The sequence below is a fragment of the Streptomyces novaecaesareae genome (genome assembly GCF_000716875.1).
GTDB classification, from domain to species: domain Bacteria; phylum Actinomycetota; class Actinomycetes; order Streptomycetales; family Streptomycetaceae; genus Kitasatospora; species Kitasatospora novaecaesareae.
Genome location: NZ_JNWQ01000059.1, coordinates 1 through 43,051, shown reverse-complemented (window position 1 = coordinate 43,051; position 43,051 = coordinate 1). Strand labels below are relative to the sequence as shown.

Annotated in this window: 35 protein-coding genes and 3 pseudogenes; 14 read left to right on the top strand and 24 right to left on the bottom strand. The window is 71.7% G+C overall.

Annotated features, from left to right (window positions below; genetic code table 11):
* Positions 1-182 precede the first annotated feature (182 nt).
* Positions 183-515, bottom strand: coding sequence for a hypothetical protein (locus tag OP86_RS22045; protein ID WP_157849811.1), 333 nt, complete (start codon positions 513-515; stop codon positions 183-185).
* A gap of 225 nt (positions 516-740) precedes the next feature.
* Here OP86_RS22045 and OP86_RS22040 point away from each other — a divergent pair.
* Positions 741-1,763: pseudogene (locus OP86_RS22040) on the top strand (ISAs1 family transposase); the annotation flags it as partial.
* Positions 1,764-2,053: 290 nt separating this feature from the next.
* Here OP86_RS22040 and OP86_RS22035 read toward each other — a convergent pair.
* Positions 2,054-2,968 carry a LysR family transcriptional regulator ArgP gene (locus tag OP86_RS22035; RefSeq protein WP_030055226.1) on the bottom strand — a complete coding sequence of 305 codons (915 nt, stop codon included), beginning with the start codon at positions 2,966-2,968 and terminating at the stop codon, positions 2,054-2,056.
* A gap of 69 nt (positions 2,969-3,037) precedes the next feature.
* On the opposite strand from OP86_RS22035, the gene OP86_RS22030 reads away from it, so the two are divergent.
* Positions 3,038-3,661, top strand: coding sequence for a LysE/ArgO family amino acid transporter (locus OP86_RS22030; protein WP_030055225.1), 624 nt, complete (start codon positions 3,038-3,040; stop codon positions 3,659-3,661).
* Between the two features lie 160 nt (positions 3,662-3,821).
* On the opposite strand, the gene OP86_RS22025 is transcribed toward OP86_RS22030, so the two are convergent.
* The 8 genes from OP86_RS22025 to OP86_RS21985 all read right to left on the bottom strand — a co-directional run bounded on the left by OP86_RS22025 (position 3,822) and on the right by OP86_RS21985 (position 11,281).
* Positions 3,822-4,766 (bottom strand): hypothetical protein, encoded by a 945-nt coding sequence (locus tag OP86_RS22025; protein WP_157849810.1) that lies wholly within the window; start codon positions 4,764-4,766, stop codon positions 3,822-3,824.
* 997 nt (positions 4,767-5,763) lie between these two features.
* Entirely contained in the window at positions 5,764-6,255 is a 492-nt protein-coding gene (locus OP86_RS22015; RefSeq protein WP_030055222.1) for a hypothetical protein, read from the bottom strand.
* 44 nt (positions 6,256-6,299) lie between these two features.
* Positions 6,300-6,503: a hypothetical protein gene (locus tag OP86_RS38265; RefSeq protein ID WP_245231819.1), complete on the bottom strand. Its 204-nt coding sequence runs from the start codon at positions 6,501-6,503 to the stop codon at positions 6,300-6,302.
* A 337-nt stretch (positions 6,504-6,840) separates the two neighbouring features.
* Complete coding sequence (locus OP86_RS22005) at positions 6,841-7,350, bottom strand: hypothetical protein (RefSeq protein WP_030055220.1); 510 nt, start codon at positions 7,348-7,350, stop codon at positions 6,841-6,843.
* Positions 7,347-7,739 (bottom strand): hypothetical protein, encoded by a 393-nt coding sequence (locus tag OP86_RS22000; RefSeq protein WP_030055219.1) that lies wholly within the window; start codon positions 7,737-7,739, stop codon positions 7,347-7,349. Before OP86_RS22000 ends, OP86_RS22005 begins: the two co-directional genes overlap by 4 nt.
* A 45-nt stretch (positions 7,740-7,784) precedes the next feature.
* On the bottom strand, positions 7,785-10,232 hold the full coding sequence (locus OP86_RS36010; RefSeq protein ID WP_051830403.1) for a DEAD/DEAH box helicase: 2,448 nt from the start codon (positions 10,230-10,232) through the stop codon (positions 7,785-7,787).
* A gap of 54 nt (positions 10,233-10,286) precedes the next feature.
* Entirely contained in the window at positions 10,287-10,985 is a 699-nt protein-coding gene (locus OP86_RS21990; RefSeq protein WP_030055217.1) for a hypothetical protein, read from the bottom strand.
* On the bottom strand, positions 10,982-11,281 hold the full coding sequence (locus tag OP86_RS21985; protein WP_063832427.1) for a helix-turn-helix domain-containing protein: 300 nt from the start codon (positions 11,279-11,281) through the stop codon (positions 10,982-10,984). The genes OP86_RS21990 and OP86_RS21985 overlap by 4 nt, the downstream gene beginning before the upstream one ends.
* A gap of 440 nt (positions 11,282-11,721) precedes the next feature.
* On the opposite strand from OP86_RS21985, the gene OP86_RS21975 reads away from it, so the two are divergent.
* Positions 11,722-13,848: an ATP-dependent nuclease gene (locus OP86_RS21975; RefSeq protein ID WP_167344222.1), complete on the top strand. Its 2,127-nt coding sequence runs from the start codon at positions 11,722-11,724 to the stop codon at positions 13,846-13,848.
* 535 nt (positions 13,849-14,383) lie between these two features.
* Here the strand turns inward: OP86_RS21975 and OP86_RS21965 are convergent.
* The 6 genes from OP86_RS21965 to OP86_RS21940 all read right to left on the bottom strand — a co-directional run bounded on the left by OP86_RS21965 (position 14,384) and on the right by OP86_RS21940 (position 18,956).
* Positions 14,384-14,803 (bottom strand): hypothetical protein, encoded by a 420-nt coding sequence (locus OP86_RS21965; protein WP_030055213.1) that lies wholly within the window; start codon positions 14,801-14,803, stop codon positions 14,384-14,386.
* A gap of 80 nt (positions 14,804-14,883) precedes the next feature.
* Positions 14,884-16,062: a helix-turn-helix domain-containing protein gene (locus OP86_RS33765; protein WP_051830402.1), complete on the bottom strand. Its 1,179-nt coding sequence runs from the start codon at positions 16,060-16,062 to the stop codon at positions 14,884-14,886.
* 164 nt (positions 16,063-16,226) lie between these two features.
* Entirely contained in the window at positions 16,227-16,424 is a 198-nt protein-coding gene (locus OP86_RS21955; protein ID WP_157849809.1) for a hypothetical protein, read from the bottom strand.
* Positions 16,425-17,077: 653 nt separating this feature from the next.
* Positions 17,078-17,809: a hypothetical protein gene (locus OP86_RS21950; protein WP_157849808.1), complete on the bottom strand. Its 732-nt coding sequence runs from the start codon at positions 17,807-17,809 to the stop codon at positions 17,078-17,080.
* An 82-nt stretch (positions 17,810-17,891) separates the two neighbouring features.
* Entirely contained in the window at positions 17,892-18,413 is a 522-nt protein-coding gene (locus OP86_RS21945) for a hypothetical protein (RefSeq protein ID WP_030055209.1), read from the bottom strand.
* 57 nt (positions 18,414-18,470) lie between these two features.
* The gene (locus OP86_RS21940; RefSeq protein WP_030055208.1) at positions 18,471-18,956 is read right to left on the bottom strand and encodes a hypothetical protein; all 486 of its coding nucleotides are present in this window, start codon (positions 18,954-18,956) and stop codon (positions 18,471-18,473) included.
* Between the two features lie 78 nt (positions 18,957-19,034).
* On the opposite strand from OP86_RS21940, the gene OP86_RS21935 reads away from it, so the two are divergent.
* Positions 19,035-20,021: a coiled-coil domain-containing protein gene (locus OP86_RS21935; RefSeq protein ID WP_051830400.1), complete on the top strand. Its 987-nt coding sequence runs from the start codon at positions 19,035-19,037 to the stop codon at positions 20,019-20,021.
* Positions 20,022-20,197: 176 nt separating this feature from the next.
* Here OP86_RS21935 and OP86_RS21930 read toward each other — a convergent pair whose 3' ends face one another.
* The 8 genes from OP86_RS21930 to OP86_RS36790 form a co-directional block, all read right to left on the bottom strand.
* Positions 20,198-20,869 carry a hypothetical protein gene (locus tag OP86_RS21930; RefSeq protein ID WP_157849807.1) on the bottom strand — a complete coding sequence of 224 codons (672 nt, stop codon included), beginning with the start codon at positions 20,867-20,869 and terminating at the stop codon, positions 20,198-20,200.
* Positions 20,870-21,374: 505 nt separating this feature from the next.
* Entirely contained in the window at positions 21,375-21,839 is a 465-nt protein-coding gene (locus OP86_RS21925; protein ID WP_030055205.1) for a hypothetical protein, read from the bottom strand.
* 14 nt (positions 21,840-21,853) lie between these two features.
* The gene (locus OP86_RS38260; RefSeq protein WP_051830399.1) at positions 21,854-23,467 is read right to left on the bottom strand and encodes a restriction endonuclease fold toxin-2 domain-containing protein; all 1,614 of its coding nucleotides are present in this window, start codon (positions 23,465-23,467) and stop codon (positions 21,854-21,856) included.
* 615 nt (positions 23,468-24,082) lie between these two features.
* Positions 24,083-25,069, bottom strand: a complete 987-nt coding sequence (locus OP86_RS21915; protein ID WP_157849806.1) for an IS3 family transposase — start codon at positions 25,067-25,069, stop codon at positions 24,083-24,085.
* A complete protein-coding gene (locus tag OP86_RS21910) occupies positions 25,000-25,311 on the bottom strand; it encodes a transposase (RefSeq protein WP_030055202.1) in 312 nt (103 codons plus the stop codon). The genes OP86_RS21915 and OP86_RS21910 overlap by 70 nt, the downstream gene beginning before the upstream one ends.
* A gap of 294 nt (positions 25,312-25,605) precedes the next feature.
* Positions 25,606-26,805 (bottom strand): ParB/RepB/Spo0J family partition protein, encoded by a 1,200-nt coding sequence (locus OP86_RS21905; RefSeq protein WP_030055201.1) that lies wholly within the window; start codon positions 26,803-26,805, stop codon positions 25,606-25,608.
* Positions 26,802-27,956: a ParA family protein gene (locus tag OP86_RS21900; protein WP_030055200.1), complete on the bottom strand. Its 1,155-nt coding sequence runs from the start codon at positions 27,954-27,956 to the stop codon at positions 26,802-26,804. Before OP86_RS21900 ends, OP86_RS21905 begins: the two co-directional genes overlap by 4 nt.
* Positions 27,957-28,286: 330 nt before the next feature.
* The gene (locus OP86_RS36790) at positions 28,287-28,442 is read right to left on the bottom strand and encodes a hypothetical protein (protein ID WP_157849805.1); all 156 of its coding nucleotides are present in this window, start codon (positions 28,440-28,442) and stop codon (positions 28,287-28,289) included.
* Positions 28,443-28,558: 116 nt separating this feature from the next.
* On the opposite strand from OP86_RS36790, the gene OP86_RS21895 reads away from it, so the two are divergent.
* The 10 genes and pseudogenes from OP86_RS21895 to OP86_RS38255 form a co-directional block, all read left to right on the top strand.
* Positions 28,559-29,641 carry an IS630 family transposase gene (locus OP86_RS21895; RefSeq protein ID WP_030055199.1) on the top strand — a complete coding sequence of 361 codons (1,083 nt, stop codon included), beginning with the start codon at positions 28,559-28,561 and terminating at the stop codon, positions 29,639-29,641.
* A gap of 62 nt (positions 29,642-29,703) precedes the next feature.
* A complete protein-coding gene (locus OP86_RS36785) occupies positions 29,704-30,039 on the top strand; it encodes a hypothetical protein (protein WP_051830398.1) in 336 nt (111 codons plus the stop codon).
* Positions 30,036-31,553 carry a methylaspartate mutase gene (locus tag OP86_RS21885; protein ID WP_063832426.1) on the top strand — a complete coding sequence of 506 codons (1,518 nt, stop codon included), beginning with the start codon at positions 30,036-30,038 and terminating at the stop codon, positions 31,551-31,553. Before OP86_RS36785 ends, OP86_RS21885 begins: the two co-directional genes overlap by 4 nt.
* Positions 31,550-32,551 (top strand): asparagine synthetase A, encoded by a 1,002-nt coding sequence (locus tag OP86_RS21880; protein ID WP_245231818.1) that lies wholly within the window; start codon positions 31,550-31,552, stop codon positions 32,549-32,551. Before OP86_RS21885 ends, OP86_RS21880 begins: the two co-directional genes overlap by 4 nt.
* Positions 32,548-33,831, top strand: a complete 1,284-nt coding sequence (locus OP86_RS21875) for a glutamate synthase-related protein (protein ID WP_051830397.1) — start codon at positions 32,548-32,550, stop codon at positions 33,829-33,831. Before OP86_RS21880 ends, OP86_RS21875 begins: the two co-directional genes overlap by 4 nt.
* Complete coding sequence (locus OP86_RS21870) at positions 33,824-35,143, top strand: MFS transporter (RefSeq protein ID WP_051830396.1); 1,320 nt, start codon at positions 33,824-33,826, stop codon at positions 35,141-35,143. The genes OP86_RS21875 and OP86_RS21870 overlap by 8 nt, the downstream gene beginning before the upstream one ends.
* Positions 35,144-35,309: 166 nt before the next feature.
* Positions 35,310-35,519, top strand: coding sequence for an MbtH family protein (locus OP86_RS21865; RefSeq protein WP_030055193.1), 210 nt, complete (start codon positions 35,310-35,312; stop codon positions 35,517-35,519).
* A 33-nt stretch (positions 35,520-35,552) separates the two neighbouring features.
* Positions 35,553-38,723, top strand: a pseudogene (locus OP86_RS21860) (non-ribosomal peptide synthetase); the annotation flags it as partial.
* On the top strand, positions 38,720-41,770 hold the full coding sequence (locus OP86_RS33015; RefSeq protein ID WP_051830394.1) for a non-ribosomal peptide synthetase family protein: 3,051 nt from the start codon (positions 38,720-38,722) through the stop codon (positions 41,768-41,770). The pseudogene OP86_RS21860 and the gene OP86_RS33015, both read left to right, overlap by 4 nt.
* A gap of 11 nt (positions 41,771-41,781) precedes the next feature.
* Positions 41,782-43,051, top strand: a pseudogene (locus OP86_RS38255) (condensation domain-containing protein); the annotation flags it as partial.

Below are 43,051 nucleotides of genomic sequence, written 5' to 3'. Positions count from 1 at the left end.
CCTGCCGATCCTCCCGAAGAACACCGAAGGCATCCGGTCGAAGCTGAAACGCCTGGTCGCCCGAGGCATCCTCACCGAACCCGAACCCGGCCTGTTCACTCAGCCCCGCACCTGACTACCGACCCACCCCGCCGACCGGGCATCCTCACCCAACTCCAAGCCCGAAACGGGCATTACCTCGCTTACCGCACTCTCAGTGCCACGACCCGGTTGCGGGTGGCGGCCAGCTCGCTGATCGAGCGCGGCGCGTCGCGCAGGTCCACGGGCACGCCCAGACTCAGGTGGGCGAGGGCGGCGTCGAAGCCGCCACCGCCCGGCTTCCGGTAGACGATGACGCGACCGTCCGGAACGTCCACCATCAGGCCCGTGAAGACATCCTGGTAGGAGCCGCCGAGGCGTGAGACCGCGTCCGCGGCCGTGTCCAGCTGCTGCTGGTCCGGTCGGCCCGAGCTCGGCGGAGGGCTTGCGGCGACGGCGGACGCGGCGGCACTCGTCGGCACGGGAGCGGACGGCACGACATTGGTCTGTCCAGCGCAGGCTGCGCAAGCGAGCAGAGCGGTCAAGGCCAGGGTGACAGTGGTCAGGTGTATCGGCGTTGGGGTACGGGGCATCGAGCCAGCCTCACTTCATCGGCGACGGCTGGTGATCGTACGCGGGCGCGTAGCGGCGTGCGTAAAGAAGGCAGGCACGGCTTCCGAGATCACGGAGTTTTCTACGCCCCGTGACCCGAGTGGAAGACCGTGCCTGCCGACGCATCATCCCCGATTCCGACTGCCCTTGACCAGCTCCGCGAGCAGCCCGAGGCGGCTGCTGGGGAGGTGCCTGGTCTGCTGGAGCGGCTGGCCCAGGTGCCGGACCCCCGTGATCCGCGTGGAGTGCGGCACGCGCTGGCCGTGGTCCTCGCCCTGACAGCGTGCGCGGTGCTGGCCGGGGCGACCTCGCTGCTGGCGGTCGGTGAGTGGATCGCGGACGTCCCGCCGCAGGTGCTGGAGCGGCTCGGAGTGCGCCCCGATCCGGTGCTGCCCAGGCGGCTGGTGCCGGCCGAGGCGACGGTCCGTCGGCTGCTCGCGCGTATCGACGGCGATGCCCTGGACCAGGCGGTGGGTGGGTGGCTGGCCGACCGCCGGCCCGCGGGCTCCGGACTGCGCGGACTGTCCGTGGACGGCAAGAGCCTGCGCGGCGCGGCGAAGGCCCGCGGGCGGAAGATCCATCTGCTCGCCGCGGTGGAGCACACCACCGGATTGGTCCTGGCCCAGCTCGACGTCGGCGAGAAGAACGGAGAGACCAGCCGCTTCCAGCCGCTGCTGGACAGCGTCGCCGACCTCGCCGGGATGGTCGTCACCAGCGACGCGCTGCACACCCAGCGCGAGCATGCCGGCTACCTTCTTGGCCGCCGGGCCCACTACATCGCGATCGTCAAGGGGAACCAGAAGAAGCTGCGCAAGCAGCTGAAGTCCCTGCCTTGGAAGGACATCCCGCTCCAGGGACGCACCCGCGGCATCGGTCACGGCCGCGCCGAGATCCGCCGGATCAAGGTCGCCACCGTGAACAATCTGTTCTTCCCTGGCGCACGGCAAGCCGTCCAGATCAAGCGCCGCCGCACCGACCGCAAGACCGGAAAGACCACCATCACGACCGTCTACGCGGTGACCAGCCTCACCGCCGAGCAGACCAATCCGGCCCAGCTCGCGCAACTGATCCGGAACCACTGGAAGATCGAGGCGCTGCACCACGTCCGCGACACCACGTTCGCCGAGGACGCCTCCCAACTGCGGACCGGAAACGCACCCCGCGCGATGGCGACCTGGCGCAACCTCGCCGTCGGTGCCCTCCGGCTGAACGGCGTCACGAACATGGCCGCCGGCCTCCGCCGCAACGCGCGCGACGCCCGACGACCCCTCACCCTCCTCGGCCTCGCCTGATCGCAAAACGGGCGCCTGCTGACTACGCCGAAGCCCTGCCCTGGTGGAGGGATCGCCAGCCAGTAGACCGGCCAACCCTCGTAGAACGCCGGCTGGTCAGCCGGGAGACGGCCTGGGAGTGTCCAGGCGGCCTACGGCCGACGGGTGGGTTTAGCCAGCAGGGCCTTGGCGGCGGCCGTCGCGACGACCTCGGCGACCGTGGACAGGGCAGGCGAATCCAGCTTCCACTGCTGCCAGTACAGGGGGACGTCCATGGGCCGGGCGGGTGCCAGTTCCACCAGTCGGCCGGACCGCAGCAGCGGATCGGCCTGCAATTCGGGTACGAGGCCCCAGCCGAGACCGGCGGCCACCGCGTCCCGGAACCCGTCCGAGGCGGGCACCAGGTGGCGGGTCCGCCCGGCGCCTGACTGCCCCCGGGTGAGGGACCGGACGAACTCGTCCTGAAGCTCGTCGCGCCGGTCGAAGACCACGGTGGGGGCTTCGCACAAGTCCTCGGCCAGGTCTCCGGTGAGATGACGGGCCGCGAACTCCGGCGTGGCCACGGCCAGGTAGCGGGCCAGCCCGAGCCGCCGCGCGGTGCAGCCGGCTACCGGGTCGGGCGAGGAGGTGACGGCGGCCATCACCTGGCCCTCGCGCAGCAGGGCGGTGGTGTGGGACTCGTCCTCCCGGTAGAGCTCGAAGCAGATCGGCGGGTCCTGCGGCACCTGGGTGAGCGCGGGCAGGAACCAGGTCGCGAGGGAGTCGGCGTTGACCGCGATCGGGACCCGGGCCGGATCCTGCTCGGCCGCCAGGCCCAGTTCGGCGCGGGCGTCGCGTTCCAAGCGGGCCAGCTGGCGGGCGAAACGGACCACCACCTCGCCGGACTCGGTGAGCCGCACCGGTTTGCTGCGCAGGAGCAGGACCCGCCCGGTGCGCTGCTCCAGAGCTTTGACGCGCTGGCTGACGGCGGAGGGGGTCACATGCAGGGCGGCAGCCGCGGCGTCGAAGGTGCCCTCGTCGACCACCGCGAGCAGGGTCTGGACCTGGTCCAGGGGAAGCTCGTTCATAAGTACAGCTAAGGCTACTTAAGAATCTTTAGCTGTACTCATCAATGCGCGGTCCATACGGTCGAAGCCATGAACAGCAGCACCATCACCGCCGTAACCGCCGGTTTCGGTACCGGGCTCTCCCTCATCGTGGCTATCGGGGCCCAGAACGCATTCGTCCTGCGCCAGGGCGCCCGCAGGCACGCCGTCCTCGCGGTGGTCGCCATCTGCGCCGTCTCGGACGCGGCGCTGATCGCGCTCGGCGTGGCGGGGGTGGGCACGGTGGTCACCGCCTGGCCGGCGGCACTGACCGCAGTGGGCCTGATCGGCGGGGCATTCCTGCTCTGCTACGGCTTCCTGGCGGCCCGGCGGGTGCTGCGCCCGGATCCGGCGGCCGCGCTCACTGGCGGCGGACCAGAGGCGGGGTCCGTCCGGCGAGCGGTCTTGACCTGCCTGGCGATGACCTGGCTGAACCCGCACGTGTACCTCGACACAGTGCTCCTGCTGGGCTCGCTCGCCTCCGACCGCGGCGACCTGCGCTGGGCCTTCGGCGCGGGCGCGGCGCTGGCCAGCCTGTGTTGGTTCGCCGGCCTGGGCTTCGGCGCCCGGCTGCTGAGCGGCGTCCTGTCCCGGCCGAAGGCCTGGCGGGTGCTGGACGGGCTGGTCGCGGCGACCATGCTGGCGATGGGCGGGATGCTGGTCGCCGGGGCATAGGGCGGCCGGACCGCACAGGCCGACCTGGAGCACGCCCTCACCGGGCCGAAGGGCGCGTGGAGCTCCCGGGCTTCCGCCTCGGACCGTCGCGTTCGTCCTGCCGTCCCGGCCTGCCCCGTCCCGGCAAGAACCACCAAGCACATCCGGTCGTCTGCGGGCATCACTTGCCCCAGGGGACGGCGCGGCCGAAGACCTCGTTGACCTGTACCGCGACGTCTTGGCGTTTCGTGGCGAGCGAGACCGCGGCCATCACGGCGAAGGTCCAGCGCAGGCTCGTGCCCATCCCGGGGCTGTCCGCCACGAGCGGGACCATCGGCAGCAGGACCGCGGCCGCGGCGAACACCGCCGCCGGAGCCAGGCGTGGCATCCATCGCGCGAGGCGGCCCGGCACCGCGGCGCTGGATGGTGCCCCCGCCAGCAGGGCGGCGCGGTCCCCGGCCATCAGCGCCCGCAGGCCGTTCAGGAGCGAGGTCGTCACCTCGTCGACCGCAGCGGCGCTGTGGGCCTGGGCGAGGTCGCGCTTGTGGGCGCGGAACACGGCGGCGATCCGCAGGTTCTCCAGCCGAAGAGCGGCCGTCACCTCGGGCCCCGCATTGTGGATGCGACCCGGGTACATGCCGGCGCGCTCCACCCCGACCGCGATCTCCTCCAACCGCCTCGACCAGGCGGCCACGTCCTCGCCGGCGAACCAGCGGTGCCGCTTCTCGTGGAGATCGGCCACCAGCCGCGCCAGTTGAACGCACACCGCGTCGAACGGGCGGCACACCTTGCGGGCAATCCTGGCCCGGGCCCGGCTGTAGAGCACGTAGTACCCGCTCAGCGCGATGGAGGCCAGGCATGCGGCCAGGAACCCGGCCCACTGCCCGTTGATCCTCGCCTGGGGGTCTCCCGGCAGGGGTGTCAGAAGCCTGTGCCGGCCCTGGACAACGATCATCAGGAACACGACGGAGCAGCCGAGGATGGCGGTGAATGCCACGATCGCCTCGGCCCAGTTCAGGCTGGGGACCAACCTGGACAACGCGACCGCCCCCGCCACCGGCAGGACCAGGATGACCATCAGGGCGAGCATTCCCCCGGCCACGCTGCCCGCGACGAAGTCGGCCACCTCCTGTCTCGTCGGGTGTGGAGGACGACGCGCCCACGGGCTGTTCGCCGCGACCACTGCCGCGACCCCGGCAAACACCCACAACACCCCGCGCACCCGGCACCTCGCGGCCGTGTTCGCGCAGTGCCAGCGCAGCAGGACACCACGGACCCGGGCATCCAACCGCGCCCTCTCCGCGGCGGGCACCGCCTCCCGTGCCTTCCGGGCCCGGTCCTCCCCGACCCTGTGGCCCAGAGTCTCCTTGAAGCGGGCACGCGGCGAGACCCGGGTACGGGCAGCGTGCACCCAACTGATCGGCAGCGTCGGCGTCGTGGTCACCCCGGACAATGTAGAAGCGCGCACGCACCGCCGCCGCCGGTTTCCCGAATCCCGCCACCACACCGGCACCCACACCCACCACCGACGGCAAGGCGCAGCCCGGCCCCGATCAGGTCACACGCACGCTCGCACGGCGGGCAGGCAGAAGATCTTCGAGTACCCCGGCAACCTGGACGAGTACAAGCCCCACCTGCACCAACGCTGGAACGAGGGCTGTCATGACATTCCCCTGCTCCACCGCGAACTCCGGGAGCTCGGCTTTCCCGGAGGCGTTCAGACCGTGCGCCGCTACCTTCGGGAAGCCAGGCAACACGGCCTCCCGGCGGCATCTCGGCCCGTCCCGAGGCCCCGCCGAGTGGTCCGCTGGATCATGACTGACCCAGCTCGCCTCGGCGCCGGCGACGCTCAGGAGTTCAAGGAGATCCGGGCCTCCTGTCCGCACCTCAAGGCCGCTGCTGGGCACGTCCGTGACTTCGCCGCCATGCTCCACGACCGACGCGGCGACTTGCTGCCCCGGCTGGATGACCCGGGTCCTCGCCGACGACCTACCAGCCCGCCACTCCCTCGTCGCCGGCCTCCGCCGCGACCAGGAGGCCGTCGTCGCCGGACTGTCCAGTACCTGGAGTTCGGGCCAGGTCGAAGGCCATGTCACGCGAATCATTCTGTGGAATCAGCGATGTCAAGCCGTGTACTTGTGCATCACGTCGAGGTAGTGACGGTCTCGGTGAGGCACGTGGTTGTCCCGGCCCGGGAGGCTGAAGACCGCGTAGACGTCAGCGGGCCGGGTGAGGATGCTGGACTGCTGGCCGAAGGTGAGGGTGTCGTTGACGTGATGCTCACAGCCTGCGCTGTCCAGTGCCGTGATCAGTTCTTCGCGGAGCACAGTGGCCTCGAACGACTCTGATTCGGGCACGACGAGAGCGGGGAGCTTCGCTGTCGAACCGGGCCAGAGGTGGATCCAGATTCCGCTGACCGCCCGCTGGGTGACGTCCAGCTTGAGTCCGCCCCAGGAGTACGGGTAGCCGTCGATGTCGGGCCCCTTCATGATGTGGGCGGGGTGCGGCCGCCCCGGGCCGAGGAGGTGCTCAGCCTCGGCCAGGGGCATTCCGCAGTGAAGCGGACCGATCCTGCCGGTTCGGGCGAAGTCGACGAGCACGTTCATCAAGGTCACGGCAGTGACTGTGTCACTCTCCCGGGCCTGTGCGCACTCCGATATCAGCGCGGTGCGGAGCCCGTCCCGCCCTGTCGGACGTCGACGAGCGGCAGAAGCCGGGCCGTCACCGGCACGTCCAGTTCGCGTGGTGTCGGGCCGGCCGGAGTGGGTGTGTCGGCGAGGCGGTCGAGTAGCCGGTCCAGGGCCGCCTGGCCGTCCTCGACGGCTGCCTGCTCATCGTCGGTCAGCGGGATGGACACAGCCATCTTCTGCAAGTTTCTTTTGGCTTCCAGGAGTTGGGATCGCGTGGATTCCTTTGGAGTGTAGAAGTCGCAGCGTGCGCAGGCCATGCGGTGCTGGCATTGCTCGAAGAAGGTGTAGCTGCAGTAACCGTGTCCGAGGTCGTAGTGCTGCCAGGGCTCACCGGCCGCACCGCGCCGGCGCCGACGGCTACGAACGCCCCGTCGCCGCCGCCGTCGCCCCACCAGGTGTAGGAAGCCAGCGGGTTCGCGGATTCCGGCGTGGTCATGATGCCTCTCCCCTCTTCTCGGCTGGGTGGTTCAACGGCGGCCGCCACCAGGTGGTGGCGGCCGGGGCGGGCGGTCAGAGGTTCCACGGTCCCGGGACGGGGGTGGGCGGCTTGGCGGGGGTGAGGGACTGGTCGCAGGTGCGGGTGATCTGGAAGTCGCCCACTCCGCACTCGGGGCCGCGGTCGAACTGGACGACGTAGGGCCAGCGGGTCGGATAACGACGGACCAGGGTGATGACGCCGAGGGCGCCGGCCGGAACGCGGGCGTGGACGCGGGCGTCCTCTTCCCAGTACTCCTCGGCGGCCAGGTCTGGGTCGATCCACGTCGTGCGGATCGGCTCCAGCAGTTCCACCCGGTCGCCTTCCTCCAGGCGCACGTGGCTGGTGCGGACCTGGGCCTGGTAGCGGAGCAGTTGGACGAAGGCCCGCTCCCGCTCCACCGGGTCGGAGAGCACGCCGGGGTCCAGGACCAGCACCGACGGGAAGCCGGGCGCCGGCGTGCCCGTGGTGGCCGGGCGGTGCGGGGTCGGCTCGGAGCCGGTCCGGGGCTGGTTCGGCAGGGCGGTGGTGGTGTCGGCGGTCATCGGGCGGTGCCTTCCGAGGCGTTGGTGGCGTGGTACGGGGCAGGCCGGGGCGACCCCGGAGAGGGCTCGCCGGCCGCGAAGTAGGCGTCGGCCGTCTCGGTCAGGTGCCGCGCGAACCCGTCGGCCCGGGTCCGGTCCGCCGGGTCGGACTTCCGGTGCGCGCCGGCGATGGCGGTGTCGAGGTCGGCGGCGTACTGCATCAGGGCGTCGTAGATCCGGGCGGTGGTCATCAGGTCCAGCGGCACCCGGTCTCGGACCCGCCACAGCCGCACGGTCTCGGCGGTGTGGCGCAGCAGGGCGGTGACGTGGGTGGTCGGCATCATCAGCTCGCCACCGTCGTAGCGGTACAGCACCAGCGGGAAGCGTTCGTCGGAGCGGTCTTCGTCCACGGTGGATCCCTTTCGCTCGTTGTTCTTTGGTGCCGTCGGTGTCGGTTAGCCGGCGGCGGTCTCGGCCTTATGGCCGTGAAGCGCGTCCAGGAGCGCGGTCTGCTGGCCGGTCAGCTTGCCGTCGGTGCGGGCCTTGTCCTGCTTGCGCAGCCAGGTGCCGGGCCGGAAGGTCGGGTCGTCGCCGAGGCCGGTGCGGTTGACGGGGCCGGTGAGGGTTCCGCCGGCGGCGAGGTAGGCGAGCAGGCGGCGGTAGGAGCGGTTCCAGTCCGGCTCCAGGCGCCACAGTTCGTCCAGGCCGTCGAGCTTCGCCGTCTGGTCCGGGGTGAGGTTGTCGGCCCGGCGCTGGCGGCGCATCCACGCGCCCACCGCGTAGCCGTCGAGCTTCTCGGCGGTGGGGATGGCCAGGTGGCCGTGGAGGGCGGCCCAGGCCTTCGCGTAGGCGTGGCCGCGTTCCCAGGCGTTGGCGTTCTTCGACCAGATCATGCCGAGCGCTTCCAACTCGCTGACGCGGGCGGGGTCGAGCAGTCCCTGGCCGTGCAGGTGGCGCTGGCGGTCCAGCCAGGAGATCAGACCAGCGTGGGTCGCCTTGTCGGTCGGGTCGAGGTGGCCGTGCTCCAGGTGGAAGACCGCGGCGACGGCGTGCATGCGCTGCCACTCCACCGCCCGCGGGTTGAACGCCCGTAGCTTCACCGTCTGCAGGATCGCGCCGGCGTGGCGCCGGGCGTCGATCTGCAGCCAGTCCACCGGCGCCTCCGACGGCACCGGCCGCTCCTGCGTCCCCTCGCTGGCCCCGGCGCCCTCCCCCTCGGCTTGGGCCACGGTGGCGTGCTGGGGCTGGGCACGGTGGGCGCGCAGCTCGGTAATCCGCCCGACCACCCGCGCATCGTGGGCCGCGAGGGCGCGCAGCACCCGCCAGATCGTCCGGAAAGAGGAGGCCTCGATCTCGCTGTCGGCCTCCGCCTTCACAGCCTCCCCGGCGTCACAGACCTCCGCCGGGTCCGCGACCGCCGTGTCGTCACCGACCACAGGCGAGGGCAGGTAGACCGGGATGACGATCCAGGAGACCTTGCCCTGCCGGTAGGACTGGCGCAGCGCCCGGCCGACGGCCTGGACGATGTCGATGACCGAGCTCTTGGGGTCGGCGAAGCAGACCGCGTCCACGGCGGCGACGTCGATCCCCTCCGTCAACAACCGGGAGTTGCACAGGATCCCGCACTCCTCCCCTTCCTGGCCGGGCCGTTCGCCGGTGTGGGCCTTGAACTCCGCGAACGCGGCCCGGCGGTCGCGCAGCCGGTCGGTGCCCGCGACCGCCTTCGCCCAGATCCGCTCCGGCCGGTCCCCATCGCCCAGCAGACCGGCGGCGGCGAGCAGCGTCTCGGCGAACTCCCGGGCGGCGGCGACCCGCGAGTGGAAGGTGATCACCCGACGCAGGCCGAGGTCGGCGACCGCGCGCAGCACGGCGACCTGCAACGCCAGGCGCAGCAGTTCCTCGTTGCTGCGCTGGGAGCGCAGGTCGGCGACGGCGGGCAGGTTGAGCAGGTCGCGCAGGTCCTCGTCGGTGACGACGGGGACCAGGACGCGGTAGTCGGCGAGGTAGCCGTGCTCGATGCCCTGCCCGAGCGTCCAGGTGTAGACGGTGGGGCCGAAGACCCGCTCGTCGTCCATCGAGCACAACGCCGGCAGCACCCGGCCCTGCCCACCGTCGGTGCCGGCGTCGACATCGGCGTCGGCATCGTCGGCTGCGGCTGCGGCGGCGGCGGCCAGGTCGGCCAGGCCGTCCGTGGCCTTGCGGTCGTCGGCGATCCGCGGCGTCGCGGTGAAGTAGAGGCGCCGGGCGGCCGGGACCTGGTCGTCGGCGTGGACGGCCGCCCACGCCTTGCCCTCCGAGCCCGCCGTACGGTGCGCCTCATCCACCACCACCAGGTCCCACCCAGGCAGGCCGTACAGCCGGTGCGCCTCGACGATCCGCTCCAGCGAGGCGTAGGTCGCGTACACGGTCACCGACTCACCGGGCTCGGCCGCCCGGACCAGGTCGGCGATCCGCACGGCCTGCGTCGACACCTCCGCCCGCACCCGGCCCCCGGCGTCCGCACTCTCCAATGCCTCATCCCGAGAACACGCCGCCACCGCCAACCCCCGACGCCCGCCCCGCAGCGACCACGCCTCGGCCGTCTGCTCCAGCAGCTCGATCGTCGGCACCAACACCAGCACCCGCCCCCGGGCGGCCAGCCGCCGGGCGCAGCCAGCCGCGATCAGCGTCTTGCCCGAGCCGGTCGCCGCCACCACCGTCGCCCGGCCACCGCCCCGCACCGCACGCACCGCAGCCGCCACCGCGTCCTTTTGGAACCCGTGCAACGGCAACAGGTTCACCGGGCCGACCGCGCCGGGCAGCTCGGCGGACGGCTGCGCCGGGACAGGGAGCCTGCCGACCTTGACACGCGGCCCGACCGGCACGTCGGCCTCGATGGCGGCGGCGGTGGTCGTGGTCTCCACGGCGTGACTCCTTCGTCTGCGGGTGATACCGGGTCTGCGGGGGACTTAGTGGCACTACTCGGGGATCCAGCCCCTGACCTCCAAAAACGCAATGTCGGCGTCCGCGACGGCGCGGCCGGTCTCCACCAGCCAGGCCCGCATCGCCTCGGTGACGTCGCCGTGGTGCTCCGCCACACGGCGGGACCACTCGGCGGCATCGAACCCGCCCGTGGACGCGGAGCCGTAGGTGCGCTCCTCGGTGCCGTCCGCACGCGGGACGAAGCCGCGGCGCAGGCCCCCGGAGTCCCGTTCCGAGCCGGCCGAGTAGACGTATTGATCGGCGCGCATCCGCACCGTGAACGCCAACCGGCCGCCGGCCCGGCCGGTGGCGTGGACGACGGGAGCGAGGTGGGAGGCGCCGGAGCGGATCGCCTGGCGCCCAGCGCGCCCGGCCATCGACTCCCCGGGCGTGCCGACCACGTCCTTGCCCCGCACCCGGGCCTTCTGCCCGGACCGGGTCCGACGCCGCTCCACGCTCTCCCCCGCGATCCCCGCCAGCGCCTCGGTGTCGCGCTCGCCACCGCGCACCGCCCGCACCACCTGACGCAACGCGCCCACGAACGCCGCGCCCTTGCCCTTCGTGAAGAACTGGGAGACGAGCGAGGCGTCGCGGCCCAGCATCCGCGCGACCTGCCGCTTCGTGAAGCCCTGGTCGATCAGCTGTTGCGTGAGGCGGGCCGCCTCGTTCGGGTGGTTCGGGTCCGCGGGACTCACTGGTCAGCCCCCTCCACGGCAAGCCCGGCGGCGCCGGCCCGCCCGGGCAGGGGCGGCCAGGTCAGGCACTGGGCGGCGTGCGTCGGCCCGGCCAGCAGGTCGAGCGGTTCCATCCCCCAGTGCCGGGCCAGCAGGTCAACCTCGTCCAACGACCAGGACAACGCACCGGACTGACGGCGCGAGATTCCGTCCTGCGTCATGCCGACAGCCGTAGCGAGCTTGAGCTGGGTCTCGCCGGTGCGCTGCCGCAGCGCGGCCACCGTCAGCCGCAGCGTCTCCAACGTACTCAACACCATGGATGGATTCTATCCATATCTCATGGAAAAATTCCATGAGATATGGATGCTGAAAGATCCACATGGCACCCGAGGAGGCCGATTGAGGCCTCCGGCCATGGTCGGCACCGGCGCGTGGATCGACGGAACCGACGAGATGCCGTACCACGGGCCGTCCACCCTGTACTGCGAGGAACGGACGGAACCGCCTCGGCCGTGGCGCGAGGCGCCGGGGATTCGGGTCTGGAAACCGGCTGCCAGAGCGGTCGGCAAGTACACCCCAAGCCAGCTGGCTGACAACGCCGTATGACCCGATGGTGTACCCGGGCCCGGCAGCGTGCGGCGAGTCCGCCGCGTGCGGGTGTCCGCACCCGGATCCCGGCCGCTGCCGTGACGCGCTGGCGGGTGTGGTGGCATGCCAGAACCTTGAGAACTCGCCAACATCACAGCGGCGGTCTGCGATGCTCCTTCGCACCGGCCAGGCACGAACGAACGGCATCGCCTTGAAGATTCACTCGATAGCGGCCCAGAACTTCCTCTCCTTCGCCTCCCTTGACCTCTTCCTGAAGCCCGGGACGACAGTTGTGACCGGACCCAACGGCGCCGGCAAGTCGAACCTCGCTGCCGCCGTCGCGCTCCCCCTCCTCGTCCTGGCTCCCAGACTCGGTGACCCGGACGACGGCACCGACCCGCTGGAGATGTACGAGCAAGCGGGCCGGTTCGGCGCCGACGCCTACACCGTCAGCCTGGACATCGAACTGGACCAGCCTCAAGAGCAGGAACTGGTAAGGCTGTTCGTGGAAGCGGCCGTCGCCGCCAACGCCGCCAACATCCGCGACAAGCCAGGCTCCGAGAATTCACTCAGGGCTGCCCTCACGCTCTTCACCGAGCTGAATGTCGCCGCCGACTCCGTTCAGTCACTGCTCCGAGGAACTCTGCAGGTCGCATTCACAGCACGTCACCGATCCCGCTGGTGGGCAGCCTGGAACTTCAACCACAACGGGCAACCGATGCAGCTCCTCCTCCGAGGCCCTCACGCCTGCCAGCTCTATAAGGGGCAGCTTCCGCCCTGGACGGAACACGCGGTGGCCCCGCTGCGCACCGCCGCGCCGCTGCTCGAAAACCTGCGGTTGCCCATCGACCAGCCGACCTCCGACGAGAAGGTGCTGCGCTCCTTCCTGCGGCACATGAAGTCGCCGCAGACCGGAGAAACCGAACCGGCCGCCATCGACTTCGGCAGGATCCTGGACAACCTCGACGCCACACGCGCGTTTGTCGTCGACGTCCCGACCCTCATGCACGACACGCGCACCGAGCCAGCCGCCCTTGCAGCGCTCGCACACGCCCTGGGCCACGAGCACGGAAGGAACGTCCGCTACGACTTCCGCTCCGTCCTCGCCCAGGTCCTGCAGCAGGGCCTGATCCTCACCGACAACCGCCGGCTCCCCCTGGCGCGGCACTTCCCGCTCCCGAAACTGACCGGTCCCGTCGACCTACGCGACGGCAGCTCGGTGGCCGCCGAACTCCACCGGCTCAAGAATGGCAGCATCGAGGAACAGCAGCGCTTCGCCCAGGCCTGCGAGGTCTTCAAGGACATCACCCGGCTCGACCTGCACCTGCGCAGCCTCCCCTCGCCGGACGCTGGGCTCACGATCGACATCCTCGTCGGCCCGGCCTACAGCACGCAGATCGCCCAGTTCGCGGGCGCGGGCGTGCAGGAAGCCCTGCTGCTCGCCACCCTGCTGGCAGGCGAGGCGGGCCGCGTCGTGGTGCTCGACGAACCGGCCGTCAACCTGCACCCCACTGTGCAACGCCGCCTGTCTCACCACCTCACCGACGTACAGGGGCTCGTCATCACGCACAGCCCCGACCTGATCCCCTGCTCCGACATCACGGACCTCGACCGCGTCGTACGCCTCACCCAGCGATCCGGCGGAACCCACGTCAGCTCCCTGACACACGAACGCAGGGATCAGCTCGCCGCATGGATGCAGCGCCTGCTCCTCACAGACGTCCGGGCACTGCTCTTCGCCTCGGCCGTCATCCTTTGCGAAGGGGCCACCGAACTCGGCGCCCTGAGCCAGTGGTGGAACCAGGACCCAACCGGCCTCGGTGACCCGGGAAGCGTCAACATCGCCATGGTCGACGTGGGCGGCGAGGCGAGCTTCGGCGGATACATCAACTATCTGGAGGCGTTCGGGATCCCGTGGGCAATCGTCGCCGACGGGCCCGCATTCTCACCCAAGGGCAACCTCGGCAAGCAACTCACGAAGCTCGGCCTGGCTCCAGCCGATCCGCCAGGCCCGGATGCCGGCTTCGACGCCTGGCACCACTACTGGAACCGCGCCGGTGTCTTCACCCTGGCCGATGCATTCGGCAACGACGGCACCAAGTCCGGCGAGATCGAGGCCTACCTCGAACGCCTGGACACAGCACTGCTGGCGAAGGTCCAGGCCGAGCACCGCAACAGCAAGCCCCGCGTCGGCGCCGCATTCGCGGCCGCCCACCCCACCGTGCCACCCGAGGTCGTACACCTGTACCGGCAGATCCGCGCCCACCTCACCACCCGCGAAAACCGACCAGCCTGAGAGAACCAGCGGAGTGCCGCCTGCCCAGTCCCAACGGCGCGGGTCCACAGACGGCAGCTCGTAGTGGGCACGGCCCGGGCCCGCTCGGGGAATCGGGCGACAAGCCGGCCCCCATCATCGTGCGGGCCCACGACCGTGCCGCGCACCTGCGCCTACGCCAGCGCGGCGACGACGGCCGGCCCTCCGGTGCCGCTGACCTCGGCGGCAGGCACAGTAGTGACGGTGCCGTTCTCGTCGGGCAGCCACAGCCGGGCGCTGCGGCCGCGGTACGCCGCACCGCGCCCGGACGAGCGGACCTCGACCTCGCGGCCGGTCAGCTGGCCCCAGCTCTCGCCGAGCCCTGCTCGGCACCGCCCACCCGGCCTCCGGCAAGTTACCCGAGTGGTCCTCCAGCGCGATCAGCGCCGCCAGTTCCAGCCAGCCATGTAGCCGTAGCGCAGCAGCAGCTCGCGCAGCTCCTGGTCCGTTTCCGGCAGCTGCTCGCCGTCCCGCCAGTGCCCTGCGCGGACGAGGCGGTGGCAAACCGAAGGCGGGGTCAGCAGCTACCCATGGTGCCCAGGGCCCGGATTCGTGTGTGGACGTCGGCCGGCCGGGTGCCGGTGAGGAACGCGACCTGCTCGGGTGCGAGGCCCAAGGCGAGGTGCAGGAGCACGATGTCCTGCAGGTGGGGAACGAGGTGCTCGACAGGCCGCAGTGGGCCGGGGCCCGCAAGCAGGTGGACCCGCTGCCGGACAGCGTGCCAGGCGCAGGCCGCCGGGCTTTCGGTGCCGAGGATGGCCTGCCACGTCTGCGCGAGGTATTCGGATGCCGCCCGCAGGGCGAGGTCGGCGTCGGCCGGGCCGAGAAGCAGGTCGGCATAGTCGCGGTAGTGGTCGTGGTTGAGCGCGAGCAGCGCGTCCAGGCCAGGGAACGGGGTGCAGGCGGGCGGGTGTCGGCGAGCGGGGCGGGTGGGCATGGTGGTTCCCCCGGTGGGTCGCGGGGTCGGTGGTGGGCGGTATGCCGGGCCCGTGGCGGTGGCCCGGCACACCGGGGTGGTCAGCCGAATGCGGCTGGCAGGGTGGAGCGGGAGGCGCCGTACTCGGGGGTCCAGTACGGGTCGCGGGCGACCTGGACGTGTTCCCACAGCGGGCGCACGACGTCGGCGGAGGCGCGCAGGGCGTCGACGACCTTGTCGATGACGGGCCAGTCGGGCACGGGCTCGGGGGCCTGGCCTTCGAGGAGACCGGCGACCTCCCGAGGGCTGAGCCGTCCGTCGGCCTGCCGGCAGATATCGGCTGGCGGCGGGCCGAACGCGGCCAGGTGCAGGCCGCGCATGGTCGAGCGGAGCGCGGCCTCGGCCTCGGCGACCAGGCCGCCGCCGTCGCGGCGGATGCGTGGCGGTGTGGGGCGGGCCCCGCGTGCGGCCTCCCACAGGATCCGCAGGTCCTCGGGGTTACCGCTGCAGACCTCGGCCATGGCCTTGGTGACAGGCCAGGACGGCAGCTTGTGGCCCGAAAGGACCCGCGAGACGTAGGAAGGGGAGACCTCGGCGGCCTCGGCCATCGCCCGGAGGGTGGCCCCAGAGCAGCGGTGGAGGTGAGAGAGAGCACGGGAGAGCTGGGCAGTGTCCTGGCGTTCGCCTCGACCACCCGGTGGTGCGCCGTCCTCGGTGTCCGATCCGCCGTCGGTACTGTCGGCGGGATCCATTCCGTCCTGGTCTTGAAGGGCAGTCGGGCGGGCGAAGAGCGCCTCGAGGCTGCTCTCCAGCGCGAGCCGGATCACGGGCTCCTGGGACCTGATACGCAGTCCCCGGGCCACGCGGCGGCGGCGCAGGTGGTCTTCGGTGAAGCGGCGACCGGCAGCCTTGGGCGTCATGTGCAGGGCCTGCCCGATCGCTTCCCAGGGCTCCTTCTGATCGCGGGCCTGGCGCACGGCGTAGGCCTTGTAGTCGTCGACGTCCTGGAGCAGAACGGTGAGGTGCTCCAGCGACTTGAGGGGCTGGCCCTTCCTGCTCAGGTGCACGATAAAGGCGGCACGATCCGCGATGGAGCGGGCGACAGCGGCCGCTCCCGCGTCGCGGGTGAGCACCACCTTGCCCAGCCTCTTGTCGCGCCGGCTGGTGCTGATGCCCTTGGTCTTGCACGCCTCACTGCAGTAGTGCGGCGTCCGGCCGCGCTTGCGGGGGCGCTGGAAGATCATGCTGCAGCGCCTGCAGGTCAACTGATTCGTCGTCATTCGCGCTCGGTCTCCTCGGTCCGGTGCGCAGCGCTCCCGCGACACCGGGTCCTTTCCACAGTGGAAGCCGCCTGCGGGTGGTGCAGGACGGCGTCTCTACGGCCGTCGAAGCGGCCGGGCCACCGGGGGCGGAGCGGTTTGGGTCGTCTCCGCCCCCGGCCGGGTCACATGCGGGCAGAGGTGCTGAGCCGCAGGTGAGAGCCGCTCAGGTCCGCTACCAGCCCCAGCAGGGCCACGGCTGTGGCGAGGAGGTCCAGCGCGGTCAGGCAGACGACGGGGGCCGCGACGAGCAATGGGGTGGTCCTGAAGCGGACGTTCACCACCAGGTCAACCGTGAAGCGGCGGTTGGTGGTTTCGACCACCGGCTGACGCGGGATGTTACGGTCGGACACACCGTCTGGTGGCACTTCGGTGCGGACGGGGCCGCTGCAGAACGAGGACACAGCTCCTCCTGTTGTGTGGTGTTGGAAAGGCGGTGCCCCGGCAATCGGTTGGACGCCAGGCTGCCGGGGCCCGCACGCGGCGACAGTAGCCGTCGAGACACGCACAGTGGTAGCCACTCGGGTCGAAAATGCGATTCAGCGTCATATCCGTTAACCTGAGCCAAATTTCGACCGCCCACCCCGCCCCAGACGGTCATCGCCGGACACAAGCGGCTATCGATCAGCCCCACTCGATCACGACCGGTCGTCCGGTCTAGCCGGACTCACCTGCAGCTGTGGCCGGGCGGCCCGTTCCCGGTTCATTTCCCCCGACGAATCGAACACGGCCCGCGCGCGCCGCCCTACAGGTGATGTCCCACCGGGCCTGGCCCCGGTGCGGTGGCCGTAGTCGACGCGCGCCCCGACCCCACAGTCCTGAGCGAGGACTCTCACCTAGCCCCGGGGCCGGTCAGGGGGTTTCGAAAGAAAGCCTGATGCCGCCCGCGACCGTCGCAGGCCAGCCCCCGGGTGGTTCGGACGCAGAACCGGCCGCCACCACCCTGCGGGTGCGCGGACCTCCTGCGCACCCGCGGCTACGCCAGCGCGGCAGCAACACCCGTCCGCCCCGCGCCCGCAGCGGAGCCGGGGGCAGCAGGCACGACGGCGCCATTCTCGTCGGGCAGCCACAGCCGGGCGGTGCGCGGGCGATATGCCGCACCGCGGCCGACGGATCGGACCTCGACCTCGCGTCCGGTCAGCTGGCCCCATCCGTCACCGAGCCCGACCCACGACTTCGCGGTCACCTCCAGGCGCAGCTGGGTGCCCGGCCAGGGGCCGGGGGTGAGCAGGACGGTGCCGGCGCGGCGCAGGTGGGCGGCGAGCCGGTCGGCGGTGCGGGGCGGCAGGCGCCCGGGCGCAGCAGCGATGATCACCGGGCATGCCGGGGCGAGTGCTGCGAGGACCTCCGCGTAGTGGGTGCCGGGGTCGTCGACGACGAGCATGCGGGTCAGGTCGATGCCGTAGCCGGCGGCTGCGGCCAGGCCGAGGTCGGGAAGGCCGACTGCCGCCAGCCAGCCGTATCGGTCGGCCCCCGCTGGCCCGGCCGCGAGTGCGAGCAGCAGGCCCGTGTCGGTGGCCTCGGTGACCGTGCCCTTGGCGAGTCCGCCGCCGGGGACCAGGGGGCGCAGCGGTTCGAGTACGGGCAGGGTGTCGGCCTGCTGTTGGCGGGCGCGGGTGTCCGGGGAGGTGGCCTCCATGAGATCGGCCAGCCGCTCGGCCCGATCGGCCGCAGCTTCCTCCGGGGTGGGCGCGAGCACTGTTGTCACCGGTCGGTCTCCGTACCGGTTGAGGGCGCTGTCGCCCCGGGGGCGGGAGGCGTGGCGGGGCGCAGGGTGGCGCCGTCGGCGATCACCCAGGCTGCCTGCCGGTCCTCGCCCCAGCGCACGTGGGCGATCCATGGCAGCCCGGGGCCAGAACGGCGCTGTTCGGTGACGAGGCCGAGCGCCACTGGCCGCCGGTGCGCAGCCAGGCAAGGTGCCAGCAGCGGCCGGCGTCGTCCGGATCCGGCGCGCCGGTCATCTCAATCGGCACTATGACGGCCTCCTGCAGCCGGGCGGCGCCGGGGGCAGGGGCGGCCGGCTCGGGAAGCGGCCGGATGGCGGTGTCCTCGTAGAGGAACCAGCCCCAGTTCTCTTCGCCGGGGCCGGGGCCGTCCGGGCCCCAGCGCACGTGGACGACCCAGCGGGTACTGCTGGGCGGGCGGCGCCAGACGCTCAGCAGGGCCGGCCGCCACTGGCCGTCGAGGCGGATCTCCACCAGGCGCCAGCGCCGGACGTCGCGGTGGAGTCCGGGCAGGGTCATCAGCTCGCGGGGTGCGGGCTGGGCATCGCTGATCACCGGGGTCGTCGGGGTGGAGGGCAGGGCGGTCACACTTCATTGTTCGATAATTTGTTCGAGTGATCAACCGTCAGGCAACCTCGTCGGTCCTCACCGCTCCGGACGGTCTACCTGCACCGATGCCATCCCGTGCAGGACCCGGCCCGCCGTCCGCTCCTGTTCGAGGTGCCGGGTGAACGCATCGAGGCGCTCCTCGGGCTCCAGCTCGATCAGGCCGGGTGGCCACGTGCCCGGCGGCACGAGGATCACCACGGCGACACCCCGGCCCTGGGCCGCCTCCAGCCAGCCACGCGACACCTCGACCCGCGTGTCCGGCTCCCACACCTCGCGGCCCCCGACCAGCACCAGGCGCTCCACCCTGCCGTCTCCGACCTCGACGACCCCGCTCGTTTCCGGCGGCTCACCTGCGGCGAGCACGAAGCCGCTGTCGACCGCGGCCCCGACCAGGCCGGCGTGGAGCTCCGCGCCGACCTCCACGATCAGCTCCGCGAACGGCGGGCCCTTCGCCGCCTCGCGCACCCCCAGCGCCCACACCATCGGCCCCTGGATCCGACCGTTGTCCATCTCGTCTGCCATAACCGTTCAACGAGCCATGGGCGCCCACCCGCACGCCCCCGGCAAGCCTGTCTGCCTGTCCGGCCGTAGAGTCCGAACGTGGCCAGCACGCCGCCCGACTTCAACGCGATCGCCGACGCGCTCTACGCCCTCGCCCCGACCGACTTCACCGCCACCCGGAACGAGCGCGCCGACGAACTCAAGAAGAGCGATCCGCGGCTGGCCCAACGGATCCGCGCGCTGCACCGGCCCACCCTGGCCGCATGGGCGGCCAACCTCCTCGCCCACCGGCACCACGACCTGGTCGAACAGCTAATTGAGCTCGGACAGGCTCTTCGGGACGCCCAGAGGCACCTCGCCAGCGAGCAGCTGCGCGCCCTCACCGACCGGCGCCGTCAGCTGGTGCAGGCGCTGACCGAGCAGGCTCGGCAGGACGCCGCCGCAGCCGGTCACCCGCTCGGTGCAGACGCGGTCGGCGACGTGACCCGAACGCTGTCCGCCGCGCTCGCGGACCCAGACGCGGCCCGGGCCCTGGCGAAAGGCCGGCTGACCGCCGCCCTGGAGCCGCCGCTGTGGCCGGGCGCAGCCCCATCCGGAGCCGAGACGGATCGGGACGTGGGCGCCCCAGCGGGCGCGGCGCAGCCGGCAGCGAGGCAGGGGACATTCCGCAAGGCTGCGGAGCCATCCGACGGTCAGGAGCGGTCCGCGGCCAGGGCCGAGGCCGCGAGGCAGCGTCTGCGCGAGCAGGAACAGGCCGCCCGGGAGACGGTGGCCGCAGCGGTGGAAACGGAGCGGGAGGCCTCCGGGCGCGCGGCCGACGCCGATCGGGTGCTGCGCGACGCCCAGTCGGTCCTGCGGCGGGCACAGGGCGAGACCGAGCGGGCCAGGGCCGAGCTCGCCCGGGCGCAGGAGCACGAGGCCAGCGCTCGGGAGGATCTCGCGCAGGCCGGTGAGCGCGTACGGGCCGCCGAGGACGCCGCGCGCACTGCCGGCGGCCGGGCCGCCAGATCGCGGGAGGCCGTACGGGACGCGGTCGAGCGGTTGCAGAAGCTGGAGGCCCGCGGCCGCGGCAACCACACCAGCTGAAAGCGGTCGCGCGTTCCAACAGGGCTGGGCGTGCTGGGGCTGTCCGCGCGCCCGGCAGTGCGTCGCCTTCACCTCCGAGCGGGGCCACAGCAGGCGGCGGCGCTCGCCGGCCCAGTAACGTACGCGAACCGCACTCTAGGACGTCATCCCGCACGGTGGGACGCGGCCTGCTTCGCTCAGCTTTCGATCTGGGCTTCCGGCTCGTGCCGGAGATCGCCCGGTTCCAGGGCCGCGATCGTACGGGCCAGGCCCATGACGGAGTCCAGGACGTCCAGAGTCTCCGTGTCGGTCCCGGCTCCGGGCGCCCGCAACAGCCCGATCGTACGGGCAAGCGCTTCGGAGAACCGGAGGCTCCGGAGCCTCCAGTCCGGGAGCGTCGACACCATGCACTGGGCGATCGCCTCGGGCCCTGTCCCACCGTGGTCGCCCTGGACGGTGAGCGGGAGAGCGTCGGCCAGCCGCTGGTCGATCCGGCTGGGGGTCCACAGGCCGGCGTGGAACTCGTCGCGGATGTCCCCGATCGTGTCGCCAACCCCGGTGCCCGGGGTGAACCCGGACTCAACGATGATCTGCTTCAACAGCGCGCGGCTGGCGGCCCCGTCGTCGTCTCCGATGCCGGCCCACCGACCGGTCCAGTCTGTACCGCAGCGGATGCAGATCAGGGTGAGCTCGTCGCCCCAACGCCCCTGCACGATGTGACTCCTCGTCGACGGGCACCGGACGCACACCAGAGGGACGAGGACCGTCGAGACGAAGACGTCTCCGTCGGGGGTCGAGTAGTCGGCGACGAGCCCCTGCGGCAGCGGGGCCACCCAGTCCACCGCCCGCACCCTGATCTCGCCGGCCACCCTGAGCTGCCACAGGTGGTCGATAGTGGCGCCCGGGGGCAGTGAGTGCTCGATCATCGGGGTCCCCGTCTGGTAGGTGAGGATGCCGGGGCAACCGGGCCGCTCTCCGGTATCGGAACGCGTCGCCCATACCTGAACTCCCCTGCCGCCCACCAGACTAGCCCTTTCATCCCGTCCGGGGGCAGGTCGGCAACAACTACGACGGCCGGTGGTCCAGCGCCACCCGGGTCGCCGGCCCCGGCTCCGCCGGCGTGCTGCTCGCCGTGATGCCGATGGCCGGGCTGTTCTGGCTGGACGCGGGAACATTCGCGCTCTCCGCCGTCGCCCTGGCCGTGCTCGGCGCAAGTGCCGGCCTCCGGGCATCGGCACCGGCAGGCGCGACCGCAGCCTCTGGAACCGGACTGCGGGCGCGGGCCCGAGCCCTGGTGCGCACGCACCCGGAGACTGGGGTAGTGCTGGCCGTCCACGGGTTCGCGATCTTCGCGGGTGCGGTGTCGATCGTGAACTATGCCGCGTTCTCGATGTGCTCCCGGAAGACGGCCTCCAAGTCCTGGACCGTCCTGGCAGTGAGCAACTCGTCGGGCAGCCCGGCCTCCATCCCCACTCTGGAGTTGAAGTCCACCGCCGCTCCGTCCGGTACCAGCTCGGCGCATACCCAGGCGGCGAACTCCGCGGCCACGTCAACGGTCGTTTTGAAGATCGACACGCCTTCGTTGCCCCCGAGGCAGCTCGACCCGGCCCCGTCGTGTCCCACGTCGCCGACTGTGAAACCGAACCACCAGCCGTGCTTGTCGCTCGGTCCGCCATCGGCGTGGGTTTGAATCTCCGCCTCCCCGCCCTGCCGTCGGCGCAGCGCATCGAGGAAGGTATCGGCGGTCATGCCCCAGGTTGTGCCGGGTGCCGGGGTGAGGATGAAGGTGGTGGTGGGTTCCGGAAGCGGGTAGAGCCGCAGGAGTGTCTCGCGGTCCAAGGGTGTTCTCTCTTTCAGGAGACTGGTGAGCCGGGTGCTGATCCGCTCTCGGGGACGTATCGGGCGTATCCCTTGACGCCGCGCAGGGCGAGCATGGTGCGCCAGTAGGAGAGGGTGTTGGGGTCGCTGGTGTCGATCTCGACGCCTCGGATCTGGTTCTGGTTGCGCGGGTCGGCGATGGCCTTGGCGTACTTGTCCAGCTCTTCCTCGTCATCGCTGAACAGGAACGGCGGCTTTGCGCCCTTCTGTCCCTGCTGAGACTTCTCCAGCTCGTCCAACGTGCGGTAGCAGGTCTTCGGATTCTTGACGAACTTGGCTTCCACGATCATGCCGTCGCTGTCCCGGAGTCCGTCAGCCATGACGTACGGCTCTCTGCCTGGCTTGGGGACGATCGGGAGCTGGTACTCGGGATAGCCGGCGGTGTTCAGCTGGTAGAGCATCTCCTCGACGTCTCCGCCGGAGAAGTGGCCCTTGACGAGCCCCGACTTCCACTGCTGGAACGCGGCCAGCTCAGTGGGATTCAGCGGAGGGAAACCAGGGTGGGGCGGGACAGGCGGTCCCATCGGCGGTTTGGCCGGGCTGTTGGGGTCCACCGGACGGAAGACGGCGGGGACCAGAGGCAATGGCCCGGGCACGGGAAGCGGCGCCGGGAAGGGCAGGACCCACGGGAACCCCGGGCCGGACGGCTTCGACGGCGCGGGCTGGCCCTGGGGTACCGGTATGCGCTTCTGGGTGTCGTCGAGCACGTGCGGAGTGCCGGCGAGCGACATGATCTGCGTGTCGCTCGTCACCTTCGACTTCAGACCGCCGTCGTCGCCGTTGCCGCCGAAGATCGGGTTGTCCCAGGGCGCGTCGAACCAGCCGTTGAAAATGCTGGAGCAGTCGTCGATGTGCTTGGCATAGCTGTCACAGGCATCGCCGAGCTGGCGGCAGGCCGACGACAGGTTCGCCAGCAGCGTGTGCGTCTCGGCGGGCTGCGCCGGGTAGGCCTGCCGGCCGACGAAGGCGCTGAAGAAAAACGCGATCGCTTTGGCCGTCTCCCCTTCGTGGATCCCGTCGACGGTGCGCCAGGCGTCCTGCGCGTCGGTGAGAACCTTCGCGGTGAGCCGGTGCGCGGCCTGCCACGTCTGGGCGGTCTTCCTCAGCTTGTCCGCGTCCCCGCGGTACCGGTCCCCCCAGACCCACTTGTCAACGCCGCTGGTGGTCCCGACCGCCTCGGGCAAGCCTTCACCGATGCCCCGTGGGTCAGGCGCGCACTGACCTGGCTGCACCCATGGCTGCGACAGACCACTCGCAGGGTCGCCGTTCGGCTCCGCGCTCGCCTCGAGCAGGTGCTTGGCTACCTCGTCCTCGGCTGCCAGATAGTTGTTCGCGTTCATGAGCAGCGTCTCGGCGCCTTTGCCCATGAAGTGACAGGCGTTCGCCATCTGGTTGACCGCCGTCTTGGCCGTCGGCTTGTACACCGAAGCGAAGATCGCCCCTGCCTCGTCGTCCCCGATCATGCCGCCGGCCACGGACAGCTCCCGTGCCAACAGAGTCACGATGTTCAGCAGGTCCTCGGAGACCTGATGCAACTGCCACGACCCGTCGACCAGAGCCTTCACATCGACCTTGTAGCCGCCGTCCATCCCACCCCCACTGCCCCCACAACAAGGTCTCCCATGCTACGAGGCCTCCTCAGCGGTCGACCTGAAGGGCGGTCAGGATGGCGCTTTCGCACCCAGAACGATGCGTGATCATGATCAAAATCCCTGGAGGGGCCCCCTGGCGGCCTGTCAGGCGATTGGTTAGCCCTACCACCAGCCATGCGCCCAAGGGTGTCGTGCTGACGGGGAGCGGGAGAGGCAGTTGCGTCGGTGCCATGCTGGCACCGTAGAGAGCGCCGCCCTCGGACCCGAGCAGGCGCCTGGGGAGCCGCCCGATCAGATCAGCGTAGGCTCGGGTCAGCACCGGACACTCTGAAATGCGGAAGCCACAGACTGACTCCGGCCGTATCGCCGTCGATGCTCAGATTCCCGCCTCGCATGGCGCCATCCTCGCTATGCTCACGGCTCCCTTCGGAACGCCAGCATCGGGAGGGCGACCAACGGACTCAACCGCGCTTGATGACCGTGGCCAAGAAGCTGTCCAGTTCGGGGCTGACCAGATGGGCTTTCGGCAGGACGGTCGGCGGACGACCTATAGCCGTAGCCGGCACGGCCACCGGCTGGCGTGAGCTTCCCCCGCTGGGTGGGAGGTGTTGATTACCTGGTCAGGGCGGGTGTGGGTGGTTCGGCGGCCACTGGTTCGGCCGTCGCCTGGTCGGCGTAGTGCTTTGCCTCGTACTCGTCGGGGCTGAGCCAGCCGAGGCGCTTTTGGATGCGGCGGGTGTTGTACCAGCCGTCGATGTAGGCGAACAGTGCGAGGTCGGCGTCGGTGCGGGTCGCGAAGGTCGTGCGGCGCACGCACTCGGTCTTCAGCACGCTCCAGAAGTTCTCCGCGAGGGCGTTGTCGAACGAGTCGCCGACGGTTCCCATACTGGGCTCGATTCCCGCCTTCAGCAGGCGGGTTGTGAGCTTGATGGACGTGTACTGACACCCGTGATCGCTGTGGTGGATCAGCTTCCCGGGTTCGACGGGTCGGCCGTGCAGGGCGTACTCCAGCGCGGTGAGGACCAGGTCGGCGTCCGCTCGCTCCGAGGTGTGCCAGCCCACGATCCGGCGCGAGAAGGCGTCGCGGATCGTGGCCAGCCACCACGGGCCCTCGCCGGTCGGGATCAGCGAGATGTCGGCGACCCACAGCCGGTTCGGGGCGCTGGCGGTGAAGTCGCGCTGGACCAGGTCCGGGGCGAGGTCGGCCGCCGGGTCGCGGCGGGTGAAGGAGCGGGGCCGGCGCGGGCTGACGCCCTGGAGTCCGGCCTGGCGCATCAGGCGCTCGACCCGCTTGCGGCCGACGCGGGTGCCCTCGCGCCGCAGGACGGCGTGGACGCGCGGGGAGCCGTAGGTTTCGCCGGAGTCGGCGTGGATGCGGCGGATGTGCTCGGTCAGCTCGGCGTCGTGGCGCTTGCGCTCGCACGGCTCGTGGACATCGCGGCGCCAGCGGTAGTAGGTGGAGGCGGGGATGTGCAGTTCCCGGAGGACGGGCTCGGCCCCGAATTGGTCCTGGTGCTCGTCGACGAGCTTCAGTACCGTCGCCGGGTCAGGTCGAGCTCCTGGGCGAAAAAAGCCGAGGCGGCCTTGAGGATCTCGCACGAACGCCGCAGCTCGGCGTTCTCCTTCCGCAAAGCGGCCAGCTCCTCCTTCTCCGGGGTGCTCAGCCGGTCGTCGCGCTCGCCCCGGTCCGCCTCGTCCTGGCGGATCCAGTTGCGCAGGGCCTCGTGGTGCACCCCGAGGTCGCGGGCCATCTGCCGGATCACCGGCTTCGGGTCGGCGGAGCGGTACATCTCCACCGCACGCCGGCGCAACTCGGGCGGGTACTTCATCTGAGCAGCCATCACAAAGGCTCCCTTCTCATGACCCATCAGGCCATCTCCGCCAACCTTCCGCACCTCGGGGGAACCTCAGCCCTGCAGAACCACATGCTGTGCAGTGTTGTCCGCGGACAACACTGCACAGCTGGTCGACCTACCAATGCCAGATGGGATCTGTGCCCTCGCCGGTCCTGGTTGAGGCACTGTGTTGTCCGCGGACAACACGAGGGTATGCGTGCCAGCCACGTCGCAGAGTGCTCCGATGCACGGGCGATGTTGTCCGCGGACAACATCGGGTGTGCAAGTCTCTGACTCGACCTACACGAGGGCGTGCAGGGCGTCGACCAGGGCGAGGAGACCATCGGTGTCGAGCCCGGCGTGGAGCGTCGCGGCCTGCTCCTCCGCCGTCTCTCCCAGCGCCCTGACGAGCTGGTCCGCCGTCAGGGCCGGTGCCGGGTCCGTGGCGGGAACCTGCCTGGGCAGCGGCCCCGGTGTCCCGGCCGGACGGCTGGCGGGACTTCCCACAGCGGGATCCGACTCGGCTGGCACACGGCCTTGCGGGACGGCGGGCTGTCCAGTGTTGTCAGCGGACAACGTCGCCGGTGCCGCTGCCGTCGGCCCAGCGGCGATCGAAGTATCGCGGGCAACGGTTTCAGGCACCGTGTTGTCCGCGGACAACACGACGGTCTGCGGGACAGCTTCGGCAGCGGACCGCTCTGCTGGGGTCGGGATGTTGTCCGCGGACAACATCTGGAGTGCGTTCCGCTGGGCGATGCGCTTGGCTCGTTCCTCCTCCTTGAGCTGCTCTTCGAGGGCAAGGAGGTCGTCGGCAGTCAGGGCCTTGTCATCCTTGTAGGCGCGAGCCAGGCGGCGGCCGTAGCGCTCGGCCATCTCTCCGCTGGCCAGTCGATCCTGGATCGCCGAGGGGAGAGTCAAGAGCAGGATCTGATTGCCCACCCAGGACCGGTCCCGGCCGCGGCGTCGGGCGACCTCGGCGGCGTTGCCGCCGCACGCCGCCAGGAGCTGCTCCAGGCCCATGGCCCGTTCGATGATGTTGAAGTCCTCGCGGTCCTCGTTCTCGGCCATGAGGTAGTCCATGAAGTCGGCCTGGCTGGTCGCCAGGTCGTCACGGACCACGAAGTCGAGAACGTCGAGTCCCACAAGCGAAGCCGAACGGTGACGGCGCTCGCCGTTCATGAGGACGAACTCGGTCTGCTCGCCGATGAGCGATTCATGACTGGGCCACAGAGCGAGGTATGCGTCACGAGTGACCGCGACGCATGCTGTGGTCTGCTTCCTCGCCAGGCTCTGGCCCAGTTTCTCGCGCTGCTCCTCGGTGCCGTAGTAGCGGCGCGGGTTCATCGGACACAGCGCCACCCGGGCCAGGGGAATGCGCTGAATCTCGTAGTCCGGGATGGACCCCTCGGCCTGGGCCTTGGCCCGGCCTCGCTCACTGCGCGGCGGGCGGCTGATGCCCCCAAAAGCAACTCCGGTCCCGAGACGGTCGGCTGCCTTCACTTCGCGACCCTCCTCGCGATGTCGCGCATGACATCGGCCTGGTCGCTGTCAGGGGCGTGGACGAGGAGCGGCGTCTTCATTCGTACGGCCTCACGTTGCTCCTTGAGGTCGTTCACGACGGCGATCACTCCCGGCTTGCCGAGGCTCTTCCAGGCATCGAGGGAGGAGGTCACGACGTAACCCTTTCGGGCGTCGTAGAGATTGACGACGAATCCGAGGTTGTGAACGTTGATGTCGAGGTCGTCGCAGAGGGAGTCGATCTGCTCGCGCAGGAGGGTGTAGGCGTCCGCAGAGGAGTCCTCGGCCTGCACCGGGATCACGATCCCGGAGTTGCCCTCGGGTTCGCCCTCGCGGGTTCGCACGTAGTAGATCGCGTTGTCCATCGCGTACCCGAGACTCGGGGGACAGTCGACGACCACGAAGTCGAACTCGCGCTCGATGGAGCCGAGGGCCTTCTCAAGAGCGGTCTCCTTGACGCGGATTTCGCGCGAGGAGACGAGCTTGGCGTCAAGGAGGAATCCGTCGGTGCAGGCCGGCAGGAGATGCAGGCGGTCGTCGAAGGACTCGCCTGGGATCTCGATGAGCAGCTCGCGCAGGTCTGCCTGTCGTTCGCCGCACATGTTCTTGACGAGGCTGTCACCCTTGATCGGGAGGTGGTCATGGCCGAACTGCTTGGTGAGGTGGCCCTGGGGGTCGAAGTCGACCAAGCACACCCGGTAGCCCATCTCCGCCAAGGCCTGGCCGACACCGGCGGACATCGCGGTCTTGCCGACCCCGCCCTTCTGGTTGCCGAACGCCACCCGCCGGGCTCCAGTCGACGGCCGGCTTCGGTGGGGAAGCGGGTTCGCGTCCAGCCACAGTTGGATCGCCTGGGCGAGGCCCTGATTGAAGTTGATCTTGAGGGTAGAGCAGTCCTCGCGGAAAGCCTTGTACAACGCCGAGGGGACGTAAGTGGAGAACGAGCCCGACTTGGCAGTGTCGATCAGGGGGAGCGGTTTGCCAGCTTCGCGCCATGCCTGGATGCCCTGGGTGACAGCGTCCTGGATCGACTTGTCGGCGGTCACAGCGCGGATCTTCAGCTCCCGACACAACTGCTGGGGGAGTTTGGTAACTACTTTGTCCCGGTCATCGGGCATGGCTGGTGCGGTCATGGGGGGAGTTTACTAACCGCTGGCCCGGCGTCATCACACATGACACGGGGCAATTCAGACTTTGCATCCATATCCCCCGGCCGGTTCAGACTGCAGGCACGTGTTGTCCGCGGACAACACCTGACAGGCCGACTTGAGGTGCAGCGCCTCGCCAAGCGGTTGACGGCCGCCCAGAACACGGCCGCCGAGGTAATGGCCGCAGCGCCGGTAGATGTGGCGATTGTCAGCTCACTCTCGGACGGCGACAGCCGACGTGTCACTCGACCTGGAAACACAGAAGGGCCCTCCTCCTCAGCTTCGAGGCTAAGGAGGAGGGCCCTTCACTGAGAGTCAGGCCGGGACGACAGTGCCGACGCGGTCCAGGCCGATCACCCGGCTGACGGTGTCGAGCGTGGCGTCCCAGTCACCGGCGTGGTGGACCGCGCGGTCGTCCACGTACGCGGCCGCGCCCAGCTTGGTGCTGGTGATCAGGATCGGGCCGCCCACGATTTCCCTTGTCCCGGCACGCTCGTGTCCCGCGAGCAGCATGTCTCGCAGGAGTAGGCGCTAGTGTCCTGCGCCTGAAATTCGATGCATATGTGTAGCCTCGTGTCGTGGCGCGAATGGGACGGCCGATGGCCGAGCTGACGTTGACGGACGAGGAGCGCGAGACGCTGGTCCGCTGGTCGCGGCGGGCCAAGTCCTCGCAGGCACTGGCGCAACGGTGCCGGATCGTTCTCGGCTGTGCGGACGGGAGGTCGAACCAGGAGGTCGCGGCCGAGCTGGGTATCTGGCCGCAGACAGTGGGCAAGTGGCGGCGGCGCTTCCTGGAGGGCCGGCTGGAGGGGCTGGCGGACGAGCAACGCCCCGGCGCTCCACGGAAGATCAGCGACGAGCAGGTCGAGGATCTGGTCGTCGCGACCCTGGAACGGACCCCCAAGGACGCGACCCACTGGTCGCGTGCGTCGATGGCCGCCGAGAGCGGACTGTCGAAGTCCACGGTCGGCCGGGTCTGGAAGGCGTTCGGCCTCAAGCCGCACCTGGTGGACACCTTCAAGCTCAGCAAGGACCCGCAGTTCATCGACAAGGTTCGCGACGTGGTCGGACTCTATCTCGACCCGCCGGAGCGGGCCCTTGTGCTCTGCGTGGACGAGAAGAGCCAGATCCAGGCGCTGGACCGCTCGGCCCCAGTCCTGCCGATGATGCCCGGCATGCCCGAGCGCCGCACCCACGACTACCTGCGCAACGGCGTCACCACGCTGTTCGCCGCACTGGACGTGGCCACGGGCGAGGTCATCGGCTCACTCCACCGCCGACACCGGGCCACGGAGTTCAAGAAGTTCCTCACCAAGCTGGACAAGGAGGTGCCCGCCGACCTGGACGTGCACCTCATCTGTGACAACTACGCCACCCACAAGACCCCGGCGATCCAGAAGTGGCTGGCCACCCACCCGCGGTTCCATCTGCACTTCACCCCCACCAGCTCGTCCTGGCTCAACCAGGTCGAGCGGTGGTTCGGCCTGCTGACGGACAAGCAACTCCGACGCGGAGTCCACAAGTCCGTCCGCGCGCTGGAGAAGGACATTCGGGACTGGATCAAGACCTGGAACGAGAACCCCCGACCCTTCGCCTGGACCAGGACCGCCGACGAGATCCTCGAACGACTCGCCTCATATCTTGAACGAATTCCTGGCGCGGGACACTAGGCCCCTGCGTACCCGGTGACCTGCTGGTCGCCGAGTGCGAGTGGCGCCGCCCGGACCTGATCGTGCTCAGCAGCGTCAACGGGCACGGCGCCCAGGACGGCCTGCTGGCGATCGAACGGCTGCGGGCCTGCCCGGAGCTGGCCGACTGCCCGGTGATCATCGGCGGGAAGCTCGGCGTGCGAGGCGCCGACGAAGGCGACCGCTCGGCCGAGCTGCTGGCGGCCGGGTTCGACGCGGTCTTCGACGACGCGGGCGGGGTGACGGCCTTCCGGTCCTTCGTCGGATCCCTGGAGAAGGTGGCCCTGCGTGCGGGGGCACCGCGGGCAGGGGCCCTGGAATCCGTCGGCCTGGAAGCGGCGACGGCGTCGCTGGCCCTGGAAGCGGGAGGCGCCCGATGACCGCCGATTCGGAGCGGGCCGGCGAGCCGGAGCGGACCACCGAACCGGAGCGGGCCGGTGAGGTCGCCGGGCCCTCCGCCCGGGTGCTCCCGGTCCGGCGGTCGGGCTTCGGCGAGTTCGTCGCCCGTGCGCACGCTCGCGGACAGTTGGTCGTCCAGCCCCGGATGGGCTTCAGCGACCCCGAGGAGATGCGCGGCGGGCTGCTCGCGACCAAGCGGGCCCGGGCCACCACCGTCGGCACGCTCACCCTGGACAGCTACACCCGGGTCGGCGAGCACGACGCCGCCCGCCGGGCGCTGGCCGCTGGCGTGCGCCTCAACGGCTACCCGATCGTCGCCCAGGGCAGCGCCCGTACCAGGGCCGTGCTGGACGGGGCGCTGGACGAGGGCTTCCCCGTCCAGGTCCGGCACGGCTCGGCGCGGCCGCAGCGCATCATGACCGCCCTGGCCGAGGCCGGACTGCACGCCACCGAGGGCGGCCCGGCCTCCTACTGCCTGCCGTACGGCCGGGTGCCGCTGCGCGAGTCGGTGGAGAACTGGGTCGAGTGCTGCCGACTGCTGGGCGCCGTACGGGACTTGGGTGAGGAACCGCACCTGGAGACGTTCGGCGGCTGCATGATGGGCCAGCTCTGCCCGCCCTCGCTGCTGGTCGCCATCAGCCTGCTGGAGGGGCTGTTCTTCTGCCAGAACGGGGTGACCGACGTCTCGCTGAGCTACGCCCAGCAGACCAGCGGCCCGCAGGACGAGGAGGCGGTCGCCGCCCTTCGCCGGCTGGCCGCCGAGTTCCTGCCCACGCCCTCCTGGCACATCGTGGTCTACACCTACATGGGCGTCTACCCGCAGACCCCCGAGGGGGCGGCCGACCTGCTCGCCGCCTCGGCGCGGCTCGCTGTCCGCTCGGGCGCCTCCCGGCTGATCGTGAAGACGGCCGCCGAGGCGTTCGGGATCCCGACCGTCGAGGAGAACGTCACCGCCCTGGAGCACGCCGCCCGGGTGGCGGCCGGGGTGACCGCCCCGTCCGGGTGCGCCGTGTCCGGTTCTGCCCTGTCCGGTTCCGCCCTGGCCGGTTCCGGGGCGGGCGCCGTACCCGGACCCCGGGTGGAGGCGGACAACGAGGTCTACGCCGAGGCGCGGGCGTTCGTCGAGGCGGTGCTCGACCTCGACGAGGTGGTCGCCCGCTCCCTGCCGACCGCCTTCGAACGCGGCTACCTGGACGTCCCGTTCTGCCTGCACCCCGACAACGCGGGCCTGTCCCGCAGCACCATCGACGACTCCGGCCGGCTGCGCTGGACGGCGACCGGCTCGATGCCGCTCGGCCGCGCCGCCGTCACCGGGCTCACCCGGCCGCTCACCTCGGCCGGACTGCTGACCTCGCTGTCGTACGTCCAACGCGGCTACGACCGCGCGGAACTCGGCCGCGCCGCGGGCCGGTCGATCACCGCCGTCCCTTCCACCTCCACCTCCACCTCCATCTCCACCAGCTCGACACCGACTCCAGAGAGCACGAGGCCGTGACCGTGAACACCCCCTTCGAAACGCCCCAACTCCCGCACCCCCGGCAGCACCTGACCTCCCCGGTCACCCGCGGCGCGCTGCGCCTGCAGGGCGGACTGCTGACCGCCGCCCGCCAGTTCCTGCGCGACAACGGCTTCACCGAGCTGCTGCCGCCGATCATCGGGCCGGTCACCGACCCGGGCAACCGCGGCGCCAAGCAGGTCGACATCGACTACTACGGCCACCGCTACAAGCTGATGACCAGCGCGATCCTGTACAAGCAGGCCTCGCTGCTGGCCTTCGACAAGATCTTCTACGTGGCGCCGAACGTCCGCCTGGAGCCGGTGGAGACCGCCGGTACCGGCCGCCACCTCACCGAGTTCCACCAGCTGGACGTCGAGGTGGCCGGTGCCACCCGGGAGGACATCCTCCAGCTGATCGAGGACCTGGTGCGCCACATGGCCCGCCACGTGGTCACCGAGCACGCCGAGGACCTGGAGCAACTCGGCCGCGACCCGGGCGCGTTCACCGACCTGATCAACACCGCCTTCGACCGGATCTCGCACGCCACCGCCGTCGAGCGGCTGCACGAGCTCGGGCACGGGCAGAGCCCGGACGCCGAACTCGACTGGCCCGGCGAGGCGTTGCTCTCCGGCAAGGCCAGCCGCCCGTTCTTCGTCACCGACTACCCCAAGGGCTCGCGCGGCTTCTACGACCGGGAGAGCCTCGAACACCCCGGCGTGCTGCGCAACTTCGACCTGATCGCGCCCGAGGGCTACGGCGAACTGTGCAGCGGCAGCGAGCGCGAGTCCGACTACGCGCGGATCGTCGCCCGGATCCGCGAGACCGGCGAGAACCCGGCCAAGTACGCCTGGTACCTGGAGACCGCCCGCGAGGGCATCCCGGCCAGCTCCGGCTTCGGCATCGGCCTGCAGCGGCTCACCCGCTACATCGCCGGGCTGGACGCCGTCTGGCAGGCCAGCGCGTTCCCCAAGCTGGTCGGGACGGTGTCGCCGTGAGCGCCCTGCACGCCGTCGGCCTGCCGGAGGCGGAGATCCGCACCCGGGCCCGGACCGGCACCGCCGCGGCCTTCCCGGCGGCGGACGACTACGGCCACACCCTCTACGGCGACGAGGGCCGGCCCGCCGCGGACCCGCTCGACCGGGCCCGGCTGGTCCCGCCGGTGTTCGTGCCGCAGCGGCTGGAGAAGCTGATCGACCTCGGCCGGGAACCGCTCTTCTCCGACGTCGAACTCGCCACCACCGTCGGCGGTTTCGCCTCCGCACTGCCCCTGTACGTCTCGGCGTTCGGCTCCACCCAGGTCGCCAGCCGCGACCTGGGCGTGGCCGCCGCCCGGCAGGCCGGCCGGCTCGGCCTGCCGATGGTGATCGGCGAGAACATCGTCCCGGTCCAGGGCTACGGCCGCGCCGAGACCGACGAACAGCGCGCCCTGCTGCGCCGGATCGAGGCCTACGCCGGTGAACTCCCGGACGGGCTCGGCGGGTTGGTGGTCCAGCAGAGCACCGAGGACGCCGACGCCGAGGTGTGGAACCTGGTCTACAGCGACCCGGGCACCCGCGGACTGCTCGAATCCGGGCGCCTGGGCTTCGAGTTGAAGGTCGGCCAGGGCGCCAAGCCCGGCCTCGGCGGGATGACCGTCCTGCCGCGCGCCGAGGCGGCCCGGCTCGCCGACCGCTTCCAGCTCCAGGAGGTCTTCGGCCCGGACGACCCGCGGGTGCTGCGCAGCGGCAGCCCCGGCACCTTCACCGACGAGATCCTGCGCCAGCAGATCCGGCTGATGCGCAACAACTTCCCGCACGCCCGGGTCTGGGTGAAGCTCCCGCCGGCCCGGGACGTCGCCGCGGCCGCCGCGGTGGCCTGGGCGGCCGGCGCCGACGCGGTGACCGTGGACGGCGCCGAGGGCGGCTCCGGCTGGGCGCCCAGCGCCTTTCCGGCGCAGGTCGGCCTCCCGCTGCACGAGTGCCTGCGCCGGGTCAGCCCGACGGGCTGCCTGCTCGCCGCCGGCCGGATCTGGGAGGGCGCCCGGGCGGCCAAGGCGCTCGCCCTCGGGGCCACCGCCGTCGGCCTGGGCCGAGCGGCGTTGTTGGCCGTCGACGAGGACCCGCAGGATGGTCTGGCCCGTCTGGTGGAGTGCCTGGCGCTGGAGCTGCGGCTGATCACCAGCGCGCTCGGCGTCTACTCCACCGGCGCACTGACCCCCGAGGACGTCTGGTTCGGCGCCGGCCCCGAAACGGCCGGGGCCGCCTACCGCCAGATGGAGGGCCACCTCCGTGGCTGAGGCCGAGACCCTGGTCCGCAAGGACGGCCCGGAGCAGCCAGGCCAGCCAGGGCAGCCCGAACCGCACGCCTACGGAAGCCCGTTCAGCCCCGGCTACCTCGGCTTCGTCGCCGCGAACGGCTTCTCCGCGATCGGGAACTCCGCCTGGTTCGTCGCCCTCACCGTGGTGCTCACCGAGACCGCCTCCCCGACCGTGACCGGCGCCGTCCTGGCGCTCTGCTCGCTGCCCGCGCTGCTGGGCCTGCTGGTCGGCGGAGCGGTGGTCGACCGGACCGGCCCGCGCCGGGTGATGATCACGGCCGACCTGCTGCGGTGCGCCGTCCAGGCGGCGGCCGCCGTCGTCGCCTGGCTCGGCCACCTGTCCGTGCCCGTCTTCGTGGCCGTCCTGCTGCTGACCAACCTGATGGACGCCTTCTTCATGCCGGCCTCCGGGGCGCTGCGCCCCCGCCTGCTGCCGCGCGAGCACCTGCTGCGGGGCAACTCGCTGTTCCTGCTGGGCGCGCGCGGCGGCCAGGCGCTCGGCGGGCCGATCGGGGCACTGCTCATGGGCGTGGGCGGCGCGGCCCTGGTGGCCGGGTTCGACGCGGTCAGCTTCGCCGTCTCGGCCGTCGCGGTGCTGCTGCTGCGGGCCCCGGCCGTGCGGCAGGCGTCGGCCCCGGCCCCGGTATCAGCACCGGACGCCGTGGACCGTGCCGGGCCGCCGCCGGAGAGCCTGCCGGCCCGGATCCGGGAGGGCCTGCGGTACATCCGCGGCCACCGCGACCTGCTCTGGCTGATCGTGCTGATCGGCCTGAGCGAACTCGCCAGCATGGGGCCGGTCAACGTCGGCCTGGTGCTGCTCGCCGACCGGTACGGCACCCCGCTGGGCGTCGGGGCGCTGCTCACCGCCTTCACCCTGGGCGCCGTCGCCAGCTTCCTGATCTCGACGGCCTGGCCGACCCGCCGGCGCAGCGGCGGCATGGTGGTCGCCGGGGTGACGGGGCAGGGCCTGCTGCTGGCCGTGCTCGGCCTGATCGGGTCCTTCGGGCCGGCCGTGGCGGTCTACTTCGGGCTCGGCATGCTCTCCGGGCTGGTCGGCAACGTGCTGGGCTCGCTGGTCCAGCGCTGGGCCGCGCCGGAGGTGCGCGGCCGGGTGATGTCCGTCCTCAACATGACGGCCTTCACGGCCGTGCCGGTGGGCAACCTGATGCTGGGCGTGCTGGTCAACGCCGTCGGGCTGCCCGCCACGATGGTCCTGCACGGCGCCCTGGCCGGGCTGGCGGCGCTCATCGCCGCCGTCCGGCCCGCCATCGGCCGGGCCCGGCTGGACTGAAGTGCCGCCGGAGTGCCTCACCGAGTGCCCCCCGGCGCTTCCCCCCGCTCGTACGGTCGTAAGCGCAGCCGCGGCGCGTGCGAATCCCCCGCGGCGGATCCCCCGCAGCAGATTCCCCCCGCAGCCATCCGAACCCGCAGCGAATTCCGAGACATCAGGAGCCGACATGAGCAGCAACCCCTTCGAGAACCCGGACGAGTCCTACTTCGCACTGGTCAACGACGAGGGCCAGTACTCCTTGTGGCCGGCCTCGATCCCCGTCCCCGAAGGCTGGACCCAGGCGCACGGCGAGGACACCCGGGAGGCGTGCCTGGCCCACATCGAGTCCGCCTGGACGGACATGCGGCCCAACAGCCTGATCAACGCGTCGAACTGACCCGCCCCCGCGCGACCCCTAGGAGTCCCCGTGATCCCGTTGTCCTACGCCCAGCGACGGCTGTGGTTCATCAACCAGCTGGAGGAGCCGAACGGCACGTACAACGTCCCCGTGGTCGTGCGGTTCCGGGGGCCGCTGGAGGTCGAGAACCTGCGCGGCGCCCTCCTCGACGTCGTGGTCCGCCACGAGGCGCTGCGCACCACGTTCTGCGAGCGGGACGGGGAGCTGTGGCAGGAGGTGACGGACGAGGAGGCGGTGGAGCTCACCTTCGTCACCCGGGACTGCGCGGAGGCGGAGCTGGAGGGGCTGGTCGACGCGGAGACCGCGCGGCCCTTCGACCTCGCGGTGGACATGCCGCTGCGGGCCCTGCTGCTGTCCGTCGACCCGGAGCAGCACGTGCTCGTGGTGGTGATGCACCACATCGCCAGCGACGGCTGGTCGATGGCCCCGCTGCTGCGCGACCTCGCCACCGCCTACGAGGCGCGCTGCGCCGGCCGGGCGCCCGGCTGGGAGCCGCTGCCGGTGCAGTACGCCGACTACACCCTCTGGCAGCGCGAGCTGCTCGGCGACGAGAACGACCCGGACAGTGTGCTGGCCCGTCAACTCGCCTTCTGGAAGCAGGAGCTGGCCGACCTCCCGGAGGAGCTGGCGCTGCCCGCCGACCGGCCCCGCCCGGCGGCCGGCTCGCACCTGGGCGGCACCGTCCGGTTCGAGGGCGACGCCGACGTGCACCGGCGACTGGCGCGGCTGGCCCAGGCCGACGGCGGCACGCTGTTCATGGTGCTGCAGGCGGCGCTCGGCGTGTTGCTCTCCCGGCTCGGCGCGGGCACCGACATCCCGCTCGGCACGCCGGTGGCCGGCCGGACCGACGAGGCGCTGGACGAGCTGGTCGGCTTCTTCGTCAACACCCTGGTGCTGCGCACCGATCTCTCCGGCAACCCGACCTTCACCGAGCTGCTGGCCCGGGTCCGCCGCAGCGACCTCGCGGCCTTCGAGAACCAGGACGTGCCCTTCGAGCAGCTGGTCCAGGAGCTCAACCCGGACCGCTCGCTCGCCCGCAACCCGCTGTTCCAGGTGATGCTGGTCCTGCAGAACGCCGCCACGCCGCGGCTGGACTTCGCCGGCCTCGACGCCGAGCACCGGATCGCCGCCAGCACCGGGTCGAAGTTCGACCTGACCCTGGACCTCGCCGAGCGCCAGGACCTCTACGGCGGCCCGGCCGGGCTGAGCGGCACCCTGCAGTACTCGGCGGACCTCTTCGACCGCCGGACGGCGGAGTGGCTGGCGGCGAGCCTGCTGCGGGTGCTGGAGGCGGTGGCCGCGTTCCCGGACGCCCGGGTCGGCGAGCTGGACCTACTCAGCGACGAGGAACTGGCGCTGCTGGAGGAGTGGAACGGCCCGGCGGGCGTGCCGGTGCGGGAGTGCGCGCACGAGGTGGTCGAGGCCCGGGCCGCGGACACCCCGGAGGCGACGGCCCTGGTCTTCCGCGACGAGCGGGTGACGTACGCGGAGCTGAACGCCCGGGCCAACCGGGTGGCGCGGCAGCTGCGCGCGGCCGGGGTCGAGCGCGGCCGGGTGGTCGGGGTGCTGCTGGAGCGCGGCGTCGACCTGGTGGCGGCGGTGCTGGGCGTGCTGAAGGCCGGCGCGGGCTACACCGTGCTGGACACCGACTTCCCGGCGGACCGCTGGAAGGCCGTGCTGGGGCAGGTGGACGCCGAGGTCGTGGTCACCACGGCCGACTACGCCGAGCGGCTGCCGGAGCTGCGGGCGGTGCGGCTGGACGCGGAGGCGGACCGGATCGCCGCGCAGGCCCCGGAGGACCTGGGCCTGGCCGTCGGCCTGGACGACGTGGCCTGCGTGATGTTCACCTCCGGCTCGACCGGCCGCCCCAAGGGCGTGGTGGCCTCGCACCGCGCGCTGGTGGCGACCCTGGTCGGCCAGGAGTTCGTCGGCTTCGGCCCGGACGAGGTCTGGCTGCAGTGCTCGCCGGTCTCCTGGGACGCCTTCGCCCTGGAGCTGTTCGGCGCGCTGTTCTCCGGCGGCACCTGCGTGCTCCAGCCGGGCCAGCGCCCGGAGCCGGCGGTGATCGAGGCGCTGGTCGCCGAGCACAAGGTGTCGACGATGCACGTGTCGGCGAGCCTGCTCAACTTCCTGCTGGACATGTACCCGGGCGTCTTCGGCTCGGTGCGCCAGGTGATGACCGGCGGGGAGCCGGCCTCGATGCCGCACGTGCGCAAGCTCCTGGAGCAGCGCCCCGACCTGCGGCTGGTGAACGGGTACTCGCCGGTGGAGAACATGATCTTCACCATGTGCCACACGGCGGTGCCGGCGGACGCCTCGTCCGTCTCGCTGCCGGTCGGCCGGCCGATCGCCGGCAAGCGGGTCTACGTGCTGGACAACTTCCTCAACCTCGTCCCGCCGGGCGTGGCCGGGGAGCTGTACATGGCCGGCCCGGGCCTGGCGCGCGGCTACGCGGGCCAGCCGGCGCTCACCTCCGAGCGCTTCGTCGCCAACCCCTTCGAGCCGGGCACCCGGATGTACCGCACCGGCGACCTGGTGCGCTGGCGGGCCGACGGCGTGATGGAGTTCCTCGGCCGCGCCGACCAGCAGGTCAAGATCCGCGGCTTCCGGATCGAACTCGGCGAGGTGGAGGCCGCGCTGTCGCGGTGCGAGGGCGTCCGGCAGGCCGTCGTCCTGGCCCGCGAGGACAGCCCCGGCGACAAGCGGCTGGTCGGCTACGTCATCGCCGAGCCGCAGCGGCAGAGCGCCCTGGACCCGGCCGACCTGCGCGAGCAGGTGGCCGCCTTCCTGCCCGAGTACATGGTGCCCTCGGCCGTCGTCGTCCTGGAGGCGATCCCGCGCACGCCCAACGGCAAGCTGGACCGCAAGGCGCTGCCCGCCCCCGACTACAGCGCGGCGAGCACCGGCCGGGCACCGCGCACCCCGCAGGAGGAGATCCTCTGCGCGCTGTTCGCCGAGGTGCTGGGCCTGGAGAAGGTCGGCATCGACGACAGCTTCTTCGCGCTGGGCGGCCACTCCCTGCTCGCCACCCGGCTGATCAGCCGGATCCGCACCGCCCTCGACGCCGAACTGGGCATCCGCACCGTCTTCGAGGCCCGTACGGTCGCCGCCCTCGCCCAGCGCCTCTCCCGCGCCGGCAAGGCCCGCCCGGCCCTGCGGCGCCGGAGCAGGGAGACACCGTGAGCCGGCTGCCCGTACCGGGGCCGCACCCGGCCCCCGCGCCGCCCGCCCTGCTGCCGGAGCTGTTCGAGGCCCAGGCCGCCCGTACCCCGCGGGCCACCGCCGTGGTCTTCGAGGGCACCGCGCTCGGCTACGCCGAACTCGACGCCGCCGCCAACCGCCTCGCCCGGCTGCTGATCGAGCACGGCGCGGGCCCCGAACGCACCGTCGCCCTGGTGCTGCCGCGCACGGCCGGGCTGGTGGTCGCCCTGCTGGCGGTGCTCAAGTCCGGTGCCGCGTACGTGCCGATCGACCCGGACCACCCGGCCGGCCGGATCGCCCACGTGCTGGCCGACGCCGAGCCCACCCTGGTGCTCACCACCGAGGCCCTGGCCGACCGGCTGCCGCCCGGCGCGCTGACCGTCGACTCCGCCGCCACCGCCGAGGCCCTCGCCCGGCGCCCGGCGGGCGCCGTCACCGACGCCGAGCGCACCGCCCCGCTGCACCCGCAGCACCCCGCCTACGTCGTCTACACCTCGGGCTCCACCGGCCGCCCCAAGGGCGTCGTGGTGCCGCACGCGGCCCTGGCGAACCTGCTCGCCGACCTCGGCCGCCGCTTCCCGCTCACCGAGCGGGACCGCTGGCCGGCGGTGGCCACCGTCGCCTTCGACATGGCCGTCCCCGAGCTGTACCTGCCGCTGGTCAGCGGGGCCCGGGTGGTCCTGGTGCCCCGGCCCGTCGTCGGCGACCCGGCGGCGCTCGGCCGCCTGCTGCACCGCTCGGGCGCCACCGTCCTGCAGGCCACCCCCTCGCTGTGGCGCACCCTGGTCGAGCACGGCGGCGAACTGCCCCGGCTGCGCGTGCTGGTGGGCGCCGAGGCGCTGCCGGCGCCGCTCGCGGCGGCGATCCGCCGCTACGGCGAGGTCACCAACCTGTACGGCCCCACCGAGACCACCGTCTGGTCCACGGCCGCCCGGCTCGACCCGGCGACCGGCGACCCCACGATCGGCGGGCCCCTCGCCGGCACCCGGGTGCACCTCCTGGACGAGGCGCTGCGCCCCGTCCCGGACGGCGGGCTGGGCGAGCTGTACATCGCCGGCGCCGGCCTCGCCCGCGGCTACGCGGGCCAGCCGGCGCTCACCGCCGAACGGTTCGTCGCCAACCCCTTCGAGCCGGGCACCCGGATGTACCGCACCGGCGACCTCGCCCGCCGCGGAGCCGACGGCGGACTGCGCTTCGCGGGCCGCGCCGACACCCAGGTGAAGGTGCGCGGCCACCGGATCGAACTCGGCGAGGTCGAGGCGGCGATGCTGCGCCACCCTGGCGTCGCGCAGAGCGTCGTGCTGGCCCGCGAGGACCGGCCCGGCGACGTCCGGCTGGTCGGGTACGCGGTGCCCGCCCGCCCGGCGCCCGAGTGGGCCGAGACCCAGGACGCCCGGCAGGTCGAGGGCTGGCAGGCCGTCTTCGACGCCGAGTACCGGGCCAGTGCCGGATTCGCCCTCGGCGAGGACTTCCGGCTCTGGCGCAGCAGTTATGACGGCCGGCCGATCCCGCCGGAGCAGATGGCGCAGTGGCGGGACACCACGGTGGCCCGGATCCGCTCGCTCGGGCCCGCCCCGGGCCCCGGCCGGGTGCTGGAGATCGGCGTCGGCAGCGGGCTGGTGCTGGCGTCGCTGGCACCGCACTGCGCGTCCTACCGGGGCACCGACGTGTCGGCGGCCGCGATCGAGGCGCTGCGCGGCAAGGTCGCCCGGGTGCCCGAACTGGCCGACCGGGTACGGCTGTCGGTGCAGCCCGCGGACGCCGTGGCCGATCTCCCGCCGGGCGGCTTCGACACCGTGGTGCTCAACTCGGTGGCGCAGTACTTCCCGAGCGGCGGCTACCTGCTGCGGGTGATCGAGCGGGCCCTGGAGCTGGTGGCGCCCGGCGGCGCCGTCTTCCTCGGCGACCTGCGCAACCTGCGGACGCAGCGCTGCCTGCAGGCCGCGATCCGGCTGGACGGCGCCGAACCGGCCGCCGACGCCGGGGTGTTGCGCAAGGAGATCGAGGCCGCCGTACTCGCCGAGGAGGAACTGCTCGTCGACCCGGCCCTGTTCACGGCACTGCCCGGCCTGCTGCCGGAGCTGGCCGAGGCCGAGGTGCTGCTGCGCCGCGGCGGACACCACAACGAGCTGACCCGCCACCGCTACGACGCGGTGCTGCGCCGCCGCGCGGGCGGCGAGCAGCCCGTGGCGGAGGCCACCGAACTCCGCTGGGGAGCCGGGGGCCTGGATGATCTGGCCCGCCGGCTGGAGGCGGAGCGCCCCGCCCGGCTGCGGGTGACGGAGGTGCCCAACGGCCGGCTCGCGCACGAACTCGCCGCGCTGCGGGTGCTGGAGGCGGACGGGACGGTCGCGCAGGCGCTGGCCGCCCACCGCGCCGGGCCCGGCACCGCGCCCGACCCGGAGGAGTTCCACCGCCTCGGCGAACGGCTCGGCTACCGCGTCGCGGTCGGCTGGGCCCAGGCCGGCACCCGGGCTGACGCCGGAGCGCTGGACGTCCTGTTCACCGCGCCGGGGACGGGACCCACCGCACCCGCCCCGCGCACCGGGCCCACACCCGTCCTCGCCGCCTGCACCAACGTGCCGGCCGGCTCGCGCGAACAGGCCGCGCTGGCCGGGGAGGTGCGCGCGCTCCTGGCCGGGCTCCTGCCCGGGTACATGGTGCCGAGCGCCATCGTGACGCTGGACGCCATGCCGCTCACCCCGAACGGGAAGCTGGACCGCAAGGCCCTGCCCGTCCCGCTCCTCCCGGTGGCCGGCACCGGCCGCGCGCCGCGCACCCCGCACGAGAAGGCCCTCTGCACGCTCTTCGCCGAGGTGCTGGGCCTGGACGCCGTGGCCGGCGTCGACGACGACTTCTTCGAGCTGGGCGGCCACTCCCTGCTCGCCACCCGGCTGATCAGCCGGATCCGCACCGAACTCGATGCCGAGCTGAGCATCACCACGATCTTCGAAGCCCGTACCGTCGCCGGCGTCGCGAAGCGGCTGGCCGGCGCCGACAAGGCCCGGCCCGCTCTGCGGCCGCGGTAGAAGGAGTTGCCGTGATACCCCCGTCTTCCGCGCAGCGGCGCCTGTGGTTCGTCTCCCGCCTGGAGGGCCCGAGCGACACCTACAACAGCTCGATGGCCCTGCGCCTGCGCGGCCCGCTCGACGTGCCGGCCCTGCGTGCCGCCCTCGCCGACGTCGTCGGCCGGCACGAGACGCTGCGCACCGTCTTCGTCGAGCACGACGGCGAGCCGTACCAGAATATTCTGGACATCGACGAGGCGACCGTCGAACTGGCCGAGGCCGCGTGCACGCCGCAGGAGCTGGCGGAGGCCGCCGACCGTGCCGCCACCTACCTCTTCGACCTGGCCGTCGACCTGCCGCTGCGCGCCACGCTGCTCGCGCTCGGTCCGGACGACCACGTCCTGGTCCTGGTCAGCCACCACATCGCCACCGACGGCTGGTCGATGGGCCCGCTGCTGCGCGACCTGACGGCGGCGTACGAGGCCCGCACCCTCGGCCGTGAGCCCGGCTGGGAGCCGCTGCCGGTGCAGTACGCCGACTACGCGGCCTGGCAGCGCGAGCTGCTCGGGGACGAGAGCGACCCGGACGCCCTGGTGTCGCGGCAACTCGACTACTGGCGCGGCGTGTTGGCCGATTTGCCGGAGGAGCTGGCACTGCCGACGGACCGTCCGCGCCCGGCCGTCGCCACCTTCGCCGGCGGCGTGGTGTCCACCGAGGTCGACGCGGAGGTCCACCGGGCGCTGAACGCCCTGGCGCGGGACCACGGGGTGACGCTCTTCATGGTGCTGCAGTCCGCGCTGGCCGCGATGCTGTCCCGGCTCGGCGCGGGCACCGACATCCCGATCGGCATGTCGGTCGGCCCGCGTCCGGGAGACGGACCTGGGCGCGCTCGACCACCAGGACGTCCCGTTCGAGCGGCTGGTCGAGCTGGTCAACCCGGCCCGGCTGAGCGCCCGCCACCCGCTGTTCCAGGTGCTGCTGCAGCTCCAGAACACCGGCGAGGTGCGGCCCGAATTCCCGGGCGTCGAGGCGGACTTCGAGGACCTCGGCTGGGACCGCGCCAAGTTCGACCTCGGCGCGGCCTTCTCCGAACTGAGGGACGGGACGGGCGCGGAGGCCGGACTGATCGCCTCGCTGGAGTACTCCGCGGACCTGTTCGACCGGTGCACCGCCCAGTGGCTGCTGGAGTGCCTGGTGCGGCTTCTCGGCACGGTCGCGGCCGACCCGGCGGCCCGGATCGCCGAACTCCCCCTGCTCTCGGAGGCCGACCGGCTCGCCCTGGCCGGGTGGAACGACACCGAG

Excerpts from the sequence above, each read along its gene's own strand:
- OP86_RS22035 (WP_030055226.1), bottom strand. The coding sequence starts at position 2,968 with ATGAACGAGCTTCCCCTGGACCAGGTCCAGACCCTGCTCGCGGTGGTC.
- OP86_RS22030 (WP_030055225.1), top strand. The coding sequence starts at position 3,038 with ATGAACAGCAGCACCATCACCGCCGTAACCGCCGGTTTCGGTACCGGG.
- OP86_RS38265 (WP_245231819.1), bottom strand. The coding sequence starts at position 6,503 with ATGGCTGTGTCCATCCCGCTGACCGACGATGAGCAGGCAGCCGTCGAG.
- OP86_RS22005 (WP_030055220.1), bottom strand. The coding sequence starts at position 7,350 with ATGACCGCCGACACCACCACCGCCCTGCCGAACCAGCCCCGGACCGGC.
- OP86_RS21985 (WP_063832427.1), bottom strand. The coding sequence starts at position 11,281 with ATGGTGTTGAGTACGTTGGAGACGCTGCGGCTGACGGTGGCCGCGCTG.
- OP86_RS21975 (WP_167344222.1), top strand. The coding sequence starts at position 11,722 with ATGCTCCTTCGCACCGGCCAGGCACGAACGAACGGCATCGCCTTGAAG.
- OP86_RS21965 (WP_030055213.1), bottom strand. The coding sequence starts at position 14,803 with ATGCCCACCCGCCCCGCTCGCCGACACCCGCCCGCCTGCACCCCGTTC.
- OP86_RS33765 (WP_051830402.1), bottom strand. The coding sequence starts at position 16,062 with ATGACGACGAATCAGTTGACCTGCAGGCGCTGCAGCATGATCTTCCAG.
- OP86_RS21940 (WP_030055208.1), bottom strand. The coding sequence starts at position 18,956 with ATGGCAGACGAGATGGACAACGGTCGGATCCAGGGGCCGATGGTGTGG.
- OP86_RS38260 (WP_051830399.1), bottom strand. The coding sequence starts at position 23,467 with ATGGACGGCGGCTACAAGGTCGATGTGAAGGCTCTGGTCGACGGGTCG.
- OP86_RS21910 (WP_030055202.1), bottom strand. The coding sequence starts at position 25,311 with ATGGCTGCTCAGATGAAGTACCCGCCCGAGTTGCGCCGGCGTGCGGTG.
- OP86_RS21900 (WP_030055200.1), bottom strand. The coding sequence starts at position 27,956 with ATGACCGCACCAGCCATGCCCGATGACCGGGACAAAGTAGTTACCAAA.
- OP86_RS21895 (WP_030055199.1), top strand. The coding sequence starts at position 28,559 with ATGGGACGGCCGATGGCCGAGCTGACGTTGACGGACGAGGAGCGCGAG.
- OP86_RS21885 (WP_063832426.1), top strand. The coding sequence starts at position 30,036 with ATGACCGCCGATTCGGAGCGGGCCGGCGAGCCGGAGCGGACCACCGAA.
- OP86_RS21865 (WP_030055193.1), top strand. The coding sequence starts at position 35,310 with ATGAGCAGCAACCCCTTCGAGAACCCGGACGAGTCCTACTTCGCACTG.